The organism is Streptomyces sp. NPDC053367, assembly GCF_044545925.1.
Classification (GTDB): domain Bacteria; phylum Actinomycetota; class Actinomycetes; order Streptomycetales; family Streptomycetaceae; genus Streptomyces.
Window position 1 is genome coordinate 1 of record NZ_JBITYN010000004.1, and the last position, 54631, is coordinate 54631.

Here is a 54631-nt window from a genome sequence, read left to right on the forward strand (position 1 = left end):
AAACGCCCGGTTACATTCCGAACCCGGAAGCTAAGCCTTACAGCGCCGATGGTACTGCAGGGGGGACCCTGTGGGAGAGTAGGACGCCGCCGAACTCCTTTTATAGCTCCGGTCCTCGGGTTGATAACCCGAGGACCGGAGCTTTTTTGCGTTGAGGTAAGGTCAGGGGGCATCATCGGCACGTTTACCGCAGGAGGCCCCCGGGTGGAGGTCCAGGAGACCCGCGTCCAGACGGACAGGGTGCTCACCATCCCGAACATCCTCAGCATGGCGCGTCTGGTCGGCGTGCCCCTCTTCCTGTGGCTGATCCTCCGGCCCGAGTTCGGGGGGCCGAAGAGCGACGGATGGGCGCTCCTGGTGCTGGCCCTGAGCGGGATCAGCGACTATCTGGACGGCAAGCTGGCACGTCGGTGGAACCAGATCAGCAGCCTCGGCCGGCTCCTGGACCCCGCGGCCGACCGGCTCTACATTCTGTCGACGCTGGTCGGCCTCACCTGGCGCGAGATTCTGCCGCTCTGGCTGACTGCGGCGCTGCTGCTGCGGGAGTTGGTCCTGTTGGTGATGGTGGGAGTCCTCAGACGCCACGGGTATCCGCCGCCCCAGGTGAACTTCCTCGGGAAGGCAGCTACATTCAACTTGATGTACGCCTTCCCACTGCTCCTGCTCAGTGACGGAAGTGGTTGGATCTCGTCACTCGCTGCTGTTTTCGGATGGGCGTTCGCAGGATGGGGTACAACCCTCTACTGGTGGGCAGGAGTCCTCTACGTGGTACAGGTCCGCCGTATCGTTCGGGCGGACGCCATGGCCGACTGAAACTCGCGGATTGACGCGACCGTAACGGCGCGATGGCCCGCAGCAGAAATGTGCGGGACGATTCGGACGGGTGAAGTCGGTTAGACCGTCGTCTCTTCGAGGAGGACGCTTCCGACATGAAGGCCGTCGTGATGGCCGGAGGCGAAGGCACACGCCTGCGCCCCATGACCTCAAGCATGCCCAAGCCGCTCCTGCCAGTGGCCAACAGGCCGATCATGGAGCATGTTCTGCGGCTGCTCAAAAGGCATGGGCTCAATGAGACCGTCGTGACCGTGCAGTTCCTGGCCTCACTGGTCAAGAACTACTTCGGTGACGGTGAAGAGCTCGGGATGGAGCTCACCTATGCCAACGAGGAGAAGCCACTCGGTACCGCCGGAAGCGTCAAGAACGCCGAAGAGGCGCTGAAGGACGACGCTTTCCTGGTGATCTCCGGCGATGCGCTGACCGACTTCGACCTCACCGACCTGATCCGTTTCCACAAGGAGAAGGGCGCCCTCGTCACTGTCTGTCTGACGCGTGTGCCCAATCCGCTGGAATTCGGCATCACCATCGTCGACGAAGAGGGCAAGGTCGAGCGGTTCCTGGAGAAGCCGACCTGGGGGCAGGTCTTCTCCGACACGGTGAACACCGGCATCTATGTGATGGAGCCCGAGGTCTTCGACTACGTCGAGGCCGATGTGCCCGTCGACTGGTCCGGTGACGTCTTCCCGCAGCTGATGAAGGAAGGCAAGCCGATCTACGGCTATGTCGCCGAGGGCTACTGGGAGGACGTCGGCACGCACGAGAGCTACGTCAAGGCCCAGGCCGACGTCCTCGAGGGCAAGGTCGACGTCGAGATCGACGGATTCGAGCTCTCGCCCGGAGTGTGGGTCGCCGAGGGCGCCGAAGTGCACCCCGACGCCGTGCTGCGCGGGCCGCTCTACATCGGTGACTACGCCAAGGTCGAGGCCGGCGCCGAGATCCGCGAGCACACGGTCGTCGGGTCGAACGTGGTCGTCAAGAGCGGCGCGTTCCTGCACAGGGCCGTGGTGCACGACAACGTGTACGTGGGTCAGCACAGCAATCTGCGCGGATGCGTCGTCGGTAAGAACACCGACATCATGCGCGCGGCCAGGATCGAGGACGGCGCCGTCATCGGTGACGAATGCCTGGTCGGTGAAGAATCGATCGTGCAGGGCAATGTGCGGGTGTACCCGTTCAAGACGATCGAGGCCGGTGCCTTCGTCAACACCTCGGTGATCTGGGAGTCCAGAGGACAGGCGCATCTCTTCGGCGCCCGTGGTGTCTCCGGGATCCTGAACGTGGAGATCACGCCCGAGCTGGCCGTGCGGCTCGCCGGCGCCTACGCCACGACCCTGAAGAAGGGCTCGACCGTCACCACGGCCCGCGACCACTCCCGTGGCGCTCGCGCGCTGAAGCGGGCCGTGATCTCGGCATTGCAGGCCAGCGCCATCGACGTACGCGATCTGGAGAACGTACCGCTGCCCGTGGCGCGGCAGCAGACGGCGCGGGGGAGTGCCGGCGGGATCATGATCCGGACGACGCCCGGGGTGCCGGACTCGGTCGACATCATGTTCTTCGACGGGCAGGGTGCCGATCTGTCGCAGGCCAGCCAGCGCAAGCTGGACCGGGTGTTCGCGCGGCAGGAGTACCGGCGGGCCTTCCCCGGCGAGATCGGCGATCTGCACTTCCCGGCGAGCGTCTTCGACTCGTACACCGGGTCGCTGCTGAGGAACATCGACACGACCGGGATCGCCGAGTCGGGGCTGAAGGTCGTCGTCGACGCGTCGAACGGCAGCGCCGGCCTGGTGCTGCCGAGCCTGCTGGGCAAGCTGGGCGTCGACTCGCTGACGATCAACCCCGGTCTCGACGAGTCCCGGCCGACCGAGACGGCGGAGGCGCGGCGGTCCGGGCTGGTGCGGCTCGGTGAGATCGTGGCGTCCGCGAGGGCCGCGTTCGGCGTGCGGTTCGACCCGGTCGGTGAGCGGCTGTCGCTCGTCGACGAGAAGGGCCGCATCGTCGAGGACGACCGGGCGCTGCTGGTGATGCTCGACCTGGTGGCCGCCGAGCGGCGCAGCGGACGGGTGGCGCTGCCGGTGACGACCACGCGGATCGCCGAGCAGGTGGCGGCGTACCACGGGACGCAGGTGGAGTGGACGACGACCTCGCCGGACGACCTCACGCGGGTCGGGCGGGACGAGTCGACCATCTTCGGCGGCGACGGCAAGGGCGGCTTCATCGTCCCCGAGTTCAGCGGTGTCTTCGACGGTACGGCGGCCTTCGTACGGCTGATCGGGCTGGTCGCGCGGACGCAGCTCACGCTGAGCCAGATCGATGCGCGGATTCCGCATGCGCATGTGCTCAAGCGGGATCTGGCCACTCCGTGGGCGGTCAAGGGGCTCGTCATGCGGCGGGTCGTGGAAGCGGCCGGGGACCGCTTCGTGGACACCACGGACGGTGTGCGCGTGGTCGAGGCGGACGGGCGCTGGGTGATGGTGCTGCCCGACCCGGCCGAGGCGGTCACCCATCTGTGGGCGGAAGGCCCGGACGACGCTTCCGCGCAGGCCCTGCTCGATGAGTGGTCGGCTGTCGTGGACAGCGCCGGACGGTAGAAAAGGCGGCACACGCGCGTGCCGGACAAGTGCCCCCAAGGGTGCCTGTCCGGCACGTCGGTGGGGCCATTCGGAGGTACCGGCTGCGACGTGCGACGATGTGCGGCATGTCGCAGCAGCCCCCCGTTCGGAGCAGTACCGCGCACCCCCCGCGCCCGGACGCGTCCATGTCGCTGCTCACCAACGTCATGGACCACAGCCTCGACGACGGCTATGCCGAGGCCGCGGCCCGGAAGAAGGCCGCGGGCGAGGGCGGACTGCCCAAGACGCTCCGCGCGAAGCTCGGACTCGCCGCCGGACTGGTGCTCGCGGCGCTCGTGGTGACCGTCGGAGCGGCCCAGGCGCGGGTCGCGGCCCCGGTCGTCGCCAAGGAGCGCGAGGAGCTCATCGACCGGATCGGGCGGGAGACCGACGCCGCGGACGAGCTGGAGGAGTCCGTGGAGGCGCTGCGCGACGACGTCGGCGCGCGGCAGCGGGAGGCTCTCAGGGACAGCGGGGGCGGCGACCAGGGGGAGCTGGTCAGCCTGCTCTCGGGCGCCGTGGAGGTGCACGGGCCCGGGGTGAAGCTGGTCGTCGACGACGCCGAGGAGACAGCCAAGGGCGGCGACGGGGACCCGCGCGGGACGTCGGGGTTCTCCGACACGGGCCGGGTGCGCGACCGTGACCTGCAGCGCGTGGTGAACGGGCTGTGGGAGTCGGGTGCCGAGGCCATCTCCATCAACGGGCAGCGGCTGACGGCGCTGTCCGCGATCAGGGCCGCGGGTGACGCGATACTGGTCGACAACAGGCCGCTGGTGCCGCCGTACACGGTGCTCGCGGTGGGGGACGGGAACAAGCTGAGCACCCGGTTCCAGGACAGCGCCGACGGGCTGTATCTGCACGTGCTGCAGGAGAACTACGGGATCCGCACCGCGCTGTCCGTGGAGGACGACCTCCGGCTGCCCGCCGCGCCGAGCCTGATCGTACGTACCGCAGAGCCGAGAACCGAGACAGCACAGCCGCAAGCTGAGAAGGGCACATCGTGATCGCCGTACTGGGCCTCGTCGTGGGAGTCGTGGCCGGCCTGTTGGTCCGGCCTGAGGTTCCGGCGGTGGTCGAGCCTTATCTGCCGATCGCCGTCGTGGCGGCGCTGGACGCCGTGTTCGGCGGTCTGCGGGCCATGCTCGACGGGATCTTCGACGACAAGGTGTTCGTGGTGTCGTTCCTGTCGAACGTGGTCGTCGCCGCGCTGATCGTGTTCCTCGGCGACAAGCTGGGCGTGGGGGCGCAGCTGTCCACGGGTGTGGTGGTCGTGCTCGGCATCCGCATCTTCTCCAACGCCGCCGCGATCCGTCGGCACGTGTTCCGGGCGTGAGGCCGATGAGCAACCAGGAAGAGCCGCCCGAGAACCGGCTGGCCAGGGACGAGAGCCGGCTGGGCAGGGACGAGAGCCGGCTGCCCGAGGGCGAGAACCGGCCGCTCGGCGAGGAGAACCGGCTGCGCAAGGAGCTGCCCGAGGAGGTGCCCGCGGCGGCGCCTCCGGTCGTGCCGGCCGCGCAGGTCGCGGAGCCGGGGCTCACCGGGCGCCAGCGGCTGGTGAAGGGGCTGTGGCCGCCGAGGGTCAGCCGGGCCCAACTCATCGTCGCCCTGCTGTTGTTCGGTCTGGGCTTCGGCCTCGCGGTCCAGGTGGCGTCCAACAGCGACGGCGACACGGCCCTGCGCGGGGCACGCCAGGAAGATCTTGTGCGCATCCTCGATGAACTGGATGACCGTACTCAGCGTCTTGAGGACGAGAAGCAGGGTCTCGAACAGCAGCGGGAGGAGCTGGAGAACAGCTCCGACCAGGCGGAGGAGGCCCGCAGGCAGACGATCGAGAAGGAGAGGCAACTCGGCATCCTGGCGGGCACCGTGGCCGCTCAGGGTCCCGGGATCACCATGACCATCGACGACAGCAAGGGCACGGTCGAGGCGGACATGCTGCTCGACGCCGTCCAGGAGCTGCGCGCCGCCGGCGCCGAGGCGATCCAGGTGAACGGCGTGCGGGTGGTGGCCGGGACCTATCTGACGGATTCCGACGACAGCGTGAGCGTCGACGGGAACAAGATCAACGCGCCCTATCGTTTCAAGGTCATCGGCAAGCCGCAGGATCTCGAGCCGGCACTCAACATCCCGGGAGGCGTGGTGCAGACGCTGGAGAAGGAGCAGGCCACCGTTACCGTCGAGCGGTCGGACAAGATCGTCGTGGACGCCTTGCGACCGGCGAAGCGGCCTGACTACGCTCGGTCGTCCTCCCGGTGAACCGGGAGCGCATGGGGGCCGTCCGGCGAGGGCATGAGGTTGCGGGGGGTCGACGCACCGATTGGGTGGTGCGTGGTGGAAACTGTCTGGTGGATACGGACGTTGTGAGGATGTCCGGGTCCTCCGGAGTGTGCAGTCAGGGTTCGTCCTGCCCCACGGGCGGGTCTGTTTCGGTCAAGGGGAATCGCCCGTGAAGTTGTTTGCGAAGTTGTTCGGCAAGAGCGCGCGAGAGGGCAGCGACAGCAGCGCCACCGCCCGTCATCGCGCACAGCCCGACGCCGAGGGCCAGCGCCCGCTGTTCCGCGACCAGGTCGCAGGGCAGGGCGGTGACCTCTCCGGTGGCCAGGGCGCGCCGTCGGTTGACCCTGCCCAGGCCCCAGGCATAGGTTTCGGGCAACCGTCGACCTCGGGTGCGGGCGGAGGGTACGCCTCCGGCCCGTACGCGTCCAACGCCCCGGCGGGGCAGCCGCGGCAGGAGGATCCGTCCATGTCGGCCCTGGTGTGTACGAGGTGCGGCAACCGCAACGCGGAGAACAGCCGGTTCTGCTCCAACTGCGGCGCGCCGCTGCGGGCGGGTGCCGTCCCCGAGCGGGCTTCCGAGACGACCTCCACGATCTCCATCTCGGGTCTCGAGGCCTACGACGCCGAGGTGACGGGTCAGACCCAGCTGCCGGCGCTGTCTCCCGAGGCCCAGGCCGCGGTCGACGCGCTGCCGCTGGGCTCGGCGCTGCTGGTCGTGCGGCGCGGCCCGAACTCGGGCAGCCGCTTCCTGCTGGACGGCGAGCTGACCACGGCCGGCCGGCACCCGCAGAGCGACATCTTCCTGGACGACGTCACGGTCTCGCGCCGCCATGTGGAGTTCCGGCGCCAGCCCGACGGCTCGTTCACCGTCGCCGACGTGGGCAGCCTGAACGGCACGTACGTCAACCGCGAGCGGATCGACCAGGTCGCCCTGTCCAACGGCGACGAGGTCCAGATCGGAAAGTACCGACTCGTTTTCTACGCGAGCCGGCAGAGCATCTGACCCACCCCAGGGAAGGTCCATGCTTCATACACCGAGCGGCGGTGCCGGGAGCGGCACCGCCGCCGCGGACAGTGGACTGATGAGCATCGGCACGGTGCTGAACGTGCTGCGCGACGAGTTCCCCGAAGTGACGATCTCCAAGATCCGTTTCCTGGAGTCGGAAGGGCTCGTCGAGCCGCGGCGCACCCCTTCGGGGTACCGCAAGTTCAGCGCCGGTGATGTCGAGCGCCTCGGCCGGGTGCTGCGGATGCAGCGGGACCACTATCTGCCCCTGAAGGTGATCCGTGAGTACCTCGACGCAGTGGAGCGCGGCGAGGACGTGCGGCTTCCGTCGGTCGGCCGCCAGCGGGACGGCGAGGTGCAGCCGGAGGCGGCCGAGGCGCCCACGGCGGCCCGGATCGGGCGGGCGGAGCTGCTCGCCGCGGCCGGGATCGAGGAGGCCGAGCTGGTCGAGTGGGAGTCGTACGGCCTGGTCACGCCGCTGTCCGACGGGGTGTACGACGCCGAGGCGGTGACCGTCGCGGCGCTGGTGACCGAGCTGGGCCGGTTCGGTATCGAGCCTCGGCATCTGCGCATGGTGAAGGCCGCGGCCGAGCGGGAGGCCGGCCTGGTGGACCAGGTGGTGGCCCCGCTCAGGCGGCACCGCAATCCGCAGACCAGGGCCCATGCGGAGGCCCGTACCAAGGAGCTGGCGGGGCTCACGGCGAAGCTGCACGCGGCGCTGCTGCAGACGGCGCTCGGGGTGCGTCTGCCGTGAGCGGGCGGCGGCCCGATCGGGCCCCGCTCCCCGGCCCGACTACCCAAACATCCCGGGCACGGCCTAGGGTTGCTGTGTGAACGAGCTCGATGTCGTAGGTGTCCGGGTGGAAATGCCCTCCAACCAACCGATCGTGCTCCTGCGCGAAGTGGGAGGCGACCGCTACCTCCCCATCTGGATCGGGCCGGGGGAGGCGACCGCGATCGCCTTCGCCCAGCAGGGCATGGCCCCCGCACGGCCGCTGACCCACGACCTGTTCAAGGACGTGCTGGAGGCCGTCGGCCAGGAGCTCACCGAAGTACGCATCACGGACCTGCGTGAAGGCGTCTTCTACGCCGAGCTGGTCTTCGCCAGCGGCGTCGAGGTGAGCGCCCGCCCGTCCGATGCCATAGCGCTGGCCCTGCGCACCGGCACGCCGATCTACGGCAGTGACGGTGTGCTCGACGACGCGGGCATCGCGATTCCGGACGAGCAGGAGGACGAGGTGGAGAAGTTCCGCGAGTTCCTCGACCAGATCTCGCCCGAGGACTTCGGCACCAGCAGCCAATGAGACGCGGTACGGCCGGCTGGGCGGAGCGGAAGCGCCGAGCCGGCCGTACGGCGTGTCGTCGTCGTCAGGACGGGGCCCGGAGCGGCTTCGCGGTGCGGCGCCGGCCCGTACGACTCGGCACATGCCACCGGCGATTGAGAGCGTCCTGCGGCCTCCCGGGAGCGCATTCGGCTAGCCTTTCCCCGCGACGGGGTACGGGAAACCACTCCTAGGGTGATTATCACTCGGCGTGCCGAGTGTGGCGATCGTTGACGCACCCTTGGTGACTGCCTACCGTCGAGAGGGCAGGTCAAGGACGGAGGTCGGCGTGAGAAGCAGCGGCGACGGTACGGCTGGGGGTGCCACCGGACGCAGTCCGGGGGAGAGCGGTCCGTACCCGCTTCATGGCGGCGCGTCCGATCACGCCTCGAAGCGGCCCGCGGCCGTGCCCAGCGGCGGAGGGGCGGCGTCCATGGGGTCCGAGGAGATCGGCTACCGGGGGCCCACGGCCTGCGCGGCCGCCGGCATCACCTACCGGCAGCTCGACTACTGGGCGCGCACCGGGCTGGTGGAACCGAGTGTGCGGCCCGCGTACGGGTCCGGGACACAGCGGCTGTACAGCTTTCGGGACGTCGTCGTCCTGAAGATCGTCAAGCGGTTCCTGGACACCGGGGTGTCGCTGCAGAACATCCGCAGCGCCGTGCAGCATCTGCGTGAGCGCGGGTTTCGAGACCTGGAGCGGATGACGCTGATGAGCGACGGTGCCACCGTCTACGAGTGCACGTCCCCCGATGAGGTGCATGCCCTGCTGCAGGGCGGTCAGGGCGTCTTCGGGATCGCCGTCGGTGTCGTGTGGCGGGACGTGGAGAACGCGCTGTCGCAGCTGCACGGGGAGCGCATCGACACCGGGGAGACGCTGATGGGCCACAACCCGGCGGACGAGCTGGCCAGGCGGCGCAACAAGGCCGTGTAGCGCCGGCCGCGGGCTCCGCCCGGGGTGGGGCGGAGCCATTGTCAGTGGTGTGGTGCAGCATCGGAGATGTGAGAACCGCGCCCACGATCCTGCATCTCGACATGGATGCCTTCTTCGCCTCGGTGGAGCAGGCGTCCAAGCCGAGCCTGCGCGGGAAGGCCGTCGTGGTGGGCGGGCTCGGGCCGCGCGGGGTGGTGGCGACCTGCTCCTACGAGGCCCGGGTGTTCGGGGTGCACTCGGCGATGCCGATGGCGCAGGCGCGGCGGCTCGCGCCCAACGCCGCGTATTTGGTCCCGAGGGGTGGGCTGTACCGGGCGATCAGCGAGCAGGTGATGGGGCTGCTGCGGGCGCTGTCGCCGTTGGTGGAGCCGCTGAGCCTGGACGAGGCGTTCGTGGACCTGGAGGCCGGTGGAGCGGCCTGGGACGGGCATTCCGCGCGGCTGGCGGGGGAGAGGCTGCGGGCCGACATACGCGCCGTCACCGGACTCACCGGGTCGGTGGGGCTGGCCGCGTCCAAGATGCTGGCGAAGATCGCCTCGGAGCAGGCCAAGCCGGACGGGCTGGTCCTGATCCCGCCGGGGACCGAGCGGGCGCTGCTCGGGCCCATGTCGGTGCGGACCCTGCCGGGGGTGGGGCCGGCGACCGGGGACCACCTGAGACGGGCGGGCATCCACACAGTCGAGGAGCTCGCCGAGGCGGGCGAGGACGAACTGGTGCGGCTGCTGGGGAAGGCGCACGGGCACGCCCTCTACGCCATGGCGCTCGCGCGCGACGAGCGGCCCGTGGTGGCCGAACGGGAGGCCAAGTCGGTGTCCGTCGAGGACACCTACGACGTCGACATCCACGACCGGCTGCGCATCGGCCTGGAGGTGCAGCGGCTGGCCGACCGGTGCGTACGGCGGCTGCGGGGCGCCGGGCTGTCGGGGCGCACGATCGTGCTGAAGGTGCGGCGGTACGACTTCTCGACCCTGACGCGGTCCGAGACGTTGCGGGGGCCCACGGACGACCCGGCGGTCGTGCGGGAGGCCGCGCTGCGGCTGCTGGACGCCGTGGACACCACGGGAGGGGTGCGGCTGCTCGGGGTCGGGGTGAGCGGGCTGGCCGACTTCACACAGGAGGACCTGTTCGCGCAGGCCGCGGGGGAGGAGGTGGCGGGTGCCGAGGACGAGACCGCCGAGCAGGCGGTGCGGGAACCGGCCGGCCCGGCGGAGCGGCGCTGGTCTCCGGGGCACGACGTACGGCACGCCGAGTACGGGCACGGATGGGTGCAGGGCAGCGGGCTCGGGCGGGTGACGGTGCGGTTCGAGACGCCCTGGTCGGAGCCGGGGAGAGTGCGGACGTTCCGGACCGACGACCCGGATCTCGAGAGGGCTGAGCCGTTGCCGTTGGTCGAGGGGGCGGAGGGTGTCACGGGGGCTGCGGGTGGCTCCGAAGTGTCCGAAGTGTCCGAGGTGCGGGGGGCTTCGGCGGGGTAGGCGGGGTAGCGGAGGGTCTCGTTCGAGAGTGGCTGTGGCTGGGCCCGGGGCGGCTGTGGCTGGGCCCGGGGTGGCTGTGCCGCCTGGGGCGGTCGGGCTGGGGTGCTGCGGCCGAGCATGCCTGTACGTCCACCGTTCCGCCCTGCGGCGGCCGAGCAGGCCCGTACGTCCGACCGCGCCACCCGGCGCCCGAGGTCACGGCCCCGTCGCGCCGGGCGGTGGGCGGGACGTCACTGCGGGCGGGTGTGGGGGTCGGTGTCCTTGCCCGCCACCTTGCCGAAGTCCCGGTCGGGGAGCGGGGGCGGTGGGGCCACGTCGAGGCCGTAGTGGTGGTAGAGCTGGAGTTCCTGTTCGGGCGAGAGGTGGCGGCCCACGCCGAAGTCGGGGGCCTCCTTGATGAGGGCTCGGTCGAAGGGGACGTGGAGTGTGCCCTCGATCAGCTCGCTGGGCTCCAGGGGCACGAAGGCGTCCCTGGAGAACAGGCCGGTGCGTATGGCCGCCCACTCCGGCACGCCGGTCGCGTCGTCGAGGTACACCTCGTCGATCGTGCCGATCTTGGTGCCGTTGCGGTCGAACGCCTTGCGGCCGATCAGGTTGCGCGGATCGATGTCGGTCTGCACGAGCCCTCCACTTGGTCGCAATCATCCGTAAGCACTACAAAAGAGCACAATGGGGTGCACGGCCACTCGAAGGCTCGTGCGGTGGGCTCGCTGGTAGGCTTGCAACGGCTGCTGACCCCGTGCGGGAGAGTCCTCCGGTCGTCACCGGAGGCGCCGAAGGAGCAAATCCTCCCCGGAATCTCTCAGGCCCACGTACCGCACGGACGAGGTCACTCTGGAAAGCAGGGCGGGTGTCGACGGCGCCCGCTCTCACCGACGGTGAAAGCCGGGCGCCCGTGTGGCGGCCGGTGAAGCTCTCAGGTTGAGATGACAGAGGGGGAGGCCGTCGGGGTACCCGCGCCGTGGTGCCCCTCGAAGGTCGCGTCAGACCAGGAGGCCTCCGCAATGACCGCCCAGCGCATTCCGCTCTCCGAGCTCGAACAGGGCATCCCCTTCGAGCAGCGCCACATCGGGCCCGACCAGGAGGCGCGGGCCAAGATGCTCGCGCAGGTCGGCTACGGCTCGCTCGACGAGCTCACCGCCGCCGCGGTACCGGATGTGATCAAGAACGCCGACGCCCTCGATCTGCCGGGTGCCCGCAGCGAGGCGGAGGTGCTCGCCGAACTGCGTTCGCTCGCCGACCGGAACCAGGTCCTCGGCTCCATGATCGGGCTCGGTTACTACGGCACCTTCACCCCGCCGGTCATCCTGCGCAACGTCATGGAGAACCCCGCCTGGTACACGGCGTACACGCCCTACCAGCCGGAGATCTCCCAGGGACGTCTGGAAGCCCTGCTGAACTTCCAGACGATGGTCGCCGAGCTGACCGGTCTGCCGACCTCCGGCGCCTCGCTGCTCGACGAGGGCACCGCGGCCGCCGAGGCCATGGCGCTGTCGCGGCGTATGGGCAAGAACAAGAACGGCCTGTTCCTGGTCGACGCGGACGCGCTGCCGCAGACGATCGCGGTGATCGAGACCCGCGCCGAGCCGACCGGTGTCGAGGTCGTCGTCGCGGACCTGAGCGACGGCATCCCGGCGGAGATCGCCGCGCGTGAGATCAACGGCGTGCTGATCCAGTACCCGGGCGCCTCCGGTGCCGTGCGGGACATCAAGCCGGTCATCGACCAGGCGCACGAGCTCGGCGCGCTCGTCACCGTCGCCGCCGACCTGCTCGCGCTGACGCTGCTGAAGTCGCCGGGTGAGCTGGGCGCGGACATCGCGGTCGGTACGACGCAGCGGTTCGGCGTGCCGATGGGCTTCGGCGGGCCGCACGCCGGCTACATGGCCGTCCAGGAGAAGATGGCGCGCAGCCTGCCCGGGCGGCTCGTGGGCGTGTCCGTCGACGCGGACGGCAACAAGGCGTACCGCCTCGCCCTGCAGACCCGTGAGCAGCACATCCGCCGGGAGAAGGCCACCAGCAACATCTGTACCGCGCAGGTGCTGCTCGCGGTGATGGCCGGTATGTACGCCGTCTATCACGGGCCCGAGGGTCTGAAGGCCATCGCCCGGCGCACGCACCGGTACGCCTCGATCCTGGCCGAGGGGCTGCGCGCCGGGGGTGTCGGGCTCGTTCACGGCTCCTACTTCGACACGCTGACCGTACGCGTCGAGGGCCGCGCCGCCGAGGTCGTCGCCGCTGCGCGTGCGAACGGCGTGAACCTGCACCTCGTCGACGCCGACCAGGTGTCGATCGCCTGCGACGAGACCACCACGCGGGACCAGCTCAAGGCCGTCTGGGCCGCCTTCGGCGTCGAGGGCGACGTCGAGGCGCTGGACGCGGCCGCCGGGGAGGCGCTGCCCGAGGCGCTGCTGCGCACCGACGACTACCTCACCCACCCGGTCTTCCGGCAGCACCGCTCCGAGACCGCGATGCTGCGCTACCTGCGCAGGCTCGCCGACCGCGACTACGCGCTCGACCGCGGCATGATCCCGCTGGGCTCCTGCACCATGAAGCTCAACGCGACGACCGAGATGGAGCCGGTCACCTGGCCCGAGTTCGGCCAGCTGCACCCCTTCGCGCCGGAGGAGCAGGCCGAGGGCTACCTCACGCTCATCCGCGAGCTGGAGGACCGTCTCGCCGAGGTCACCGGCTACGACAAGGTCAGCCTGCAGCCCAACGCCGGTTCGCAGGGCGAGCTGGCCGGTCTGCTCGCCGTACGCGGGTACCACCGGGCCAACGGCGACGAGCAGCGCACGGTCTGCCTGATCCCGTCGTCCGCGCACGGCACCAACGCCGCGAGCGCCGTGATGGCGGGCATGAAGGTCGTCGTCGTCAAGACCGCCGAGGACGGCGAGATCGACGTCGAGGACCTGCGGGCGAAGATCGATAAGCACCGTGACGAGCTGGCGGTGCTGATGATCACGTACCCGTCGACGCACGGTGTGTTCGAGGAGCACGTCGCCGACATCTGCGCCCAGGTGCACGAGGCCGGCGGTCAGGTGTACGTCGACGGCGCGAACCTGAACGCGCTGGTGGGCCTGGCCAAGCCGGGGCACTTCGGCGGTGACGTCTCGCACCTGAACCTGCACAAGACCTTCTGCATCCCGCACGGCGGCGGCGGCCCCGGCGTCGGCCCGGTCGCGGTCCGCGAGCACCTCGCGCCGTACCTGCCGAACCACCCGCTGCAGCCGTCCGCCGGCCCCGAGACGGGTGTCGGCCCGATCTCGGCCGCGCCGTGGGGCTCCGCGGGCATCCTGCCGATCTCGTGGGCGTACGTCCGCCTCATGGGCGGCGAGGGGCTCAAGCGCGCCACCCAGGTGGCCGTGCTGTCCGCCAACTACATCGCCAAGCGCCTGGAGCCGCACTACCCGGTGCTCTACACCGGCCCGGGCGGGCTGGTCGCGCACGAGTGCATCATCGACCTGCGGCCGATCACCAAGGCGACCGGCGTGAGCGTGGACGACGTCGCCAAGCGGCTCATCGACTACGGCTTCCACGCGCCGACGATGTCCTTCCCGGTGGCCGGCACGCTGATGATCGAGCCGACGGAGTCCGAGGACCTCGCCGAGCTGGACCGTTTCTGCGACGCGATGATCGCCATCCGCGCCGAGATCGAGAAGGTCGGCGCGGGCGAGTGGCCGGCCGAGGACAACCCGCTGCACAACGCCCCGCACACCGCGGGTGCGCTCGGCGGGGACTGGAAGCACGCCTACTCCCGCGAGGAGGCCGTCTTCCCGGCCGGGGTGTCCGTGGCCGACAAGTACTGGCCGCCGGTGCGCCGGATCGACCAGGCGTACGGTGACCGGAACCTGGTCTGCTCCTGCCCGCCGCTGGACGCGTACGAGGACTGAGGTCCGCGTCCGGCCTGAGGCCCCGTCCCCTGTTCCCGGGGGCGGGGCCTTTCGCCGTGCCGGGCGCGGGCGTCGCGGCCGTCGCGGTGATCAGGCGCGGTCGATGTGTACGTTTGTCGACTTCACCCGGGCCGTGGCCTCCATCCCGACCTCCAGGCCGAGCTCCTCCACCGCCTCGCGGGTGAGCAGGGAGACGAGTCGGTGCGGGCCCGCCTGGATCTCCACCTGGGCGGCGACGTCGCCGAGCTTGATGGCGGTGACGATGCCGGGGAAGGCGTTGCGGACCGAGGTGTACGGGGGTTCGTCGTCGTCCCGGGACGCGGACGTCCTGGCCAGCTCCACGGAGAATGCGGCGAGGTCGCGTCCGTCGATGAGCCTGCGGCCGGCGTCGTCGCGATGGGTGGCCACGCGTCCGGCGTCGGCCCAGCGGCGAGCGGTGTCGGGGCTGACGCCGAGCAGACGGGCGGCCTGGCCGATGGTGTAGGACTGCATGACCGTCACGATATGGCGTGTCGGGGCGCCTGGTGGACGGCGGGCGGACCCGTTGGGCGGACGAGGCGCTGATCGTCCAGCGGGCCGCCTCGGGGCGGCGGGAGGGGCGCGCTGGGAGGTGCCGCGCCCCAGGGGGAACGTGCCGTCCCGGGTGCGGTCAGCTCGTCCTCCGGAGGTGGCAGAGCCCCTTCCGGCCGGTGTCGGGCCCCGCGTATACGTCGGGGCCGGTGCGCGGTGGTGTGCCGCGGCCGGCCCCTTTCGGTGCGTGAGCGCCTCCGAGGTGGCCGGCGCCCGGGTCTGCTCAGGCGGCCGTCACGACCCTGCGGGTGTCCAGCGGGCGGTGCGGGGCGATGATCTGGCCGTCCGGCAGGAGCTCACCGGTGTCCTCGAAGACGACGACGCCGTTGCACAGCAGGCTCCAGCCCTGCTCCGGGTGGGCCGCCACGAGTCGGGCGGACTCCCGGTCGGCAGAGTCGGCTGAGGGGCACGGTGGCTGGTGCTGGCACATGGGTGGGATCTTTCGCTCGGTCGTGGTGGACTCGGTCGTGGATGAGATGGCTGTGGTGTCCGTGGCGTCTGTACCGCGGCGTGAAGAGTCGTTCATGGCCGCCCCCCGTTGTGATAAGTCGGTCCGGAACCAAGTGTTGCCCCACGGGCGTCGATCCGCAGGGATTTCGCAGCACCGCTCCTCACAGGTTGAGGACGCGTCACCCGGGCGGACGGTTCACCTCAACTGCACTGCCCTTTCGGATGGTTCGCGGTGGCCGTAAAGGGCTAGTCCGCATGGGCATCAGGCCGCTGATCAGCTCGTACGAGCGGGAGGGTGCTCGGAGGAGGGGTTCCGCGGCGCGTGCGAAGAGCCCCGCCGCAGGGACGGCCGCGGCGGGGCGTGTGGGGGAGCCGGTGGTGGTTCAGGCAGGGGAGCCGAGCAGGGGCGGTGCCGCCGGTGTCACCCGATGGGTGAGCAGCGGGAGCAGTTCGGCGACCCGGTGCGGGCGGTGCGAGGCGATGCCGGGAGGCGCGGGCGCCAAGGGGACGAGCAGGTCCGTGGCCTGGAGGCCGCCGGTCGAGCCGTCCGCCGTGCGGTCGCCGTGCAGCCACAAGGTCAGCATGTAAAGGCTCGGGATGGATAGCAGGCGCGGCTGGTAGGCCTGGGGAAGCGTCTCGGCCTGCCGCAGGGCGCGCTCGGTGGAGGCGATGTAGGGGCCTTCGAAAAAGTGCGCGAACGCCCAGCCGTCCGGCGTGAGCCGGGTCTCGGCGGCGGCCAGGGCGCGATCTCCGTTGCGGATCATGAAGCGCCAGCCGGCCAGCCTGGTGGCGGGCGTGCCCCCGGCGGTGAACCGGTCCAGGACATGCACGGGCAGGGGCAGTTCGGGCGTCACGGGTCCCTGGGCGGTACGCAGGGACGGGGTCGGGGCCTCCCGGACGGCCGTGGGGGAGCCGAGGGCCGTGAGGACGGTGCGAAGGGCGGGCGCGGGAGCCGGGGGGACATGCAGCGGCATGGTGGGTCGCCTCTCATTCGACAGGCATGGGCGCGCGAGGGCGGGGGCGGACGGCGCTGTCTGCTCACGAGGTCAGAGAGGCGGAGGCCGGGGTCTGTGACGAAAGGGTGGGCGGTTTCGCCGGGTCTCGGCTCGACGGCAGTCCGTGGGACCGCGGGCGCCAACCTTCTCTGCCTTGTTCGCGGAGTTTATACGACAGGTGTTCACCCGGTGTTTCGGCTAGCCGTTACCGGGAAGTCCGGCAAGGGTAAATCCGGTCGCGGAACTGCGGAAATCATCCCGATTCCCGATCGGCCGCAAGGGTGATGACCTCGGGTTTCGCTCCTGGAGCGGTCGGCCAATTCTCGTCGGCGTTTTTCACGAGTCACCGGCCGCCGGAAACCGCCGGTTCCGGCTTGCCCGTGGAATGTGCCCCCGGTACTCCGTGCGCCGCTTTCACCAGAGTAGCGGGGCAGGAGCGGCTGCGGGGACGTTATCGATCGCTCCGGCTGGGCATCATCCAACCTGCACTTGAAGGACCCCGGCGGCCGTTCCGCGGTACGCCCATCCGAGGAGGGACGCTTCGATGGGGGAGAAGGTCGTGGCAGGCGCGTTCGACCTGTCCGATCGGCAGCACTACCGCGACAAGCTCCGGCGGTGCCTGAGGGGACTGGAGCGGCTCCTGGCGGAGAAGCGGTTCGATCGGCCCAAGAACCTGATGGGGCTGGAGATCGAATTGAATCTCGCCGGGGCCGACGGCCAGCCCCGAATGCTGAACGCCCAAGTCCTGGAACGCATCGCGAGCCGCGATTTCCAAACAGAACTCGCCACGTTCAACCTTGAAGTGAACATTGCCCCGCACCGCCTCGGCGGCCGGGTATTCGACCGGCTCGCCGAGGAACTCCGCACCAGCCTGGCATACGCGCACCGGAAAGCGGCCGAACTCGACGCCGGCATCGTGATGATCGGCATTCTGCCCACCCTCGACCGCGACGACCTGGTGTCCTCGAACCTCTCGGCCGCGGACCGCTACACGCTGCTCAACGACCAGATCGTCGCCGCCCGCGGTGAGGACTTCACCCTCGACATCGACGGGGTGGAGCGCCTGACGTGCACGGCCCGGTCCATCGTGCCCGAAGCCGCTTGTACATCCGTGCAGTTGCACCTCCAGGTCACCCCGGGCCGGTTCGCCGACGTGTGGAACGCGGCCCAGGTGGCGTGCGCGCCGCAGATAGCCGTCGGCGCCAACTCGCCCTTCCTGTTCGGCCGGGAGCTGTGGCGCGAGTCGCGCCCGCCGCTGTTCCTGCAGTCCACCGACACCCGGCCGCCCGAGCTGCAGGCCCAGGGCGTACGGCCGCGGACCTGGTTCGGCGAGCGCTGGATCGGTTCGGCGTACGAGCTGTTCGAGGAGAACCTGCGGTACTTCCCGGCGCTGCTGCCGATCTGCGACGAGGAGGACCCGCTGGAGGTGCTGGACGCGGGAGGCGTTCCGAGCCTCGCGGAGCTGGTGCTGCACAACGGCACCATCTACCGCTGGAACCGCCCGGTCTACGGCATCGCAGACGGGGTCCCGCATCTGCGGGTGGAGAACCGGGTGCTGCCCGCCGGCCCCACGGTCACGGACGTCGTCGCCAACGCCGCCTTCTACTACGGCCTGGTCCGGGCGCTGGCCGAGGAGCCGCGGCCGCCGTGGACCCGGATGCCGTTCGAGACGGCGGCCGCCAACTTCGACGCCGCGTGCCGGCTCGGCATCGACGCGCGCTTCCGCTGGCCCCGGCGGGGCCGCTACGGCGGGGTCGGCGAGATCGACGCCGTCACGCTCGTGCGCGAGGAGCTGCTGCCGCTCGCCGCGGCCGGGCTGGACGCGTGGGGCGTGGAACCCGCCGACCGCGATCTGTACCTCGGCGTGATCGACGAGCGGTGCCGGCGGCGCGTCAACGGGGCGTCCTGGCAGGTCGCGACCTTCCACAAGGCGTTGGAGGCGGGCATGAGCAGGCCCGAGGCGCTGGCCGCCACCACCCGCCGCTACAGCGAGCTGATGCACCAGGGCGAGCCGGTCCACACCTGGCCGGTGAGCCTGCCGGAGCCCGTGCCGGTGGTGTGAGCACCGCCCTGGTCTCCGCCGTACGTCCTGAGAGGTGATGATGAGGGACACCTAGGGCGTGGGCGAGCGGCTGGAGGCCGGAGTGCGGGCGGATGCGGGAGCGGTGGGCGGACCGGCGGCGGAGGAAGGGCTGTCCCGGCGGACCCTGCGGGACGAGACACTGCTCGTGCTGGCGCTGTCGCTCGGCGCCAGCGGTGTGTCCGCGCTGATCAGCTTCATCGGGTCGGTGACCCGGCCGGGCGGTCTGAAGGACCAGGCCGCCACCCTCAACGCCTCGGCCGCGCCCGGCCGTCCGTGGCTGGACCTCGCCTGGCAGCTGTTCGGGATCACCACCGCCCTCGTGCCGGTCGCGCTCGTCGCGCACTTCCTGCTGCGCGAGGGACGGAGCCTGCGCACCCTCGGCTTCGACCGCACCCGGCCCTGGCCCGACCTGGGCCGCGGTGCCGCGGTCGCCGCCGTGATCGGCAGCAGCGGCATCGCCTTCTACCTCGCCGCTCGCGGTCTGGGCTTCAACCTCACCGTGGTGCCGGAGGCCCTGCCCGAGGTGTGGTGGAAGTACCCGGTGCTGATCCTCTCGGCCGTGCAGAACGCCGTCCTCGAAGAGGTCATCGTCGTGGGGTATCTGCTGCGCAGGCTCGGCCAGTTGGGCTGGTCACCGGAGAAGGCGCTGGCCGGCAGCGCGGTGCTGCGCGGCTCGTACCACCTGTACCAGGGCATCGGCGGATTCGTCGGCAACATGGTGATGGGCGTGGTGTTCGTGTACCTGTACCGGCGCTGGGGCCGGGTGGGGCCGCTCGTCGTGGCGCACTCGCTGCTCGACATCGGCGCCTTCGTGGGCTACGGGCTGCTGGCGGGCAAGGTGGGCTGGCTGCCGACCGCGTGAAGCGGCGGGAAGGGGCCGTACGGCGATGTCGTACGGCCCCTTCCGCATGGGTCAGGCGAGCAGCTCGCCGTCGATCGTCGTGACGGCGCGGCCGGTCAGCAGGGTGCGGTCGCCGTTCAGGCGGGTGCGCACCAGGCCGGAGCGGGGCGAGGCCTGCAGACCGGTCAGCTCGGTGCGGCCGAGGCGCTCGGACCAGAACGGGGCGAGAGCGGTGTGGGCGCTGCCGGTGACCGGGTCCTCGTCGATGCCGACGTTGGGGAAGAAGCAGCGGGAGACGAAGTCGTGGGCGCTGGTGGCTTCCTGGGCGCGGGCGGTGGCGATGATGCCGCGCGAGGAGTGGCGGCCGAGGGCACGGTGGTCGGGGGCGAGGGAGAGGACGGTCTTCTCGTCGGCCAGTTCGACGAGCAGGTCGCCGACGTTGGGGCCGGTGTCGAAGGCGTTGAGCGGCTCGGCGCCCAGGGCCTCGGCGATGCCGTCGGGGACCTCGACCGGGAGGAGCGGGGCGGTCGGGAAGTCCAGGGTGATCCAGCCGTCCTCGCCGGGTGTCGCGACGAGGACGCCGCTGAGCGTGTCGAATCGCACCGGGCCCTCGTGCGCGCCCGTGCTGTGCAGCACATGGGCCGTGGCCAGGGTGGCGTGGCCGCACATGGTGACCTCGGTGACAGGGGTGAACCAGCGCAGCGCCCAGTCTGCCGCGCCGCCCGCGGGCAGGCGGTGGGCGAAGGCCGTCTCCGCGTGGTTCACCTCCATGGCGATCTTCTGAAGCCGGTCGTCGTCCGGGAAGGCGTCCAGGAGCAGGACTCCGGCGGGGTTGCCCGCGAAGGGGCGGTCGGTGAAGGCGTCGACGATTCGAATCCGCATGGACACGAACGGTAGAGGGCACGCGAAGCCGCTCGCCAATGCCAATCCGCGAGGACTGGACTCCGCGAGGACTGGACTCCGCGAGGACTGGACTCCGAAGGGGCTGGACTCCGAAGGGGCTGGACCCCGGGGGACCGGCTTCCCGAACGGCCGGGGGCGGTAGCCCTGCGCCGCAGCCGTCGGGCTCTTCCGGAGGGTTGTCGTAAGCGTGTTTCCGATATATCGTTGAAGCATCGCGACAGATCAACGATGGATGGAGTGAGTGCGATGCGTCAGCGCGGATTCGAGCGAGGACATGGCTTCGAGGGACGCCGGGCTGCCTTCGGTCCGTTCGGGCCGGGTGGTCCGGGGTTCGGGCACGGGGGTCACGGCTTCGGGCCCGGACCCTGGGGCGGCGGCCGTGGGCGCGGGGGGCCACGAGGAAGGGCGCGGCGCGGTGATGTGCGGGCGTCGATCCTGGCCCTGCTCAGGGACCGGCCGATGCACGGCTACGAGATGATCCAGGAGATCGCCGAGCGCAGTGGCGGCGCGTGGCGGCCCAGTCCCGGGTCGGTGTACCCGACCCTCCAGCTGCTGGAGGACGAGGGGCTGATCGCCAGCGAGAGCGAGGGCGGCAAGAAGCTGTTCTCCCTCACCGACGCCGGACGCGCGGCGGCCGAGGAGGGTTCCGAGGCCCCCTGGGAGGACGCCGGGCGCGGCGTCGACTGGGAGGCGCTCGGGGAGATCCGGCAGGCCGGGTTCGGTCTGCTGGAGGCCTTCGGGCAGGTCTGGAAGACCGGCAGCAAGGAGCAGCGCGACAAGGCGCTGGCGGTCGTCAACGAAGCCCGCAAGAAGCTGTACCTCATCCTCGCCGACGAGGACTGAGTCCTTTCGTGACGGCGGTCGGGGCGCCTCGCGGTCATGCCGTGGGGCGCCTTCGCCGCGTCTCAGTCCACCTTGCGTATCACCGCCGCGTCGAAGAGGTCCCACGCGCGTGGGTGGGGTCCCTCGTCGTGGCAGTGCCACGCCTCCCAGAACAGGTCGGCGAGCAGCGCGTCCTCCGGGGCGTACACCCGGTACACGTACTGTCTGCCGTCCACGGCCGGCAGCTCCACCAGCCAGCAGCCGCTCTCCATGCCTTGCGGGACGAGTGACGGGCACCGATGGTTGCCTGCCGGGCGCGAGGCAAACCGGCGCGCGCCCCTTTCCGACGTCGGCCGAAATCTCCTCCCCAAGGAGGAGATTCCAGGGGCTCGTGTCCCCTTCCCGCGGGACACGAGAATGCTCCCGGACGGGGATGCCCCCGGTGGTCACGGCTGATGGGGTGGAGGCTGTGCGACCCCGTATCCCCCGGCAACCGACCGGTGACCTTACCCGGCAGCCGACCGGTGACGGCCCCCGGCCGTCGATCGACGACCAGGCCGACGCCCGCGCCGACGCCACCGCCGGGCTCGGTGCCGAGCTCTCCGCGGTGCTGGCCGGTGCCCGCAGACGGGCGCTGCGGGACGGGGACCGGCAGATCGACACCGCGCATGTGCTGCACTCGCTGCTGGAGCACGATCCGGAGGTGCGTGACGTCTTCGAGGACGGGACGCAGGTCGCCCGGCTGCTGGGATACCTCGTGCAGCGCAGCATCGGATACGGGCTGCGCTGGCAGAGCACCGTCGAGGACTCGGGGACCGTGCCCGTGGTGAGCGTGGCCGAGGGGCTCTCGCCGCTCGCCTCCGCCGCGCTGGAGCAGGCGCGCCTGCGTGCCGCGCGGTTCGGGGAGGAGCGGGCCTGCTGTGTCGATCTGCTCGCCGCCGTCGTCGCCGACCCGCAGGCCCGTGCCGTCGAGGTGCTCACCCGCGCCGGGGTGGACGCCCGGGAGCTGTTCCTGCGCATCGAGAGCCGGCCGCGCAGGCCCGAGGAGTACGCCGACAGCGGTGAGCCTGCGCCCTGACTCCCACGGGGTGGGTTCAGCTGCCGCGTCCGCACGATGAGACAGGTGTCATCAGGGATGACGCTCATGTCATCGCCTGTCATCATGTGCCGGTGTCTACGACGAACAGCAGCGCGGGCGGCCGCGGGAAGGGCGTGGGCCTCGGGCTCGCCCTCGGGTCGGCGCTCGCCTTCGGCGGGTCGGGCGTCGCGGCCAAGCCGTTGATCGAGGCGGGCCTGGACCCGCTGCACGTGGTGTGGCTGAGGGTGGCCGGCGCGGCCCTGGTCATGCTGCCGCTCGCGGTGCGCCATCGCGCGCTGCCGCGCAGCCGGCCCGCGCTGCTCGCCGGGTTCGGGCTGCTGGCGGTGGCCGGTGTGCAGGCCTGCTACTTCGCGGCGATCTCCCGCATCCCGGTCGGTGTCGCACTGCTCGTGGAGTACCTCGCGCCCGCGCTCGTGCTCGGCTGGGTGCGGTTCGTGCAACGGCGTCCGGTGACGCGGGCCGCCGCGCTCGGAGTGGTGCTCGCGGTGGGCGGCCTGGCCTGTGTGGTCGAGGTGTGGGCCGGTCTCGGCTTCGACGCGCTCGGCCTGGTGCTCGCGCTGGGCGCGGCCTGCTGCCAGGTCGGCTACTTCGTGCTGTCCGACCAGGGCAGCGACTCCGGCGAGGACGCGCCCGACCCGCTCGGGGTCATCGCCTACGGGCTGCTGATCGGCGCGGCCGTGCTGACCGTGGTGGCCCGGCCGTGGGGGATGGAGTGGTCGGTGCTGGGCGGCACCGCCGACATGGACGGCACGGCTGTCCCGGCCGTGCTGCTGCTCGCCTGGATCGTGCTGATCGCGACCGTCGTCGCCTACGTCACCGGCGTGCTGTCGGTGCGCCGCCTCTCGCCGCAGGTTGCGGGGGTCGTGGCCTGTCTGGAGGCGGTCATCGCGACCGTGCTGGCCTGGGTGCTGCTGGGCGAGCACCTGTCTGCGCCGCAGATCCTCGGCGGCGTGGTCGTCCTCGTGGGCGCCTTCATTGCCCAGTCCTCGGCACCGGCGAAGGGCTCCGCCGAGGCGGTGGCCGCCGGTGCGCCGGAGCGTGAGGCGGCCGTGCAGCGGACCTCCTAGCCGGCTACGGGGGCGGACGTCCTGGCCGGCCTGTGGGGCCGACGTACCAGCCGACCATGAGGCCGACGTACCGGCCGGTCAGGAGGGTGGACGTACCGGCCGGTCAGGAGGGTGGACGTCCTGGCCGGCCCGGTGAGTCGGTGCGCCGGGGCGGGCCCCACCCCCGTGCGGGCCCGCCCCGGCGCAGGTCATGCCGGACGCCTGCGCAGCAGATGCTCGCGCGCGGCGGCGTCCCGGGGCCCGGCGCGTTCGCCGAGCCGGTCCGCGATACGGTCCCGCACCTCCGGCTTCTTGCTCCCGGCGTACTTGAACTTCGCCCGGACGCCGGTCACCTCCAGCCGCAGCCCCCGGATGCCGGACAGCATCCGGCCGTACGGCGCCTCGCCCACCGCCGCGCGGGCCGAGCCTCCCTCCGGCTGGAAGTGGCCGACCTGCCGGTTCAGCAGCTCGGCCTTCTCGGCGGGGTCGTCCACGATCGACGCCCGGCAGCGCAGCTGGACGGCCGCGTAGAGGCTGGTCGGCGTGCCGTGCTCGGGAGGGTCGCCCGGGGCCGCCTGCCAGGGTCCCGGGATGTAGACGTAGTCGTCGACCACGCTGAGGACGACGTCCGGGTTCGCCTCCAGCGCGGGCCAGAGCGGATTGGGGCGGGCCAGGTGGGTCACGACGTCGCCGCGCCGCGCGTCGTAGGCGAAGTGCAGCGGCTGGGCGCAGGGCGGTTCGCCGGGCAGGCTGTTGACGACGAGCTGGCCGAAGTCGTGACCGGCGAGCCAGCGCTGCCACTCGGTGTCGTCGTGGGGCGCGTCCCAAGGGTGGATCAGCATCACAGCACCGCGGAGAGGTAGCCCGGGAGGGCCGTGCCGTCGGCCAGCTTCTCGTCCGGGAGGGGGGCGTCGTAGCCCTTGCGCAGCGGGAGGAGACCGGCCCAGTGGGGGAGGGCGTAGTCCTCGGGCTCGTCGTTCACGCCGCCGGTGCGCAGCTTGGCGGAGACCTCGTTCAGGTCCAGGCGGATGACCGCGGTGGCAGCCAGCTCCTTCTTGTTCGCGGGGCGGGAGTCGGCGGACCGGCCCGGCAGGACGTGGTCGACGAGGGCGTCGAGCGCCGTGCGCTTCTCCTCGGGGTCGGTGACGTCATGGGCGATGCCGTGCACCACCACCGAGCGGTAGTTGATCGAGTGGTGGAAGGCCGAGCGGGCCAGCACCAGGGCGTCGACATGGGTCACGGTCAGGCACACCGGCAGGCCCGGGTCGGCCTTCCCGGTCATCCGCAGCGGGCGCGAGCCGGTCGAGCCGTGGACGTAGAGCCGCTCGCCGACCCGGCCGTACAGGGTCGGCAGCACCACCGGGGCGCCGTCGCGGACGAAGCCGAGGTGGCAGACGTAGGCCTCGTCGAGTATCGCGTGCACGAGTTCCTTGTCGTAGGCGGCCCGGTCGGCGGAGCGGGTGGGGACCGTGCGGTCGGTCGGCGTGTAGGCGGCGGGTGCCGTCGGCTGCGGGGTCCCCTGCATGGCGTTCTCCATTGTACTAGTGCATAATCGGCTTTGTGCTAGGAGAATATCGGATCAAGGGTCGTGGTGCAGCAGAGATTTCCGCCGGCGTCGAGCGGGCGGTGACCGCCGGTGACCTGGAGCCGGGCCAACTGCTGCCCTCCATGCGCGAGTTGGCCGAGCAGCTCGGGGTGAATCCCAACACGGTCGCCGCCGCCTACCGCATCCTGCGCGAGCGCGGGGTCATCGAGACGCACGGCCGCCGCGGCAGCAGGGTGCGGCCCAGGCCCGCCACCAGCGGGCGCGACCACATCCGCGTCGAGGTGCCGGACGGCGTGCGCGACGTGTCGAACGGCAACCCGGACCCGGCGCTGCTGCCCCCGCTGGCTCCGGCCTTCGCCGAGGCGGCCGCCCAGGGTGACCGCGAGCCGGTTCTGTACGGCGACGCCGAGGTCGAGCCGGAACTGGTCCGCATCGCGCGGGCCGACCTGGACGCCGACGGGGTGCCCGACGGGCCGGTGGCCGTCACCTCCGGGGCGCTGGACGGCATCGAGCGGGTGCTGGCCGCCCACCTCAAGCCCGGGGACACCGTGGCCGTGGAGGACCCCGGCTGGGGCAGCGTCCTGGACCTCGTCCCGGCGCTCGGACTGCGCGTCCGGCCGGTGGGCGTCGACGACGACGGCCCGCTCGTCGACGACGTCCGCGCCGCCCTGGAGAGCGGGGCGCGCGCCCTGATCGTCACCTGCCGGGCGCAGAACCCCACCGGCGCGGCCGTCGGCGCCACACGCGCGCGTGCCCTGCGCGCCGTGCTGCGCGAGCACCCGGAGACGCTGCTGATCGAGGACGACCACGGCCACCGGATCGTCGACCTGCCCCCGCATCCACTGGCCGGTGCCACCCGGCACTGGGCCTTCGTGCGCTCCGCCGCCAAGGCATACGGCCCGGACCTGCGGCTCGCCGTGCTCACCGGCGACGAGGTCACCCTCGGCCGGGTCCGCGGGCGCCAGCGGCTCGGGCCCGGCTGGATCAGCCGTATCGCCCAGCGCGCGGTCGTACGGCTGTGGGCCGGCGGCGCGGTCGACGCGGGCGCGGTCGCGGCGGCGTACGGGCGGCGCAGGGACGCCCTGATCGGCGCGCTCGCCGACCGGGGGATCACGGGACACGGGCGCAGCGGCATGAACGTGTGGATCCCGGTGCCCGACGAGACCGGCGCGGTCGCCCGGCTGCTGCACGCCGGCTGGGCCGTGGCCCCCGGCGCCCGCTTCCGGATGAAGTCGCCGCCGGGGATCCGCGTCACCGTGTCGTCCCTGACCGAGGCGGACACGGTGCCGCTGGCGGACGCGATCGCCGCCGCGGTGGGGGAAGCGCCGGGGCGGCGGTACGTCTAGGAGGGGCGCAGAAGAGCCGTGAGGGCCAGGAGGGCCGCAGAAGAGTCTTAAGGGCTAGGAGGGCACGCGTTCGCGGGCCGCGGGGGCCTTCGCCGGCACCTGCTCCCGTGGCTTCGGGCGGGCCTGGGTGAGGGCGGCGCCCGCCAGGACGACCAGCGCGCCGACCGGCGTCGACCAGGTCAGCGGCTCGTCGAGCAGGGCCACGCCGGCGGCCGTGGCGATCACGGGGATGAAGTACGTGACCATCTGGGCCGTCGTCGGGCCGACTTCGGCGACCAGGCCGTACTGGACGAGGACCGCGAGGCCGGTGCCGAGCGCGCCCAGCGCGGCGATCGCCAGCAGCGGTCCGGCCGCGAGACGCGTCGGCAGGGAGGTGAACAGCGGCGTGACGACCGCCAGTTGCAGAGTCGCCAGCAGCAACTGCGCGCCCGTGAGGGAGAGGTGGGAGTGCCCGGACCCGGCCAGGGTGCGGCGGACGTAGATCCAGCCGACGGGATAGCTGAGGGAGGCCAGCAGCGCCATCGTCGTGCCCCTGGCGTCCAGGCCCGCGAAGCCCTGCCAGGCCCCGAGCACCGTCAGCACCCCGAGGAAGCCGATGCCCAGCCCCGCGACCCGCAGCCGGGTCGGCCGGTCCTCGGAGAGGGCGACCAGCGACAGGGCCATGCCCCACAGCGGCGAGGTCGCGTTGCAGATGCCGGCCAGGGTGGAGGGGATCGTCAGCTCGGAGTAGGCGAACAGCGAGAACGGCAGCGCGTTCAGCAGGAACGCCGCGACCGCCAGATGACCCCAGGTGCGGGCGCCGCGCGGGAGGCGCTCCCGCCTGACCGCCATCGCCGCCGCCAGGACCGCCGTACCGAAGACCAGGCGGCCCAGCGTGACCTGGAAGGGCGCGTAGCCGTCGGTGCCCACCTTGATGAGCAGGAAGCTGAAGCCCCAGATCAGCGACAGCGCGGCGAAGCGCAGCCGCCAGTCGAGGCGGGGCCGGGGGAGCGGGGTCGCGGTGGCGGCGGGTGTCATGCGACCAGGGTGCCCTGCCATGATCTCGTAGCACAATCGAGATTTCGCGCGCACTATCTCGTAGCATCACTTAGATGTTGAACCTGGAGCGCCTGCGCACCCTCGACGCCCTCGCCCGGCACGGCTCGGTGAGCGGCGCCGCCGAGGGGCTGCACATCACCACGTCGGCCGTCTCGCAGCAGATGGCCAAGCTGGAGCGGGAGGTCGGGCAGCAGCTGCTCGCCAGGCACGGGCGGGGGGTGCGGCTCACCGACGCCGGCCGGCTGCTCGCCGAGCACGCCGCCCGCATCCTGTCTCAGGTGCAGCTCGCCCAGTCCGACCTGGAGGCGCAGCGCGGACAGGTCGTCGGCGAGCTGCGGCTGTCGGCGTTCCCGACGGCCGCGCGCGGGCTGTTCCCCGCCGCGCTGTCCGCGCTGCGCGCCGAGCATCCGAACCTGCGCGTCCGCTCCTGCGAGCTGGAGCCGGAGGACGGCATCCGGGCCGTCGTACGCGGTGACCTCGACCTCGCCGTCGTCCTCGACTGGTACAACAAGCCGATGCCGCTGCCCGACGGCCTGGTCAAGGCGCCCATCCTGGACGACCCGGCCGATGTGGCGATGCCCGCCGGGCACCGGCTCGCGGACCGGGACGAGGTGGACCTCGGGGAGTTCGCGGAGGACGAGTGGATCACCTGGGGCGAGGGCGAGTTCTGCCACGAGTGGCTGCTGTTCACACTGCGCTCGCGGGGCGTCGAGCCGATCGTCGGCCACCGCGCGGGCGAGACCCACACCCAGCTCGGGCTGGTCGCCGCGGGGCTCGGGGTGTGCATCGCGCCGCTGCTCGGCCGCCATCCGATGCCCGCGGGCGTCGTGACGGTGCCGCTGCGGCAGCGCGTGCGGCGGCATGTGTACGTCGTGTGGCGCGCGGACGCCGACCGGCGGCCGTCGATCCGGGCGGCGGTAGGGGCGCTGCGGGCTGCGGGAGAGGGAGTGGGCTCGGCTAGCAGGACGCCAGCTTCCGGAAGTCCCACGACCTGACGGCGTCCGGCACCAGCCGCAGCCAGGCGTGCCGGCCGTCGTGCGGCAGCTCGTCGATGCCGAAGTACTTGCGGGCGAACGCGCTCTCCACCGCCGCGAGTTCGGGATACGGCTCACCCGTGCGCGGCACCTCGCCCACCACCTCGACGCGGCCGGACAGCTCCACGCCGCGCAGCTCGTCGTAGGCGTGCCCGGCGTCGACCGTGATCGCCACGCGTCCGTCGCGGCGCAGGTCGGCCCACCGCTTGCTGCGGGTGATCGAGTACAGCCACAGCGCGCCGCCGTCCCAGGCGAACCACAGCGGGCTGACGTGCGGGGCGCCGTCGGCGGAGACGGTCGCCACCCGGCAGATGCGCTCGGCGGCGAGGAAGGCGTCCAGCTCGTCGGGCGTCATCATGATCTTCCGGCCCCGGCGTTGGGTGGTGGCGGTCATGCGATCCCCTCTACGGCTGACGGCCTGCCAGGAAGCAAGCGTGCTGCGCCCTCACCGGGAACGCAACGGTCGCCACCCTCGCCCGGCGGGCCGCCGCTGACAAGGGGTCGGCGAGGGGGAGCGCCATGCCGCGCGGGAATCGGGCCTCCGGCCCGAGCCTCCCGGCCGGTGGCGGTGGCCCGGCAGAGAGGTGTGCAGGTGATCCCCACCGTCACCGCCGGTGGACCTCGGATGCACCGCCGTGGCGCCCACCGAAGCGATCGCCGACGCGTTTGCCGGGGTGCCCCGAGTACACCGCCGCAACCGCCGTGGCGCCCATCGAAGCGATCGCCGACGCGTTTGCCGGGGTGCCCCGAGTACACCGCCGCGATGATCCGGCGCGCCTCGCCACCGTCGCCCCACTCATCACCACCGACGGGTCTGTCGTGATCACGGGGCCGGCGGCCGGGTGCGGCGTGGTACCCGCCCAGCCGCGGGCCGCCTGACGTTCACGTCAGGGTGATGGTGTCGCCCTCCACGGTGATCTTCTCGGCCGGCAGCGGCTGGGTCGCCGGGCCCTTCTTCACACTGCCGTCCGTCGCCGAGAACTCACTGCCGTGACAGGGACAGGAGATGACGTCGTTCGCGATGTCCTTGACGGCGCAGCCCTGATGCGTGCACTTGGCGGAGAACGCCTTGAACTCTCCCGCTGTCGGCTGAGTGACGACCACACCCGCGTCGCCGAACACCTTGCCGCCGCCCTCGGGGACCTCCGAGGTCCTGCCGAGCACGGTGCCGGCGCTGCCCACCGGCTTCGCCTTGTCGTCGTCGTCCCCGCACGCGGTCAGTGCGACGGCGAGGCCCGCCGCGCCGGCCGCCGCGATCACCGTACGCCGCGCCGGACCCGTCGTGGGCCGAACCGATTCGCTGGTCATGCTGCCGTTCCCTTCGCCTGACGTCACTGGCTCGTCAAGGGTTACGGCCCGCGCGGCGCCGTCGTTCAGCCGCCGCGCGTGTCGTCACCCGAACGTACCGCCCAGGGCTCCGGGCCGCGTCCCGGCGGGCCTGAACGCCCCAGTAACCTGGGGCGATGCTGAAGGAAGTCAACGCGACCCGGTTCATCACGCCGCTGCGTGAGGGCGGCTCGCTGCCGGGGCTGGTCGAGGCGGACGACCGGGGGACGTACGTCCTGAAGTTCACCGGCGCCGGCCAGGGCCGCAAGACGCTCGTCGCCGAGGTCGTCGTCGGTGAGCTGGCCCGCCGGCTGGGCTTCCGGATGCCCCGGCTGGTGACCGTCGAGCTGGACCCCGTCCTCGGACTCGGCGAGCCCGAGCAGCAGGTCCAGGACCTGCTGAAGTCGAGCGGCGGCACCAACCTCGGCATGGAGTTCCTGTCCGGTGCCCTCGGCTTCGATCCGCTGGCCTTCTCGGTGGAGCCCGAGGAGGCCGGGCGGATCGTGTGGTTCGACGCGCTGGTCAACAACGTCGACCGGTCCTGGCGCAATCCCAACATGCTCATGTGGCGGGGCGAGCTGTGGCTCATCGACCACGGCGCCACGATGATCTGGCACCACAACTGGCCCGGCGCGCAGAAGTCCGCCGAGCGCTCCTACGACGCCTGCGACCATGCCCTCGCCGGGTTCGCGCCCGATGTGGCCGCGGCCGCGGCCGAGCTGGCGCCGCGGGTCACCGAGGAGCTGCTCGCCGAGGTCACCGCGCAGATCCCCGAGGTCTGGCTGGCGGACGAGCCCGGGTTCGACTCCGTCGACGCGCTGCGGCGGGCCTACGCCGAGCCGCTCGTGGCCCGGGCCGCGGTCATCCATGAACGGATCGAGGGGATCAAGTGAGCAGCGGGCGTATCAACGTGGCCGGTCATATGACCGAGCGTCACATCACCCGGGCCGGGCAGGGCGGCGGCCAGGACGTCTTCGAGTACGCCGTGCTGCGGGTCGTGCCGCGCGTCGAGCGGGGCGAGTGCATCAACGCCGGCGTGCTGGTGTACTGCCGCGCCCAGGCGTACGTCGGTGCCCGCACGCATCTCGACGAGGCGCGGCTCCTCGCCCTCGACCCGGCGGCGGACGTGGCGGGGGTCCGGGCCGCACTGCGTGCCGTGGAGGCGGTGTGCGGGGGCGGGGCCCTCGCGGGGCAGGCCGCGGGGGACGATGCCGGGCGGCGGTTCCGGTGGCTGGTGGCTCCGCGCTCGACGGTCGTCCAGCCCGGGCCGGTCCACACGGGACTCACCGTGGATCCGGTGGCGGAGACGGAGCGGTTGCTGTCGCTGCTGGTGCGGTGACCCGCGGGTCCCGTTCGGCTGTCCTGCCGCCTCGCCGCCTCGCCGCCTCGCCGCCTCGCCGCCTCGCCGCCTCGCCGCCTTCGCCGTCGGCGGCCGTGTGTCGTGGGTGGTGCCGCGTCCGGCTTTCCCGCCGCCTCGCCGACTCGCCGCCTCGCGGCCTTTGCCCACCCGCGTGCCGCCGTCGAAGTCGGCCGGGAGGCCGGGCTGTCCTGCTGTGGTCGATCGGCCGTCGGTGACTGACCGTCGTCCCGTTCCGGCTCGGAGCAGCCCGCGGAGGTGGGGCAGGACTGCGGGCCGGGCGGCCGGTCGGCGGGTAATGGATCACACGGGGCCGTGGGGCGTTGACACGGGGTGTCATCGCTTCTAGCGTCTCGTCTGCTGAAGGTACTAAGCGGTCGCTCACCGCAAGCCACGTACTCTCAAGGGCGAGGAGATCCAGCAATGTCCACCACTGAACAGCGGGTCGCAGTAGTAACCGGCGCCGCGCGCGGTATCGGCGCCGCCACGGCCGTGCGGCTCGCGGCCGAGGGCCGTGCGGTCGCCGTGATCGACCTCGACGAGGCCGCCTGCAAGGACACCGTCGAGAAGATCACCGCGGCCGGTGGCAGGGCCATCGCCGTCGGGGCCGACGTGTCCGACGAGGCGCAGGTCGAGGCTGCCATCGCGCGGGTCGCCGAGGAGCTCGGGGCGCCGACCATCCTGGTCAACAACGCCGGTGTGCTGCGCGACAACCTGCTGTTCAAGATGAGCGTCTCCGACTGGGACACCGTCATGAACGTGCACCTCAAGGGCTCGTTCCTGATGACCCGAGCCGTGCAGAAGCACATGGTCGACGCCGGCTTCGGCCGGGTCGTCAACCTCTCCTCGTCCTCCGCGCTCGGCAACCGCGGGCAGGCCAACTACTCGGCGGCCAAGGCCGGTCTGCAGGGCTTCACCAAGACCCTCGCCAAGGAGCTCGGCAAGTTCGGCATCACGGCCAACGCCGTCGCCCCCGGCTTCATCGCCACCGACATGACCGCCGCCACCGCCGAGCGGGTCGGCATGGGCTTCGAGGACTTCAAGAACGCCGCCGCCTCGATGATCCCGGTGCAGCGCGTCGGGGAGCCCGAGGACATCGCCAACGCCGTCGCCTTCTTCACCGGCGAGGCCGCCGGCTTCGTCTCCGGCCAGGTGCTGTACGTCGCCGGCGGACCGCTCGACTAGCGATCAGGGACACTGACATGACTGAACTGCCCGCACTCTCCGGCAAGGTCGCCCTCGTCACGGGCGCCAGCCGCGGCATCGGCTACGGCGTGGCCGAGGCCCTGATCGCCCGTGGCGACCGCGTCTGCATCACCGGACGCAACGAGGACGCGCTGAAGGAGGCCGTCGAGGCGCTCGGCGCCGACCGCGTCATCGGCGTCGCCGGCAAGGCCCACGACGAGGCCCACCAGGCCGCCGCCGTCGAGCGCACGATGGAGGCCTTCGGCCGGGTCGACTACCTGGTCAACAACGCCGGCACGAACCCGGTGTACAGCCCGATCGCCGACCTCGACCTGAACGTCGCGCGCAAGGTGTTCGAGACCAACGTCATCTCCGCGCTCGGCTTCGCCCAGCGCACCTGGCACGCCTGGCAGAAGGACAACGGCGGCGCGATCGTCAACATCGCCTCCGTCGCGGGCCTCGCGCCCTCGCCCTTCATCGGCGCCTACGGCGTCAGCAAGGCCGCGATGATCAACCTGACGGTCCAGCTCGCCCACGAGTTCGCCCCGAAGGTACGGGTCAACGCCATCGCCCCGGCCGTGGTCAAGACCAAGTTCGCCCAGGCCCTGTACGAGGGCCGCGAGGAGGAGGCCGCCGCGGCGTACCCGCTCAAGCGGCTCGGCGTGCCCTCGGACATCGGCGGCGCGGCCGCGTTCCTCACCTCCGACCAGTCCGACTGGGTCACCGGCCAGACGCTCGTGGTGGACGGCGGAATCTTCCTCAACGCCGGTGTCGCGTGAGCCGCTGACCGCCCCCGCGGTGTGAGCGACCCGGGCGCCGTTTCCCTCCGGCCCGTCTCCTGTGACGGATTCCGGTTTACGGAAACGGCGCCCTTGTCGTCGAAGAGGCAGCTCAGAGGCCCATGACAACGTAGTCACAGCGGAAGTGATCAAGTTGCCGCCGAACGAGCCCTCCAACCGGTACGGACGCTGCGATAGGGTCTGCCGACCCTTGGTATGGCAGATCGAGGAGCGTGCGCGTGTTCAACCGGAACCGATGCCTGCGGGGAATCGCGGCAATCGCGTCCATATCCCTGGCAACCGGCTGCAGTCTGTTCTCCGACGGTGGTGACGAGGACCAGGGACCGATCGTGGTGGGGACGACCAGCGCCCCCAGTACGTTGGATCCGGCCGCTTCCTGGGACGGCTCCTGGGAGCTGTTCCGCAACGTCTACCAGACCCTGCTGAGCTACCCCGACGGGGCCACCACGCCCCAGCCCGACGCGGCCGAGGAGTGCGCCTTCACGGACACCACCAACCGCACCTACCGCTGCGAACTGCGCGGCGGACTGAAGTTCTCCGACGGCGGCAAGCTGGACGCCGAGGCCGTCAAGCACTCCGTCGACCGCATCCTGAAGATCAAGGCCGGACCGCACGGACTGCTCGGCAGCCTGGACCGGGTCGAGACCAAGGGCGATCAGGAGGTGGTCTTCCACCTGAAGACGGCCGACGCGACCTTCCCGTTCGTACTGGCCACCCCGGCCCTGTCCATCGTCGACCCGGACACCTACCCGGCCGACGAACTCCACGAGGACAACGGACGCATCGAGGGCTCCGGCCCCTACACGCTCGAGTCGTACTCCGAGAACGACAAGGCCGAACTCGTCCGCAACGAGAACTACAAGGGTCCCGCCGAGCGGCACAACGACGCCGTGACGATCCGCTATTTCCAGGACTCGTCCGCCATGGTCAAGGCCCTGCGCGACAAGACCATCGACGTCACCTACCGAGGCCTCGCCGCCGACGACATCGTCGACCTGCAGAGCAAGGACGCCGACGAGGACCTCCAGCTCGTCGAGGGCACCGGCACCGACATCAGCTATCTGGTGTTCAACCCGGAGGACCCGTGGGCGGGCAAGCCTGCCGTGCGCAAGGCGGTCGCCCAGATCGTCGACCGGGCGGCCATCGCGCACAAGATCTACAAGGACACCGTGGACCCGCTGTACTCCATGGTCCCCACCGGCCTCACCGGCCACACCACCGGCTTCTTCGACAGCTTCGGCGACCCCGACCCCGACAAGGCCCGCAAGATCCTCACCGACGCGGGCATCGACGAGCCGGTCCCGCTGGAGCTCTGGTACACCACCGACCGCTACGGCTCCGAGACCGCCGTGATGTTCAAGGAGCTCAAGCGCGAGCTGGACGCCTCCGGGCTGTTCGAGGTCACGCTGAAGAGCCGGCCCTGGAAGACGTACGTCGAGGGCTACCAGAACGGCGAGTACCCGGTGTTCGGCCGTGGCTGGTTCCCCGACTTCCCGGACCCGGACAACTTCGTCGCGCCGTTCGTCGGCGAGGAGAACGCGCTCGGCACGCCGTACCCGGCGCCCGAGATCACCGGTGTCCTGCTGCCGCGCTCGCGCCGCGAGAGCGACCGCGGACGGGTCGTGCGGGACTTCGAGGAGGCCCAGGAGATCCTCGTCAAGGACGCCCGGCTGCTGCCGCTGTGGCAGGGCAGGCAGTACATCGCCGCGAGCGAGGAGATCTCCGGCGGGGCGCAGGCGCTCGACCCGTCGACGATCATGATGATGTGGGAGCTCCAGCGGAAGACCAGCTGGTAGCAGGCCGGCCGGCGGGCCCCGGGGCTCCGCGACGGATGCTCCCCGGGGCGTTGTCAGTGGGCGGCGGTAGGTTCTGAGTGCTGGAAGTCTTGGAACCGACCGCACACCGTAAGGAAGTTGACGTGACCGACATCGCCATGCTGCCCGAGTCCTGGCGCGGGGTTCTGGGCGACGAACTGCAGCAGCCCTACTTCAAGGAGCTGACGGAGTTCGTCGAGGAGGAGCGGGCGAAGGGTCCCGTCTACCCGCCGCGCGAGGAGGTCTTCGCCGCGCTGGACGCGACGCCGTTCGACCAGGTGAAGGTCCTGGTCCTGGGCCAGGACCCGTACCACGGCGAGGGCCAGGGGCACGGCCTGTGCTTCTCGGTGCGGCCGGGCGTCAAGACCCCGCCCTCCCTGCGGAACATCTACAAGGAGATGCAGGAGGAGCTCGGCCTGCCGATCCCGGACAACGGCTATCTGATGCCGTGGGCCCGCCAGGGCGTCCTGCTGCTCAACGCGGTGCTCACCGTCCGCGCCGGTGAGGCCAACTCGCACAAGGGCAAGGGCTGGGAGAAGTTCACCGACGCGGTGATCCGCGCGGTGGCCGGGCGTCCCGACCCCGCGGTCTTCGTGCTGTGGGGCAACTACGCCCAGAAGAAGCTGCCGCTCATCGACGAGAGCCGGCATGTGGTGGTGAAGGGCGCCCACCCCTCGCCGCTGTCGGCCAAGAAGTTCTTCGGCTCCCGCCCGTTCACGCAGATCAACGAGGCCGTCGCCGCGCAGGGGCACACGCCGATCGACTGGCGCATCCCGAACCTCGGGGCCTGACCGGCGCCCCGTCGTCGGGCCGGTTCCCCGCGGGGCCGGCCCGGCGCGGGTCAGCTTCCCTGCCGCGTGTGCGCCGTGCCGTACGGGCCCGCCTGGCCGGGATCGCAGTGCCCTGCGGTTAGCGTTCGGAGGGTCCGGGGTGTCCGGGGTGTCCGGCGCCTACGACGTGTCCGGGGAGCCGGGCAGCGGGGGCGCCCCGCGGCGGGTCGGCGCCGGGAAGATGCGGAGGGCCTGATGGTGGAGCGACAGGAGCAGGCGGCACCGGATGCCGTGATGACACGCATCGGGCAGGTCGTCATGCTGCATCACGCGGGCGACCGCGAGGAGGCCCGCGACCGGTTCCTCGCCCTGTGGGCCGAGATCGGCGAGGACGGCGACCCGCTGCACCGGTGCACGCTGGCCCACTACATGGCCGACACCCAGGACGACGCCGACGCCGAACTGGCCTGGGACCTCAGAGCCCTCACGGCCGCGGAGGAGCTCACCGACGACCGCCTCGCCGCGCACGAGGGCGCCCCCGCCGTGCGCGCCCTCTACCCCTCACTGCACCTCAACCTCGCCGCGGACTACGTCAAACTCGCCCGCCCCGACGCCGCCCGCATCCACCTCGACCGCGCCCGCGTCGCCGCTGAGTCCCTGGCCGACGACGGCTACGGGGACGGGGTCCGGGCCGCCATCGGGCGCCTGGAGCTGAGGCTGCGGGAGGAGGGCGGCGGACCCGGGCGCGACGGGGAGGGCTGGGGGCCGCCACGGCAGCGGCCCTAGCACGCCCTTCACGGCCGTCGCGGTCCACGGGCTGGGAGCCGCCACGGCAGCGCCGTAGCAGGACAGCGGCCGTGGCGGACTCCTCACCGCCGCACTGCTCCGAGCCTCCTCACCGCCGTCACGCCGCGCGACCCACCGCCTCCGCGCCCCCGCCTGGACGCCTGCTCGCGCCCCTCATCGCCCGTACACCTGCTCGCACGCCCTCGCCTCCGGGCTGTCCGCGCGCCAGCCGCCGAACTGCCTGCCGAGCGCGCATACGCCGGCGTTCCCGCGGACCGCCTCCGCGACGTCCGGGATCTCCACCGGGGGCGGGTGCGGGCGGAAGTGCCGGGGCTTGTCAGGGCGGGGGTGCGGGCGGGGGCGGTCCGGGTGCGGGACGCGAGGCGCGGGTGGGCGTGCGACGGGGGCCTGCCGTGGGGCCGGGACCTGCGGTGCGTGGGTGGCCGGCGTGGACGGCCGGGGTGGTGTCGGGGGACGGCGGCGGCCGGCCAGCTCCAGGGCCTCGCGGGCGGGCGCCTGCACGACCTGCGGCTCGGCGTGCCCGTCCGGGCGTGGCACCGACGGCTGGGTCGGTGCCGCCGGAGGGCCGGAGACCGGCGGGCGCTGGACCGTCACACAGCCCGTGAGGGCCGAGACGGCCACGGTGACCAGGAGCGTTGCGGTGGTCGTCGTTCGATGCACCCGCGCAACTCTGCTGGGTCCGCCCGCGCAGGGGGCAGCGGACAGGCGCAGGATGCCCCGCACGGGTGATCTCCGGCCCCGTAGGGAGGGCGCGGGCGCCCGAGGGGTGACGTGCCGTCAGTATCCGGTGACGCCGTCGAGGCGTTCGCGGATGAGGTCGGCGTGGCCGTTGTGCCGGGCGTACTCCTCGATCATGTGGGTGTAGATCCAGCGCAGGCTGGGCGAGCCGCCGTGCCGGGTGCGTCCCTCGGAGAGGTCGTCCAGGCCGACGCCCGCGGCGTTGTCGCGGGCGACGGCGATCTCGGACTGCCAGGTGGCGTGGGCTTCTTCCCAGGTGTCGGTGTCGGCCAGGTGGAACTCGCCGTCCGGGTCCTCGTCGCTGAACCAGATGGGCGTCGCGGGTTCGTCCGCCAGGACCTTGCGGAACCAGATGCGCTCCACCTCCGCCATGTGCCGCACGAGCCCCAGCAGGGTCAGCTCGGACGGCTCGACGGCCGCTGTGCGCAACTGCTCGTCGCTCAGGCCCTCGCACTTGCGGGCCAGGGTCTGCCGGTGGAACTCCAGCCAGCCTTCGAGCATGTCCCGCTCACCGGCGTTCGAGGCGGGCATCGTGCGGTCGTCGGTCATGCCTCATGGTCTCCCACCGGCCCGCGCAGCTCCAGGCCATTTCGGCCCAGGATGCCGTCGAGCAGTTCGCGCAGCCCGGCCCGTACCTCGTCCGGGCCGGGCACCTCCGCGTTGAACGACCCGGCCACGCAGGAGAACATCAGGCCGTCGGCCCAGGCGGCCAGTGACAGCACATGCCGCTCCGGGGAGGCCGAGCCCAGGGCGACGACCAAGGCCCTGAGCTGGTCCCGGAAGACGGCGCCCGTGGCGTCGAAGTAGGCGCGCAGCTCCGGGCGTCGGGTGGCCTCCAGGGCGAGTTCGTAGCGGGCGAGGGTGAGTTCGCGGTTGCGGGTCAGGGCGCGGTGGGTGGCGAGGGCGAGCCCGCCCACCAGCGCGTCGAGGCCGCCGCGGGGGTCGGGCAGCTCGTCCAGGGCGAGGACCTCGGCCTCACGTTGGGCGAGCCGGCGCACGGCCAGTTCGAGCAGGGCCTGCCGGGTGCGGGCCACGTTGGAGGTCGAGCCCTGGGGGAGCCCGGCGGTCTCGTCGACCGCCCGGTGGGTGAGCCCGCGCATCCCGCGCTCGGCGAGGAGGGCGAGAGCGGCGTCGGCGACGAGGTCGGCGCGGGCTGGACCGGTGGTGCGTGCGGACATGGACATCAACCTACCCGGGATCGCACCCTCAACTACATCCGTAGTACAGTCGGTCGTGGGCTTCACTACGGGTGTAGTCGCGGGAGTGTGGCGAGGAGGAGTCATGGCAGGCGTACGACGGGTCGTGGTCATCGGCGGGGGCATCGGCGGGCTGACCGCGGCGGCGGCCCTGCACCGCGCCGGACGGGAGGTCACCGTCCTGGAGCGGGCACCCTCGCTGGAACCGGTCGGGGCGGCCATCTCGCTCGCCCCCAACTCCCTGCGCGCGCTGGACGTGATCGGCCTCGGCGACGAGATCCGCGACCTCGCCGCCTGGCAGGGCGACGGCGGGCTGCGCACACCCGGCGGGCGCTGGCTGTCCAGGGCCGACGCCACGGCGGCGGCCGCGCGGTTCGGCGGGCCGCTCGTGCTGCTGCCGCGCGCCACGCTCGTCGAGCGCCTCGCCGCACAACTGCCGCCCGGCGCGATCCGCACGGCCACCGCCGCGACCCTCACCGACCCCGGCGACGCGGGCCGCCCCGCGCGCGTGGCCACGCCCGACGGAGAGCTGGAGGCCGACCTGGTGGTGGGCGCCGACGGCATCCGCTCCGCCGTCCGCGGCACGCTGTTCCCCGAGCACCCGGGCACCGTGTACTCGGGCTTCACGACCTGGCGGGTCATGATCCCCTTGCCGGGCACCGAGTTCGCCTCGCACGAGAGCTGGGGACGCGGCCGCATCTGGGGCAGCCATCCGCTGAAGGACGGCCGGGTCTACGCCTACGGCGCCGCACTCGCCCGGGCCGGTGAGCGCGCCCCCGACGAGCGGGCCGAACTGCTGCGCCGCTTCGGCGACTGGCACCACCCGATCCCCGCGATCCTCGCCGCGGCCCGGCCCGAGGACGTCCAGCGGCACGACGTCCACCACATCGCGCGGCCCCTTCCCGCCTACCACCGCGGCCGCGTGGCGCTGCTCGGCGACGCCGCGCACGCCATGCCGCCGACCCTCGGCCAGGGCGGCAACCAGGCCGTCGAGGACGCGGTCGTGCTCGCCCACCACTGCGCCGACCTGCCCGCCTACACGGCCGCGCGCCTGCCCCGTACGACGGCCGTGGCGCGGCAGGCCGTCAGGGTGGCCCGGCTCAACATGACGCCCAACCGCGCCCTGATGGCCGTACGCAACGCGCTGATGGCGGGGTTGTCGGCGGTCGGGCCGGCGCTGTTCCTGCGGTCCTTCGACGGGATCGCCGACTGGCGTCCGCCGCAGGCGCCGTATGCTGCCGGGCAGACCCCGGCACAGAGGAGAACCCCGTGAAGGTCGGCTGCATCGGACTCGGCGACATCGCGCAGAAGGCGTATCTGCCGGTGCTGGGAGTGCAGCCGGGGATCGAGCTGCATCTCCAGACGCGTACGCCGGCCACCCTCGACCGGGTCGGCGACAGCCTGCACCTGCCCGCGGGGCAGCGGCACCGGGACCTGGACGCGCTGCTCGCGCAGGGACTGGACGCGGCGTTCGTGCACGCGCCGACCGCGGCGCACCCCGAGATCGTCACGCGGCTGCTCCAGGCGGGCGTACCGACGTACGTCGACAAGCCGATGGCGTACGAACTCGCGGACTCCGAGCGGCTGGTGCGGCTCGCCGAGGAGCGCGGGGTGTCGCTGGCGGTCGGCTTCAACCGGCGGCACGCGCCCGCGTACGCGCAGTGCGCCGACCATCCGCGCGAGCTGATCGTGATGCAGAAGAACCGCGTCGGGCTGCCCGAGGAACCGCGGTCGATGATCCTCGACGACTTCATCCACGTCGTGGACACGCTGCGCTTCCTGGTGCCGGGCCCGATCGACGACGTGACGGTACGCGCGCGTGTGGAGGGCGGGTTGATGCACCACGTCGTGCTGCAGCTCGCCGGGGACGGCTTCACCGCGCTCGGCGTGATGAACCGGCTCAGCGGCTCGACCGAGGAGATCCTGGAGGTCTCCGGGCAGGACTCCAAGCGGCAGGTGCTCAACATCGCCGAGGTGATCGACCACAAGGGCCAGCCGACCGTGCGGCGGCGCGGCGACTGGGTGCCGGTCGCCCGCCAGCGCGGCATCGAGCAGGTGGCGCTGCGCTTCCTGGAAGCCGTGCGCGCGGGCAAGGTGCTCAGCGCGCGGGACGCGCTGGCGACTCACGAACTGTGCGAGCGGGTGGTCCGTGCGGTTCAGGAGCGTTCCGGCGCAGCCTGAGCCGCCGGGCGGCCTCCGTGGCGCCGAGCGCCGCGAGCACCAGCAGGGCGGCCTGCACCGGCCAGTCGCCGAAGCGGACGTAGGGCGTGGTGCCGTACGCCAGCGGCACCTCGTACACCCGGGTCGCGCTCGCCTCGGTGCCCAGCCAGGAGCCGGCGCGGGCACCGTCGGGGCCGTACACCGCCGACGCCCCGGTGAGGGTGGCGTGCACCATCGGGCGGCCGGTCTCGGCGGCGCGCAGCGCGGCCAGTGAGGCGTGCTGTCCGGGCGCCCAGCTCTGCTGGAAGGTGGAGGTGGCCGACTGGGCGACGAGGACCTCGGCGCCGTCCTTCGCGAGCCTGCGGCTCATGTCCGGGAACGCCGACTCGAAGCAGACCATCGGGCCCACCTGCAGTCCCCGTACGTCCATCACCACCTGCTCGGTGCCGCGCATGCGGTCCTCGCCGGCCGCCTTGCCGACGGAGGTGGCCCAGCCGAGCAGGGAGCGGGCGGGCACGTACTCGCCGAAGGGGACCAGGCGCATCTTGTCGTAGCGGTCGCCGGTGAGGCCGTCGGGCCCGAGCAGGACCGAGCTCTTGTAGATGCCGGGCCGGTCCGAGCGCCGGGCGTCGACGTTGACCAGGATCTCCGCGCCGGTGACCCGGGACAGCGCGGCGATACGACGGGCCAGGTCGGGGCGCGCGCCCAGGTCGAAGCCGACACTGCTCTCGCCCCACACGATCAGGTCGAGGTCCTGTCCGGCGAGCGCGCGGGTGAGCCGCTCCTCACGGTCGAAGCGGCGGTCCCCGCTGCGGTCGCCCTCGATCACACCGGGCTGGACGACGGCGACACGGACCTGCTTCGCCACGTGCGGCCGGGGCGCCCACAGCCACGCGGCCGAGGTCGCGGCGGCCGTGGCGAGCAGCGCGGCGAGGGCGGGCAGCCGGGCGGCGCGCACCACGATCAGCACCGCCAGCGCGGTGTTCACCGCCACCAGCAGCAGGCTCAGCAGCCAGACGCCGCCCACCGACGCCAGCCGCAACGCGGGCGCCACCTGCCACTGACTGGCGCCGAGCATGCCCCACGGCCCGCCCAGCCCCTGCCAGGAGCGCACCAGCTCCACCGCCAGCCAGGCCGACGGCAGGGCGAGCAGCGCGGCACCGACCCGGCGCGCTCCCGGCTCACCCGAGAGGCAGCGCCGCACCAGCCAGCCCCAGGGCGCCCACAGCGCGCCGAGCAGGGCGGCGATGACGAACGTGAACACGTGCAGGCTCGGCAGCAGCCAGTGGTGCACGGCCAGCATGAACCCGAACCCGCCCCACCAGCCGTCGTACGCCGCTCTGCGCCCGGTCGGCGCGGTGCGCGCCAGCAGGATCCAGGGCACGAGCGCGACCGGCGCGACCCACCACAGGGCGGGGGCCGGGAAGGCGAGCATGGGCAGGGCACCCGCGAGCGCGGCGAGCACCGAGCGCCGCCACGGGGAGGCGAGCCACTGGCCGAAGTTCCTCATACGGCGCCTCCCTACCCCGGTGGGCCTCCAGTGTCACCCCGTGGACGATCTCGGTACAGGGGACGATCTCGGGTGGACCGGGGTACCGGGGGCGGTCCGGGGTCGGGGAATCGGCTCAGTTGATCACAGGTGCGGCGACGCGGTCCGGCAGGCGCCGCCACTTCTCGCGCACGATCACCTCGCGCAGCCGCCAGCCGTCGTCCGTCCGGACCAGCGTGAACACGCATCGCCCGCCGCACACCAGCTCCGGTGCGGCGCAGCCGTCGGTGAGCCGGCCCATCGGGCTGATGTAGTCGGCCTGCACGCGCGCGGTGTCCCCGACGTCCCGCTCCAGCACCTCGAACCGCACCCGCCGGTTGACGATCAGATGCTGCCGCATCGGGAACGGGCCGAGTTGCTCCGCCAGCCACACGGCGACGTCCCGCACATGCCCCTCGATCCCGCCCGCGGAACGGTAGTCCGCCCGTCCGTCCTGCGTGAAGAGCTTCCGGTACGCCTCCCAGTCGCCGTCGTCCAACGCCACGGCGTAGTCGGTGACCAGCCCGTCCACGGCCAGTCGGTCCATCACGGTCGCGAGCTCCACGCGCTGCGTCATCGGGTCAGTGTCGGGCCGGCGCGGCGAGCAGCCAAGGGGCGTGACAGAGTCGGCCGTCGACGGAGGGGAAGGGGGACTGCCGTGGAACCGGCCTTCGCGGGCCCTGTGATCGAGTGGCGCGGTCCGTCGCCGTACCACTTCGTCGCCGTACCACTTCGTCGCCGTGCCGGACCCGGAGTCCGCCGACATACGTGAGGTCGCGGCCCTCGCCACCTATGGCCGGGGAGTGATCCCGGTCGAGGCCCGCATCGGCGGACTCGCCTTCGGCACCTCGCTGTTCCCCGAGGACGGCGGCCACCTGCTGCCGCTCAAGGCTGCCGTACGGCGCCCCCACGGGGTGTCGCCGGGTGACGAGGTCACGGTGGGCCTGAAGGTCCGCCTCGGCGCCTGAGGCCGCCGCGGCACGCCCCGCGAGGTCCCGCCCTCCTCAGGCCGCCTCCAGCACCTCCTCGCGCATCGCCTTGGCCCACTCGACGACCAACAGCTCGTACTCCGCCCGCTGTTGAGCGCTCAGCGAGCCTCCCGCGCGGCGCCACAACGCGCGGATCCGCTCGTTGACCTCCGCGGCAGAGCGCACGGAACCAGGGGCCTCGGAATCGGGGGACATGCGAGCAAGCCTAGGGGCAAGAACTGACAGAGCGCTACCGGCTGACTACACGAACGGTAGGGGATCGGCCACGTCCGCGCCCCGCCGCCGACCCCGCGCTCAGTGCGTCCGCACCGCGGCACCCGGCCCTCGCCGGGCTGCCGCCGCGTGGAACTCCCGCATCACCCCGATGTGTTCGCCCAGGTGACCGAGTGGATCGCCGTCGTACCCCTGGCCGAATCCGCACAGCGCGGCCGCCTCGGTGGGGCCGGTGGGCCACGAGTCGAGCAGTGTGTTCAGGTCGACTTCGCGAAGTCGGGGGCGGAGCCGCGTGAGGGGCCTGCGTCCTGCGTCCGCTCCCCGCGAACCGGAGCGGGCGGGCGACGGGCGGGCTCGCCGTGCGACAGCGGGGAAACGGCGGCCCTTCCCCGGTGTCAGCCGGCGGACTCGGCCGCGTGCGGGCTCAGCGCACCCGCCATGACCAGCGCGATCAGCACCACGCCGAGGATGACCCGGTACCAGACGAAGGGCATGAAGCTCTTGGTCGAGATGAACTTCATGAACCACGCGATCACCGCGTACCCGGTCGCGAAGGCGATGATCGTGGCGAAGACCGTCGGACCCCAGGAGACGTGCCCGCCCTCGAGGGCGTCCTTCAGCTCGAAGGTGCCCGAGGCGAGGACGGCGGGGATGGCGAGGAGGAAGGAGTAGCGGGCCGCGGCCTCGCGCTGGTAGCCCATGAAGAGGCCGCCGCTGATGGTGGCGCCGGAACGGGAGACGCCCGGGATGAGCGCGCACGCCTGGCACAGGCCGAAGATGAGGCCGTCGCGGACGCCGAGGTCCTGCAGACCCTTGCGGGGGCGTGCGGCGCGGTGCTTGCCGCCCGTCTCGTCGCGGGCCGCTCGCCGGTCGGCGATGCCGATGATCACGCCGACCACGATCAGCATGGTCGCGGTGATGCGGAGGTCACGGAACGGGCCCTCGATCTGGTCCTTCAGCGTCACGCCGAGCACACCGATCGGGATCGAGCCGACGATCACCAGCCAGCCCATCTGGGCGTCGTGGTCCTTGCGCGCCGCCTTGTCGAACAGCGAGCGCGACCACGCCGACAGGATGCGGCCGATGTCCTTGCGGAAGTAGATCAGCACCGCCGCCTCCGTGCCGATCTGCGTGATCGCCGTGAAGGCCGCGCCCGGGTCCTCCCAGCCCGAGAAGGCCGCGGTCAGCCGCAGGTGCGCGCTGGAGGACACGGGGAGGAACTCGGTCAGCCCCTGGACGAGTCCGAGGATGAGTGATTCGAACCAAGACATGAAGTTACGGAGTCCAAGAGTGCCGATCGTGCAACGGGCGACGGACACACCGGACCCCCGTGCGCGAAGGTCGGTGTGTTGAGGGGCAGCGTAGCGTCCTCGGGTGACGGCCCATGACCCAGGGGCGTCGACGAAGATCGTCCCGCTGGGTCCGGGCTGGGCGGGGGCGGGTGCCGTTGCTCGCCGGGAGGCACTTGCGCGGCCGGGGAGAAAGCGCTTACTGTCCGCTCGTCGTCCCTCGTCGTCCCTCGTCGTCCCTCGTCGTCCCTCGTCGTCCCTCGTCGTCCCCGCACCGCCCCCTCGCCGTCCTGCCTACTGCCGCGCCTCTCCTCGTGGAGCCCCGACATGGACCAGCCCCTTCCCCCGCTCGCCGGGCGCCCCGTCAGGGCCGCCGTCGTCGGCACCGGTGCCATCGCCCGCGTCTCGCATCTGCCCGCGCTCGCCCGGCTCGCCGAGGAAGGGGAGGCCGAGGTCGTCGCGGCCGTCGACATCGACGCGGACGCGGCCCGCGCCTTCTGCGCCGCGGGTGGGATCCCGCACGCCTACGACGACCTGGAGCGGATGCTGCGCGAGCAGCGGCCCGACCTCGTCATCATCTGCACCCCGCCGACCCTGCACCGTGAGCAGACCGTCGCCGCGCTGCGCGCCGGGGCGTGGGTGTGGTGCGAGAAGCCGCCGGTGCCGTCGCTGTCGGACTTCGACGCCGTGGAGGCCGAGGAGGGTGGGGACGGGGGGCCCTATGCCGCCATCGTCTTCCAGCACCGCTTCGGTTCCGGCGCCACGCATGTACGGCGGCTGCTCGCCGAGGGGGCCCTCGGGCGGCCGCTGGTCGCGCACTGCCAGACCACCTGGTACCGCGACACCGCCTACTACGCCGTCCCCTGGCGCGGCCGCTGGCACACCGAGGGCGGCGGCCCCGCCATGGGCCACGGCATCCACCAGATGGACCTCCTGCTGGACCTGCTCGGCCCGTGGAGCGAGGTGCGGGCGATGGCCGGCCGGCTGGTGCACGACGTGGAGACCGAGGACGTCTCCACGGCCCTGGTCCGCTTCGAGGGCGGCGCGCTGGCCACGGTCGTCAACAGCGTCCTCAGCCCCGACGAGGTCAGCCGTGTCCGCCTCGACTGCGAGCGCGCCACCGTCGAGCTGACCCACCTCTACGGCCACGCCAACGCCGACTGGCGCATCACGCCGGCCCCCGGTGTGCCCGAGGAGGAGGCCACGGCCTGGCGCGACTTCGGCGCCGACGTGCCCAGTTCGCACCTGGCGCAGCTGCGGGAGCTGGTGGCGAGCATGCGCGCGGGGCGACGGCCGCGCAGCAGCGGGGAGGACGGGCGCAAGAGCCTGGAGCTGGTCACGGCGCTGTACAAGTCGGCCTTCACGGACACCACGGTGCGCCGCGGCGGCATCGGCCCCGGCGACCCCTACTACACCGCCCTGCACGGCGGCGCCCCCGGCTGGGCGCCCGCCGTGGCCGCCGAGGTGGGCGGATGACCGCCAGCCCGCGGCTCGTCCACACGCACGGCGACCGCATCACCGTGACCGACCCCGGCAGCGGCGTCGAACTCCTCGCCTACGTCTACGGCCCCGAGAGACGCCCGACGGCCGCCTGGGAGGCCCCCAAGCCGTACGTCCATCCGCTGCGCACCCTGTCCGGATCCGTGGTCACCGGCTACCGGCCCCACGACCACCGCTGGCACAAAGGGCTGGCCCTGACCGCCTCGCATCTGTCCGGCGCGAACCTGTGGGGCGGCAACACATACGTCCACGGAAAGGGATATCTCGAACTACCAGAGCGCGTCGGCTCCATGCGTCACCTCGCCTTCGACGAGGTCGCCGCGTCCGACGGCCGCGCCGTCATCGCCGAACGGCTGACCTGGCATCCGTACGACGGGGCGCTGTGGGCCGAGGAACTGCGCCGGATCGAGGTCCATGACGTCGAACCTGCCGCCGGCGCCTGGGCGTTGACCTGGACGAGCGCTGTCACCAACCGGCGCGCGGAGCCGCTGCGGTTCGGCAGCCCCACCACGGCCGGGCGCGAGACGGCCGGCTACACCGGGCTGTTCTGGCGCGGCCCGCGCGCCTTCCGCGACGGCCGCGTCCTCACGCCCGAGGGGGAGGGGCCCGGCCTGATGGGCGGTCAGGCGCCCTGGCTGGCGTACACGGGCGAGCACGACGGCGTCGACGGCCACGCCACCCTCGTCTTCGCGCACGCCCCCGAGAACGATCACGCGGGCTCGGCGGGAGGTCACCCCGCCCACTGGTTCGTGCGCAACGATCCCTTCGCCGCGGTCGCCCCCTCCTGGGCCTTCTTCGACGAACTGGAACTCGCCCCCGGAGCCACGCTCACCCGCCGGTACCGGGTCGTGGTGGCCGACGGAGCGTGGGAGCGGGAGGAGATCGCCGAGTACCTGGCGGCGCACGCGTGGTGAGGCCGCCGCACGTGTGACGAGGCCGCCGGGGCCGGGGTGCTCGATGCCGGGGCGGCGACCGTCGCCCGTCGCCCGCCGCCTGTCGCCTGTCGCTTGTCGCCCGTCGCCCGTCACCGCGACGGTGTCCCCGCCCGCGGCTAGCCTGGTGGCATGGCCGCGACCGTGCGCGCGTGGGGGGTGGATGTCGCCTACGCGCGCGTGGGGGAGGGGCCGCCGCTCGTGCTGGTGCACGGGGCGGGGCTGGACGGGCGCATGTGGGGGCCGCAGCTGGAGGGGCTGGCCGGGGAGTTCACCGTGGTCGCGTGGGACGAGCCCGGTGCCGGGCGGTCGTCCGACCTGCCGCATGGTTTCGCGCTCGCGGACTTCGCCCACTGTCTCGCCGCGGTCGTCGAGGACCTCGCGCTGGGCCCGGCCCATGTCGCCGGGCTGTCCTGGGGTGGGACCGTCGTACTGGAGCTGTACCGGCATCACCCCGAGCTGGTGCGGTCGCTGATCCTCGTCGACACGTACGCCGGCTGGAAGGGATCGTTGCCGCCCGAGGAGGTCGCGGCGCGGGTCGAGGGCGCGCGGCGGATGCTTGCGGTGCCGCGCGAGGAGTTCGACCCGACGCTGCCGGGGCTGTTCGCGGGGGAGCCGCCCGCCCGGTTCGTGCCGTTGCTGGACGCCATGGCCCGGCAGGTGCGGCCCGAGACCATGGGGGCGCAGTTGTTCATGATGGCCGAGGCCGACGAGAGGGACGTGCTGCCCGGGATCGCCGTGCCGACGCTGCTGGTCTGGGGCGAGCTGGACGTGCGGTCACCGCCGAGTGTCGCGCGCGCCTTCCTGGAGGCGATCCCGGATGCTCGGCTCGTGGTGCTGCCGGGGGTGGGGCACATGAGCAATCTCGAGGCGCCCGAGGACTTCGATCGGGCGGTGCGCGCCTTCCTGCGCGGGCTCAGGCGGCTGTAGGGCCCGAGACGCTCCAGCCGGGGCGCTGCGGGTGGGCCGTCAGGTCCTCGTGGCGGACCTCCTCGCCGCAGGCCCGGCAGGTGACGACCGGGACCAGCTCGTGGCCGCAGCGGTGCTCGACGACCATCGGGCGGTCGTCCTCGTTGAGGTGCCGGTCGCCCCACTCCTTGAGGATCATCAGCAGGGGCTCCAGCTCCAGGCCCGCCGGGGTCGGGCGGTACTCGAAGCGCTGCGGGCGCTCGCTGTAGACGCGCTTGGTGAGGATGCCCGCGTCCACCAGCCTGCGCAGTCGGGTGGTCAGCACGTCGCGCGGGGCGCCGATGTTGCGGACGAGCTGGTCGAAGCGCCCGTTGCCCAGGCAGACCTCGCGGAGCACGAGCAGGGAGTACTTCTCGCCGACCAGCGCCAGGGTGTCGGCGATCGAGCAGGGGCGGGGGTTCTTGGGGGCGGCCATGGGCCAAGTCTAGGGGAGGGTTTGATTAGCAAACCCACATGGTTTGATTTCCGGACTCTCGACCCCCCTGGAGGGTTTGATTTTCCAACCCACCCCGCTATGGTGAGTTTGGATTTCCTACTCACTGGTAGCGCGCCGGAGGCCCGCACATGCGTGACGCAGTCATCGTCGAAGCCGTACGCACCCCCATCGGCAAGGGCAAGCCGGGCGGCGCCCTCGCCCATGTCCACCCCGTCGAACTCCTCGCGCATACCCTGCGCGCCCTCGTCGAGCGCTCCGGCGTCGACCCCGCACTGATCGACGACGTGATCGGCGGCACCGTCGACCAGGTCGGCGAGCAGGCCATGAACACCACCCGCTACGCCGTCCTGTCGGCCGGTTTCCCCGAGACCGTCCCCGCGACCACGGTGGACCGCCAGTGCGGCTCCTCCCAGCAGGCCGTGCACTTCGCCGCCCAGGGCGTCATCTCGGGCGCCTACGACCTGGCCGTCGCCTGCGGCGTGGAGTCGATGAGCCGGGTGCCGATGTGGTCCAACGTGCCGCCCGGCGCCGACCCGTTCGGGCCCGGCGTCGCCGAGCGCTACCCCGAGGGCCTTGTCCCGCAGGGCATCAGCGCCGAGCTGATCGCCGCGAAGTGGTCGCTCACCCGGGAGCGTATGGACGCCTTCGCGGTCTCCTCGCACCACAAGGCGGCCGCCGCCTGGGAGAAGGGCCTCTTCGACACCGAGGTCGCGCCGCTGGACGGTGTCTCGCGCGACGAGTCCGTCCGCCCCGGCAGCACCCCCGAGGTCCTCGCCGGGCTCAGGCCCGCCTACCACGACCCCTCCTTCGCCGAGCGCTTCCCGCAGATCGAGTGGAACGTCACCGCCGGCAACGCCAGCCCCGTCAACGACGGCGCCTCCGCCGTGCTGATCACTTCGAGCGAGACCGCGGCCCGCCTCGGTCTGCGCCCCCTCGCCCGGCTGCACAGCTTCGCCGTCACCGGCTCCGACCCGCTGCTGATGCTCACCGGTGTCGTCCCCGCCACCGAGAAGGTGCTGCGCCGGGCCGGGCTGTCCCTCGACGACATCGACCTGTTCGAGGTCAACGAGGCATTCTCCAGCGTCGTCCTGGCCTGGCAGCAGGAGACCGGCGCCGACCTGGCCAAGGTCAACGTGCACGGCGGCGCGATCGCCCTCGGCCACCCCCTCGGCGCCAGCGGCACCCGCCTGACCACCACCCTCGTGCACGCCCTGCGCGAGCGCGGAGCCCGCTACGGGCTCCAGACCATGTGTGAGGCCGGCGGGCTCGCCAACGCGATGATCCTGGAAGCAGTCTGAGCAGTCTGAGCAGTCTGAGCAGTCTGAGCAGTCTGAGCAGTCTGAGCACTCTGAGCAGTCTGAGCACTCTGAGCAGTCTGAGCAGTCTGAGCCGTCTGAGCCGTCTGAGCCCTCCGAGCTCTCTGAGGCGTCAGGCGCCGGCTCCGCCGCTCCCGCGCAGCTGGTGCCGCTTGCGCCAGGCCACCACCGCGCCGGCCAGCGCCGGTACGGCGATACAGGCCATCGCGATCAGGAAGGCGGGCGAGGTCGGCGTGGACGCGCGGGCGCCCGCGACGACGTAGGCGGCGGTGTTCGGGACACACCCGAGCGCCGTCGCCAGCAGGAACGGCAGCCAGCCCATCCGGGAGATCGCGGCGCAGTAGTTCGCCGCCGCGAACGGCACACCCGGGAACAGCCGCACCGCCAGCATCGAGCGGAACCCGTGCCGGCTGAGCTGCCCGTCCGCGGCCGTCAGCAGCCGGCCCCGCAGCAGCGGACGCAGCGCGTCCTGCCCGAGCACCCGCCCCAGACCGAAGGAGATCCCGGCCCCCAGCACCGTGCCCGCGACGGCCGCGCCCAGCCCCAGCTGGGTGCCGAACAAGGCGCCCGCGGCCAGGTTCAGCAGCGGGCGCGGCACGAACGCCACCGTGCACAGCCCGTACGCGAGCGCGAACACCAGCGCCGCGGCCGCACCCCCCAGCTGCGGGGGCCAGCCGTCCGCCAGCAGCCGCTGCGGCTCGAACAGCAGCACGGCGGCCGCCGCTCCGGCGAGCAGCGCCAGGAGCAGCGCGAAACGGGCCCAGGGCGACAGCAGGGCTCTGCTGCAGCGCCCCGCGAGACCGAGGCGGACGGGGACGGTGACGACGGCGAGCTCAGCGGCCCCGTGCGAGACCGTGGCGGTGCCCCCGGAGCGGGTGGCGGCATCGAGCGGCATCCGGTGACATTAACCGACAGGTGTGTGTGATCGCCGTATGGTTCGTCTCATGAGCGCCCCAGGTACCGGTCCGACCGCGGTGCCGCGCACGCCCCTCGCCGACACCCTGCTGGAGCGCCTGACCGACGTCTACGCCGCCGCGGCCGACCCCGAACGGGCCGTGGGCATGCGCGCCTACATGAAGGACGTGGCCCCCTTCCTGGGCCTGACCACCCCCGAGCGTCGCGCCCTGTCCCGTACCGTCGTCGCGGGCACGTCCCGCCCCGACGAGGCCGACCTGACCGCGCTCGCGCTGGGCTGCTGGCGGCTGCCGGAGCGGGAGTACCGCTACTTCGCCGTCGACTACCTGCGCCGCCACGTCGGCAGCTGCTCCTCCCGCTTCCTCCCGGTGGTCCGGCATCTCGTCGCCACCGACTCCTGGTGGGACACCGTCGACCTGCTCGCCGCCCACGTCGTCGGACCGCTCGTCGCGGCCGACCGCGCGCTCACCGCCGACATGGACGCCTGGATCGCCGACGACGACCTGTGGATCGCCCGCGCTGCCCTGCTGCACCAGCTCCGCTACAAGGAACGCACCGACGTCCGGCGGCTGTTCGCCTACTGTCTGCGCCAGTCCGGCCACTGCGACTTCTTCATCCGCAAGGCGATCGGCTGGGCCCTGCGCGAGTACGCCAAAACCGACCCCGACGCCGTACGGGACTTCCTCACGCGGGAGCGCGGCCGGTTCGCGCCGCTGACCGTGCGCGAGGCGCTGAAGAACATCGGCGGCTGAACGGCCGTACGGCGAAAACCGTTCGACGCGCGGCCCTGCCCCGGCGATGATCTACGGCATGTTCCGGCACGCCTTCCTTCTCGCAGCATCCGCGACCGCGGATGCCCCGAAGGCTGCCGTCCTGATCCTCCTGGCCGCTGTCGACGGCGCCCGAAGCTGACCCTCCCCGGACTGTCCGGCGGACCCCCGAGGGGGAGGGTCGGCCGGTTCCCGGGGTCCGACCTTCCTTCGCACAGCTTCGAGGTACAGCCATGCCCAAGACGGCGTACGTCCGTACGAAACCGCATCTGAACATCGGCACGATGGGTCACGTCGACCACGGCAAGACCACCCTGACCGCCGCCATCACCAAGGTCCTCGCCGACCGCGGCGCCGGCACGTTCGTGCCGTTCGACCGCATCGACCGCGCCCCGGAGGAGGCGGCGCGCGGCATCACCATCAACATCGCGCACGTCGAGTACGAGACCGACACCCGCCACTACGCGCACGTCGACATGCCCGGTCACGCCGACTACGTCAAGAACATGGTCACCGGCGCCGCGCAGCTCGACGGGGCGATCCTCGTCGTCTCCGCGCTCGACGGGATCATGCCGCAGACGGCCGAACACGTGCTGCTCGCCCGGCAGGTGGGCGTGGACCACATCGTGGTCGCGCTCAACAAGGCCGACGCCGGGGACGAGGAGCTCACCGACCTGGTCGAGCTGGAGGTCCGCGACCTGCTCACCGCGCACGGCTACGGCGGTGACTCCGTGCCCGTCGTCCGGGTCTCCGGCCTGAGGGCGCTGGAGGGGGACCCGCGCTGGACGGCGTCGATCGAGGCGCTGCTCGACGCGGTGGACACCTATGTGCCGATGCCCGAGCGGTACCTCGACGCGCCGTTCCTGCTGCCCGTCGAGAACGTCCTCACCATCACCGGGCGCGGGACGGTCGTCACGGGTGCGGTAGAGCGGGGTGTCGTACGGGTCGGTGACCGTGTCGAGGTGCTCGGGGCGGACGTCGAGACCGTCGTCACCGGGCTGGAGACCTTCGGCAAGCCCATGGAGGAGGCGCAGGCCGGGGACAACGTGGCGCTGCTGCTTCGGGGGGTTCCCCGGGGCGCGGTCCGGCGGGGGCATGTCGTGGCCGCGCCGGGGAGCGTGGTGCCGAGCCGTCGGTTCCGGGCTCAGGTGTACGTGCTGTCCGCGCGTGAGGGCGGCCGTACGACTGCTGTCTCCAGCGGTTACCGGCCTCAGTTCTACGTCCGTACGGCGGATGTCGTCGGCGAGGTCGACCTGGGGGAGGCCGGTGTCGCCCGGCCGGGGGAGACCGTCGAGATGGTCGTCTCGCTGGGGCGGGACGTGCCGTTGGAGGCCGGGCTCGGGTTCGCCGTGCGTGAGGGCGGGCGGACCGTGGGGGCCGGGACGGTGACCGCCGTTCTCTGAGGGGGACCGCGGTCGTGGGGCGGCGGGGCCGTCGTGGCTGGTCGCGGTGGTGGGGCCGCGGGGCCGTCGTGGCTGGTCGGGGTCGTGGGGCGGCGGGGCCGTCGTGGCGGGTCGCGCTCACGCGGCCGAGCCGCCTGCCGGCACGGCCCCGCGCCCTGGGCGCGTCCAGCCCCGGGCACAATGGGGCAGTGGACGAACCCATCCCCGTCAGCCGCGTCACCTCGTTCGGTGTCGTCAAGCTCATGCCCGACGTCGACCGGCCGCGGGCCTGGCTGCTGACCGTGGACGGGGCTCCGCAGTCGTACGTCGACCTGGACGAGCCCGCTTACCTGGAGTTCGAGTACGCGCGGCGGCTGGGGCATGTGCTGGACACCGTCGCCGAGCCGGGGCGGGCGTTGGACGTGCTGCACCTCGGCGGGGGCGCGTTCACGCTGCCCCGGTACGTCGCCGTCACCCGGCCCGGGTCGCGGCAGGACGTGGTGGAGGCCGACCAGGGGCTGCTGGACCTGGTGCGGGAGCACCTGCCGGTGCCCGAGGGGATCCGCGCGCGGGTGGCGGACGCGCGGGCCTGGCTGGAGGGCGCGCCGGACGACTCGGCGGATGTGATCGTCGGGGACGTCTTCGGGGGCTCCCGGACACCGGCGCACCTCACCTCGCTCGGATACGCGCGGGAGGTGGAGCGGGTCCTGCGGGGCGACGGCGTCTATCTCGCCAATCTGGCCGACTCGGCGCCGTTCGACTTCCTGCGCTCCCAACTGGCCACGTTGCGGGCACTGTTCGAGGAGCTGGTGCTGATCGCCGAGCCGGGGGTGCTGCGGGGGCGGCGGTTCGGCAACGCCGTGCTCGTGGCCGCGCACCGGCCGGTCGACACCGCGGGGCTGGCCCGGCGCACCGCGGCCGACGCCTTCCCCGCGCGGGTCGAACACGGCGAGGCGCTCAGGGAGTTCGTCGGCGGCGCCCGCCCGGTGCGGGACGCGGACGCGGTGCCCTCACCCCTGCCCCCCGACGGGGCGTTCGGCATCGGGTGAGCCGTTCGGCACGGCCGGCCGTGCCGTGACCTCACGGGTACGGCGGCGCAGCCCGCGCACATCGGGCACCAGCAGGACGAGCGCGGTGACCAGCACGATCGACACGGCGCAGCCCCACAGCGCCGTGGTGCGGCCGAAGGCGGACTCCGCCGGTCCGGCCAGCGCGGTCGCCAGCGGCATCAGGGCGACCGAGCCGAACCAGTCGTAGGCCGAGACGCGGGAGAGCTTGTCCTCGGGTATCTCCTGGTGCAGCGCGGTCATCCAGGAGACGCCGAACACCTCCAGCGTCACGCCGGTCAGGAACATCACCGCGCACAGCACCCCGACCGGCGTGGGGATGGCGAGCGCAGCGGAGGGCAGGGCCAGCGGGAAGACGCACAGGGTGCCCACGAACAGCAGCCGGCGCGGCTTCCAGCGGGTCATCAGCAGGGCCCCGGCGACCGTGCCCGCGCCGAAGAAGCCCAGCGCCAGGCCCCAGGGGCCCGCCCCGCCCAGGTGGTCCCGGGCGACGAGGGGGCCGTAGACGGCGTCGGCGGCGCCGACGACCGCGTTGGCGATGGAGAACTGCACGACGATGCCCCACAGCCAGGGCCGCCCGATGAACTCCTGCCAGCCCTCGCGCAGGTCGGCCAGCAGGCCGCCGCCCGCCTCGCGCGGCGGGATGTGGCTGACGTCGAGGAAGGCGCGCATCGCCCCGGCGAGGGCGAACGCGGCGGCGTCGGCCGCCAGCACCCAGCCGGGCCCGATCGCGGCGACCATGGCGCCGCCCAGCGCCGCGCCGCCGACGGCCGCGCCCTGCATCGCCATCCGGAACACCGCGAAGGCGCGGCTCGCCTGCTCGCCCGAGACCGACGACAGGAGCATGCCCTCGGCCGCCGGGCTGAAGAACGCGTGACCGGTGCCGCCGAGGGCGGTCAGCAGCATCATCTGCCACAGCCGCGGCTCCCCGGTCAGCACCAGGACGGCGAACAGGCCCTGGGAGACGAAGTTCAGGGCGTTGGCCGCGACCATCACCCGGTGGCGCGGCAGCCGGTCCGCGACCGCGCCGCCGATCAGCAGGAACAGCA

At 72.2% G+C, this 54631-nt stretch carries 56 protein-coding genes, 1 rRNA gene and 1 riboswitch (1 of these 58 cut by a window edge); of the genes, 36 read left to right on the forward strand and 21 right to left on the reverse strand.

The window, feature by feature from the left end:
- The 11 genes from rrf to ACIGXJ_RS12705 all read left to right on the forward strand — a co-directional run.
- Positions 1-95 (forward strand): 5S ribosomal RNA (gene rrf, locus ACIGXJ_RS12655); the annotation flags it as partial.
- A gap of 109 nt (positions 96-204) precedes the next feature.
- A complete protein-coding gene (locus ACIGXJ_RS12660) occupies positions 205-813 on the forward strand; it encodes a CDP-alcohol phosphatidyltransferase family protein (protein ID WP_399643732.1) in 609 nt (202 codons plus the stop codon).
- Positions 814-929: 116 nt separating this feature from the next.
- The gene (locus tag ACIGXJ_RS12665; RefSeq protein WP_399643734.1) at positions 930-3425 is read left to right on the forward strand and encodes a sugar phosphate nucleotidyltransferase; all 2496 of its coding nucleotides are present in this window, start codon (positions 930-932) and stop codon (positions 3423-3425) included.
- Positions 3426-3532: 107 nt separating this feature from the next.
- The gene (locus ACIGXJ_RS12670; RefSeq protein WP_399643737.1) at positions 3533-4450 is read left to right on the forward strand and encodes a DUF881 domain-containing protein; all 918 of its coding nucleotides are present in this window, start codon (positions 3533-3535) and stop codon (positions 4448-4450) included.
- Positions 4447-4779 (forward strand): small basic family protein, encoded by a 333-nt coding sequence (locus tag ACIGXJ_RS12675; RefSeq protein ID WP_003988855.1) that lies wholly within the window; start codon positions 4447-4449, stop codon positions 4777-4779. The genes ACIGXJ_RS12670 and ACIGXJ_RS12675 overlap by 4 nt, the downstream gene beginning before the upstream one ends.
- A gap of 5 nt (positions 4780-4784) precedes the next feature.
- On the forward strand, positions 4785-5702 hold the full coding sequence (locus tag ACIGXJ_RS12680) for a DUF881 domain-containing protein (RefSeq protein ID WP_399643738.1): 918 nt from the start codon (positions 4785-4787) through the stop codon (positions 5700-5702).
- A gap of 61 nt (positions 5703-5763) precedes the next feature.
- Positions 5764-6726 (forward strand): FHA domain-containing protein, encoded by a 963-nt coding sequence (locus tag ACIGXJ_RS12685; RefSeq protein ID WP_399643740.1) that lies wholly within the window; start codon positions 5764-5766, stop codon positions 6724-6726.
- Positions 6727-6745: 19 nt separating this feature from the next.
- Positions 6746-7483 (forward strand): MerR family transcriptional regulator, encoded by a 738-nt coding sequence (locus ACIGXJ_RS12690; protein WP_399643742.1) that lies wholly within the window; start codon positions 6746-6748, stop codon positions 7481-7483.
- Between the two features lie 76 nt (positions 7484-7559).
- Positions 7560-8033, forward strand: a complete 474-nt coding sequence (locus tag ACIGXJ_RS12695) for a bifunctional nuclease family protein (protein ID WP_004002801.1) — start codon at positions 7560-7562, stop codon at positions 8031-8033.
- A gap of 307 nt (positions 8034-8340) precedes the next feature.
- A complete protein-coding gene (locus tag ACIGXJ_RS12700; protein ID WP_399643744.1) occupies positions 8341-8985 on the forward strand; it encodes a MerR family transcriptional regulator in 645 nt (214 codons plus the stop codon).
- Positions 8986-9053: 68 nt separating this feature from the next.
- A complete protein-coding gene (locus ACIGXJ_RS12705; protein ID WP_399643746.1) occupies positions 9054-10460 on the forward strand; it encodes a DNA polymerase IV in 1407 nt (468 codons plus the stop codon).
- 230 nt (positions 10461-10690) lie between these two features.
- On the opposite strand, the gene ACIGXJ_RS12710 is transcribed toward ACIGXJ_RS12705, so the two are convergent.
- Positions 10691-11080 carry a PRC-barrel domain-containing protein gene (locus tag ACIGXJ_RS12710; RefSeq protein WP_399643748.1) on the reverse strand — a complete coding sequence of 130 codons (390 nt, stop codon included), beginning with the start codon at positions 11078-11080 and terminating at the stop codon, positions 10691-10693.
- A gap of 112 nt (positions 11081-11192) precedes the next feature.
- A riboswitch (glycine riboswitch) is annotated at positions 11193-11288 on the forward strand.
- Between the two features lie 176 nt (positions 11289-11464).
- Between ACIGXJ_RS12710 and gcvP the strand changes: the two genes are divergently transcribed.
- Positions 11465-14350 (forward strand): aminomethyl-transferring glycine dehydrogenase, encoded by a 2886-nt coding sequence (gcvP, locus tag ACIGXJ_RS12715; protein WP_399643750.1) that lies wholly within the window; start codon positions 11465-11467, stop codon positions 14348-14350.
- 90 nt (positions 14351-14440) lie between these two features.
- Here gcvP and ACIGXJ_RS12720 read toward each other — a convergent pair whose 3' ends face one another.
- The 3 genes from ACIGXJ_RS12720 to ACIGXJ_RS12730 all read right to left on the reverse strand — a co-directional run bounded on the left by ACIGXJ_RS12720 (position 14441) and on the right by ACIGXJ_RS12730 (position 16344).
- The gene (locus tag ACIGXJ_RS12720) at positions 14441-14842 is read right to left on the reverse strand and encodes a molybdopterin-binding protein (protein WP_399643752.1); all 402 of its coding nucleotides are present in this window, start codon (positions 14840-14842) and stop codon (positions 14441-14443) included.
- A 301-nt stretch (positions 14843-15143) separates the two neighbouring features.
- The gene (locus tag ACIGXJ_RS12725) at positions 15144-15350 is read right to left on the reverse strand and encodes a DUF5999 family protein (protein ID WP_399643754.1); all 207 of its coding nucleotides are present in this window, start codon (positions 15348-15350) and stop codon (positions 15144-15146) included.
- A gap of 403 nt (positions 15351-15753) precedes the next feature.
- Positions 15754-16344 (reverse strand): hypothetical protein, encoded by a 591-nt coding sequence (locus tag ACIGXJ_RS12730; protein ID WP_399643757.1) that lies wholly within the window; start codon positions 16342-16344, stop codon positions 15754-15756.
- 565 nt (positions 16345-16909) lie between these two features.
- Here ACIGXJ_RS12730 and ACIGXJ_RS12735 point away from each other — a divergent pair.
- Together ACIGXJ_RS12735 and ACIGXJ_RS12740 are read left to right on the forward strand one after the other, a co-directional pair.
- Positions 16910-18427: a glutamate--cysteine ligase gene (locus tag ACIGXJ_RS12735; protein ID WP_399643759.1), complete on the forward strand. Its 1518-nt coding sequence runs from the start codon at positions 16910-16912 to the stop codon at positions 18425-18427.
- Between the two features lie 82 nt (positions 18428-18509).
- The gene (locus ACIGXJ_RS12740) at positions 18510-19310 is read left to right on the forward strand and encodes a CPBP family intramembrane glutamic endopeptidase (protein ID WP_399644829.1); all 801 of its coding nucleotides are present in this window, start codon (positions 18510-18512) and stop codon (positions 19308-19310) included.
- A gap of 51 nt (positions 19311-19361) precedes the next feature.
- On the opposite strand, the gene ACIGXJ_RS12745 is transcribed toward ACIGXJ_RS12740, so the two are convergent.
- Positions 19362-20171, reverse strand: a complete 810-nt coding sequence (locus ACIGXJ_RS12745; RefSeq protein WP_399643761.1) for a PhzF family phenazine biosynthesis protein — start codon at positions 20169-20171, stop codon at positions 19362-19364.
- A gap of 267 nt (positions 20172-20438) precedes the next feature.
- On the opposite strand from ACIGXJ_RS12745, the gene ACIGXJ_RS12750 reads away from it, so the two are divergent.
- Complete coding sequence (locus tag ACIGXJ_RS12750) at positions 20439-21035, forward strand: PadR family transcriptional regulator (protein ID WP_399643763.1); 597 nt, start codon at positions 20439-20441, stop codon at positions 21033-21035.
- 62 nt (positions 21036-21097) lie between these two features.
- Here the strand turns inward: ACIGXJ_RS12750 and ACIGXJ_RS12755 are convergent, their stop codons facing one another.
- The gene (locus ACIGXJ_RS12755; protein ID WP_399643765.1) at positions 21098-21286 is read right to left on the reverse strand and encodes a hypothetical protein; all 189 of its coding nucleotides are present in this window, start codon (positions 21284-21286) and stop codon (positions 21098-21100) included.
- A 197-nt stretch (positions 21287-21483) separates the two neighbouring features.
- On the opposite strand from ACIGXJ_RS12755, the gene ACIGXJ_RS12760 reads away from it, so the two are divergent.
- Together ACIGXJ_RS12760 and ACIGXJ_RS12765 are read left to right on the forward strand one after the other, a co-directional pair.
- Positions 21484-22092: a Clp protease N-terminal domain-containing protein gene (locus tag ACIGXJ_RS12760; RefSeq protein WP_399643767.1), complete on the forward strand. Its 609-nt coding sequence runs from the start codon at positions 21484-21486 to the stop codon at positions 22090-22092.
- A gap of 86 nt (positions 22093-22178) precedes the next feature.
- The gene (locus tag ACIGXJ_RS12765) at positions 22179-23180 is read left to right on the forward strand and encodes an EamA family transporter (RefSeq protein WP_399643770.1); all 1002 of its coding nucleotides are present in this window, start codon (positions 22179-22181) and stop codon (positions 23178-23180) included.
- Between the two features lie 188 nt (positions 23181-23368).
- Here the strand turns inward: ACIGXJ_RS12765 and ACIGXJ_RS12770 are convergent, their stop codons facing one another.
- Together ACIGXJ_RS12770 and ACIGXJ_RS12775 are read right to left on the reverse strand one after the other, a co-directional pair.
- Positions 23369-24001, reverse strand: a complete 633-nt coding sequence (locus ACIGXJ_RS12770; RefSeq protein WP_399643772.1) for an FMN-binding negative transcriptional regulator — start codon at positions 23999-24001, stop codon at positions 23369-23371.
- Positions 24001-24684 carry a pyridoxamine 5'-phosphate oxidase family protein gene (locus tag ACIGXJ_RS12775; RefSeq protein ID WP_399643775.1) on the reverse strand — a complete coding sequence of 228 codons (684 nt, stop codon included), beginning with the start codon at positions 24682-24684 and terminating at the stop codon, positions 24001-24003. The genes ACIGXJ_RS12770 and ACIGXJ_RS12775 overlap by 1 nt, the downstream gene beginning before the upstream one ends.
- 35 nt (positions 24685-24719) lie before the next feature.
- Between ACIGXJ_RS12775 and ACIGXJ_RS12780 the strand changes: the two genes are divergently transcribed.
- The gene (locus ACIGXJ_RS12780; protein ID WP_399643777.1) at positions 24720-26051 is read left to right on the forward strand and encodes an aminotransferase class I/II-fold pyridoxal phosphate-dependent enzyme; all 1332 of its coding nucleotides are present in this window, start codon (positions 24720-24722) and stop codon (positions 26049-26051) included.
- Between the two features lie 54 nt (positions 26052-26105).
- Here ACIGXJ_RS12780 and ACIGXJ_RS12785 read toward each other — a convergent pair whose 3' ends face one another.
- Positions 26106-27068 (reverse strand): DMT family transporter, encoded by a 963-nt coding sequence (locus tag ACIGXJ_RS12785; protein WP_399643779.1) that lies wholly within the window; start codon positions 27066-27068, stop codon positions 26106-26108.
- A gap of 74 nt (positions 27069-27142) precedes the next feature.
- Between ACIGXJ_RS12785 and ACIGXJ_RS12790 the strand changes: the two genes are divergently transcribed.
- Positions 27143-28084, forward strand: coding sequence for a LysR family transcriptional regulator (locus ACIGXJ_RS12790; RefSeq protein WP_399643781.1), 942 nt, complete (start codon positions 27143-27145; stop codon positions 28082-28084).
- Here the strand turns inward: ACIGXJ_RS12790 and ACIGXJ_RS12795 are convergent.
- Positions 28047-28517 (reverse strand): pyridoxamine 5'-phosphate oxidase family protein, encoded by a 471-nt coding sequence (locus tag ACIGXJ_RS12795; RefSeq protein WP_399643783.1) that lies wholly within the window; start codon positions 28515-28517, stop codon positions 28047-28049. The genes ACIGXJ_RS12790 and ACIGXJ_RS12795 overlap by 38 nt on opposite strands.
- A 488-nt stretch (positions 28518-29005) precedes the next feature.
- Complete coding sequence (locus ACIGXJ_RS12800) at positions 29006-29431, reverse strand: Rieske (2Fe-2S) protein (protein WP_399643785.1); 426 nt, start codon at positions 29429-29431, stop codon at positions 29006-29008.
- A 155-nt stretch (positions 29432-29586) separates the two neighbouring features.
- Here ACIGXJ_RS12800 and ACIGXJ_RS12805 point away from each other — a divergent pair, with 155 nt between their 5' ends.
- From ACIGXJ_RS12805 to ACIGXJ_RS12835, 7 genes are all read left to right on the forward strand, one after another.
- On the forward strand, positions 29587-30342 hold the full coding sequence (locus tag ACIGXJ_RS12805) for a HipA family kinase (protein ID WP_399643787.1): 756 nt from the start codon (positions 29587-29589) through the stop codon (positions 30340-30342).
- Between the two features lie 29 nt (positions 30343-30371).
- A complete protein-coding gene (locus tag ACIGXJ_RS12810) occupies positions 30372-30788 on the forward strand; it encodes a DUF3037 domain-containing protein (protein ID WP_399644831.1) in 417 nt (138 codons plus the stop codon).
- 441 nt (positions 30789-31229) lie between these two features.
- Complete coding sequence (fabG, locus tag ACIGXJ_RS12815) at positions 31230-31991, forward strand: 3-oxoacyl-ACP reductase FabG (protein WP_399643789.1); 762 nt, start codon at positions 31230-31232, stop codon at positions 31989-31991.
- Between the two features lie 17 nt (positions 31992-32008).
- Positions 32009-32770: an SDR family oxidoreductase gene (locus tag ACIGXJ_RS12820; protein WP_399643791.1), complete on the forward strand. Its 762-nt coding sequence runs from the start codon at positions 32009-32011 to the stop codon at positions 32768-32770.
- A gap of 233 nt (positions 32771-33003) precedes the next feature.
- Positions 33004-34587, forward strand: coding sequence for an ABC transporter substrate-binding protein (locus tag ACIGXJ_RS12825; protein WP_399643793.1), 1584 nt, complete (start codon positions 33004-33006; stop codon positions 34585-34587).
- 122 nt (positions 34588-34709) lie between these two features.
- The gene (gene ung, locus ACIGXJ_RS12830) at positions 34710-35396 is read left to right on the forward strand and encodes a uracil-DNA glycosylase (RefSeq protein ID WP_399643795.1); all 687 of its coding nucleotides are present in this window, start codon (positions 34710-34712) and stop codon (positions 35394-35396) included.
- Between the two features lie 234 nt (positions 35397-35630).
- Positions 35631-36161 carry a hypothetical protein gene (locus ACIGXJ_RS12835; RefSeq protein ID WP_399643798.1) on the forward strand — a complete coding sequence of 177 codons (531 nt, stop codon included), beginning with the start codon at positions 35631-35633 and terminating at the stop codon, positions 36159-36161.
- A gap of 174 nt (positions 36162-36335) precedes the next feature.
- Here ACIGXJ_RS12835 and ACIGXJ_RS12840 read toward each other — a convergent pair whose 3' ends face one another.
- The 3 genes from ACIGXJ_RS12840 to ACIGXJ_RS12850 form a co-directional block, all read right to left on the reverse strand.
- Entirely contained in the window at positions 36336-36842 is a 507-nt protein-coding gene (locus ACIGXJ_RS12840) for a hypothetical protein (protein WP_399643800.1), read from the reverse strand.
- A 117-nt stretch (positions 36843-36959) separates the two neighbouring features.
- The gene (locus ACIGXJ_RS12845; RefSeq protein ID WP_399643802.1) at positions 36960-37469 is read right to left on the reverse strand and encodes a DinB family protein; all 510 of its coding nucleotides are present in this window, start codon (positions 37467-37469) and stop codon (positions 36960-36962) included.
- Positions 37466-38098, reverse strand: coding sequence for a TetR/AcrR family transcriptional regulator (locus tag ACIGXJ_RS12850; RefSeq protein ID WP_399643804.1), 633 nt, complete (start codon positions 38096-38098; stop codon positions 37466-37468). The genes ACIGXJ_RS12845 and ACIGXJ_RS12850 overlap by 4 nt, the downstream gene beginning before the upstream one ends.
- On the opposite strand from ACIGXJ_RS12850, the gene ACIGXJ_RS12855 reads away from it, so the two are divergent.
- Both ACIGXJ_RS12855 and ACIGXJ_RS12860 read left to right on the forward strand, forming a co-directional pair.
- On the forward strand, positions 38097-39389 hold the full coding sequence (locus ACIGXJ_RS12855; RefSeq protein ID WP_399643806.1) for an FAD-dependent monooxygenase: 1293 nt from the start codon (positions 38097-38099) through the stop codon (positions 39387-39389). The genes ACIGXJ_RS12850 and ACIGXJ_RS12855 overlap by 2 nt on opposite strands.
- Entirely contained in the window at positions 39386-40297 is a 912-nt protein-coding gene (locus ACIGXJ_RS12860) for a Gfo/Idh/MocA family protein (protein ID WP_399643808.1), read from the forward strand. The genes ACIGXJ_RS12855 and ACIGXJ_RS12860 overlap by 4 nt, the downstream gene beginning before the upstream one ends.
- Here the strand turns inward: ACIGXJ_RS12860 and lnt are convergent.
- Both lnt and ACIGXJ_RS12870 read right to left on the reverse strand, forming a co-directional pair.
- On the reverse strand, positions 40215-41786 hold the full coding sequence (gene lnt / locus ACIGXJ_RS12865) for an apolipoprotein N-acyltransferase (RefSeq protein ID WP_399643811.1): 1572 nt from the start codon (positions 41784-41786) through the stop codon (positions 40215-40217). The two genes, ACIGXJ_RS12860 and lnt, sit on opposite strands and share 83 nt — an antisense overlap.
- A 115-nt stretch (positions 41787-41901) precedes the next feature.
- Positions 41902-42381: a nuclear transport factor 2 family protein gene (locus ACIGXJ_RS12870; RefSeq protein WP_399643813.1), complete on the reverse strand. Its 480-nt coding sequence runs from the start codon at positions 42379-42381 to the stop codon at positions 41902-41904.
- A gap of 163 nt (positions 42382-42544) precedes the next feature.
- Here ACIGXJ_RS12870 and ACIGXJ_RS12875 point away from each other — a divergent pair, with 163 nt between their 5' ends.
- Positions 42545-42772, forward strand: coding sequence for a DUF1905 domain-containing protein (locus tag ACIGXJ_RS12875; RefSeq protein ID WP_399643815.1), 228 nt, complete (start codon positions 42545-42547; stop codon positions 42770-42772).
- Between the two features lie 36 nt (positions 42773-42808).
- On the opposite strand, the gene ACIGXJ_RS12880 is transcribed toward ACIGXJ_RS12875, so the two are convergent.
- A complete protein-coding gene (locus tag ACIGXJ_RS12880; protein ID WP_399643817.1) occupies positions 42809-42988 on the reverse strand; it encodes a hypothetical protein in 180 nt (59 codons plus the stop codon).
- Between the two features lie 413 nt (positions 42989-43401).
- Positions 43402-44277, reverse strand: coding sequence for an undecaprenyl-diphosphate phosphatase (locus tag ACIGXJ_RS12885; protein ID WP_399643819.1), 876 nt, complete (start codon positions 44275-44277; stop codon positions 43402-43404).
- A 345-nt stretch (positions 44278-44622) separates the two neighbouring features.
- Between ACIGXJ_RS12885 and ACIGXJ_RS12890 the strand changes: the two genes are divergently transcribed.
- The 3 genes from ACIGXJ_RS12890 (at position 44623) to ACIGXJ_RS12900 (ending at position 47657) form a co-directional block, all read left to right on the forward strand.
- Positions 44623-45771: a Gfo/Idh/MocA family protein gene (locus ACIGXJ_RS12890; protein WP_399643821.1), complete on the forward strand. Its 1149-nt coding sequence runs from the start codon at positions 44623-44625 to the stop codon at positions 45769-45771.
- A complete protein-coding gene (locus ACIGXJ_RS12895) occupies positions 45768-46709 on the forward strand; it encodes a PmoA family protein (protein WP_399643824.1) in 942 nt (313 codons plus the stop codon). Before ACIGXJ_RS12890 ends, ACIGXJ_RS12895 begins: the two co-directional genes overlap by 4 nt.
- Before the next feature lie 150 nt (positions 46710-46859).
- Positions 46860-47657 (forward strand): alpha/beta fold hydrolase, encoded by a 798-nt coding sequence (locus ACIGXJ_RS12900; protein ID WP_399643826.1) that lies wholly within the window; start codon positions 46860-46862, stop codon positions 47655-47657.
- Here ACIGXJ_RS12900 and ACIGXJ_RS12905 read toward each other — a convergent pair.
- Complete coding sequence (locus tag ACIGXJ_RS12905) at positions 47644-48111, reverse strand: winged helix-turn-helix transcriptional regulator (protein WP_399643827.1); 468 nt, start codon at positions 48109-48111, stop codon at positions 47644-47646. The two genes, ACIGXJ_RS12900 and ACIGXJ_RS12905, sit on opposite strands and share 14 nt — an antisense overlap.
- 149 nt (positions 48112-48260) lie before the next feature.
- On the opposite strand from ACIGXJ_RS12905, the gene ACIGXJ_RS12910 reads away from it, so the two are divergent.
- Positions 48261-49430 carry a thiolase family protein gene (locus tag ACIGXJ_RS12910; RefSeq protein WP_399643829.1) on the forward strand — a complete coding sequence of 390 codons (1170 nt, stop codon included), beginning with the start codon at positions 48261-48263 and terminating at the stop codon, positions 49428-49430.
- A 130-nt stretch (positions 49431-49560) separates the two neighbouring features.
- On the opposite strand, the gene ACIGXJ_RS12915 is transcribed toward ACIGXJ_RS12910, so the two are convergent.
- Entirely contained in the window at positions 49561-50343 is a 783-nt protein-coding gene (locus ACIGXJ_RS12915; protein ID WP_399643832.1) for a TVP38/TMEM64 family protein, read from the reverse strand.
- Between the two features lie 49 nt (positions 50344-50392).
- Between ACIGXJ_RS12915 and ACIGXJ_RS12920 the strand changes: the two genes are divergently transcribed.
- From ACIGXJ_RS12920 to ACIGXJ_RS12930, 3 genes are all read left to right on the forward strand, one after another.
- Positions 50393-51115 (forward strand): DNA alkylation repair protein, encoded by a 723-nt coding sequence (locus ACIGXJ_RS12920; protein ID WP_399643834.1) that lies wholly within the window; start codon positions 50393-50395, stop codon positions 51113-51115.
- A 251-nt stretch (positions 51116-51366) separates the two neighbouring features.
- On the forward strand, positions 51367-52536 hold the full coding sequence (gene tuf, locus ACIGXJ_RS12925; protein ID WP_399643836.1) for an elongation factor Tu: 1170 nt from the start codon (positions 51367-51369) through the stop codon (positions 52534-52536).
- A 188-nt stretch (positions 52537-52724) separates the two neighbouring features.
- Positions 52725-53564 carry a spermidine synthase gene (locus ACIGXJ_RS12930; RefSeq protein WP_399643839.1) on the forward strand — a complete coding sequence of 280 codons (840 nt, stop codon included), beginning with the start codon at positions 52725-52727 and terminating at the stop codon, positions 53562-53564.
- Here the strand turns inward: ACIGXJ_RS12930 and ACIGXJ_RS12935 are convergent.
- On the reverse strand, positions 53526-54631 hold the 3' portion of the coding sequence (locus ACIGXJ_RS12935; RefSeq protein WP_399643841.1) for an MFS transporter. 211 nt of this gene lie beyond the right edge of the window; only the last 1106 of its 1317 coding nucleotides appear in the window; its start codon lies beyond the right edge, outside the window; its stop codon occupies positions 53526-53528. The genes ACIGXJ_RS12930 and ACIGXJ_RS12935 overlap by 39 nt on opposite strands.

Excerpts from the sequence above, each read along its gene's own strand:
- ACIGXJ_RS12665 (WP_399643734.1), top strand. The coding sequence starts at position 930 with ATGAAGGCCGTCGTGATGGCCGGAGGCGAAGGCACACGCCTGCGCCCC.
- ACIGXJ_RS12880 (WP_399643817.1), bottom strand. The coding sequence starts at position 42,988 with ATGTCCCCCGATTCCGAGGCCCCTGGTTCCGTGCGCTCTGCCGCGGAG.
- ACIGXJ_RS12775 (WP_399643775.1), bottom strand. The coding sequence starts at position 24,684 with ATGCAGGGGACCCCGCAGCCGACGGCACCCGCCGCCTACACGCCGACC.
- ACIGXJ_RS12920 (WP_399643834.1), top strand. The coding sequence starts at position 50,393 with ATGAGCGCCCCAGGTACCGGTCCGACCGCGGTGCCGCGCACGCCCCTC.
- ACIGXJ_RS12915 (WP_399643832.1), bottom strand. The coding sequence starts at position 50,343 with ATGCCGCTCGATGCCGCCACCCGCTCCGGGGGCACCGCCACGGTCTCG.
- ACIGXJ_RS12790 (WP_399643781.1), top strand. The coding sequence starts at position 27,143 with ATGTTGAACCTGGAGCGCCTGCGCACCCTCGACGCCCTCGCCCGGCAC.
- ACIGXJ_RS12820 (WP_399643791.1), top strand. The coding sequence starts at position 32,009 with ATGACTGAACTGCCCGCACTCTCCGGCAAGGTCGCCCTCGTCACGGGC.
- ACIGXJ_RS12670 (WP_399643737.1), top strand. The coding sequence starts at position 3,533 with ATGTCGCAGCAGCCCCCCGTTCGGAGCAGTACCGCGCACCCCCCGCGC.
- ACIGXJ_RS12890 (WP_399643821.1), top strand. The coding sequence starts at position 44,623 with ATGGACCAGCCCCTTCCCCCGCTCGCCGGGCGCCCCGTCAGGGCCGCC.
- ACIGXJ_RS12805 (WP_399643787.1), top strand. The coding sequence starts at position 29,587 with ATGCTGAAGGAAGTCAACGCGACCCGGTTCATCACGCCGCTGCGTGAG.
- ACIGXJ_RS12850 (WP_399643804.1), bottom strand. The coding sequence starts at position 38,098 with ATGTCCGCACGCACCACCGGTCCAGCCCGCGCCGACCTCGTCGCCGAC.
- ACIGXJ_RS12845 (WP_399643802.1), bottom strand. The coding sequence starts at position 37,469 with ATGACCGACGACCGCACGATGCCCGCCTCGAACGCCGGTGAGCGGGAC.
- lnt (WP_399643811.1), bottom strand. The coding sequence starts at position 41,786 with ATGAGGAACTTCGGCCAGTGGCTCGCCTCCCCGTGGCGGCGCTCGGTG.
- ACIGXJ_RS12770 (WP_399643772.1), bottom strand. The coding sequence starts at position 24,001 with ATGCTGATCCACCCTTGGGACGCGCCCCACGACGACACCGAGTGGCAG.
- ACIGXJ_RS12910 (WP_399643829.1), top strand. The coding sequence starts at position 48,261 with ATGCGTGACGCAGTCATCGTCGAAGCCGTACGCACCCCCATCGGCAAG.
- fabG (WP_399643789.1), top strand. The coding sequence starts at position 31,230 with ATGTCCACCACTGAACAGCGGGTCGCAGTAGTAACCGGCGCCGCGCGC.
- ACIGXJ_RS12900 (WP_399643826.1), top strand. The coding sequence starts at position 46,860 with ATGGCCGCGACCGTGCGCGCGTGGGGGGTGGATGTCGCCTACGCGCGC.
- tuf (WP_399643836.1), top strand. The coding sequence starts at position 51,367 with ATGCCCAAGACGGCGTACGTCCGTACGAAACCGCATCTGAACATCGGC.
- ACIGXJ_RS12680 (WP_399643738.1), top strand. The coding sequence starts at position 4,785 with ATGAGCAACCAGGAAGAGCCGCCCGAGAACCGGCTGGCCAGGGACGAG.
- ACIGXJ_RS12725 (WP_399643754.1), bottom strand. The coding sequence starts at position 15,350 with ATGTGCCAGCACCAGCCACCGTGCCCCTCAGCCGACTCTGCCGACCGG.
- gcvP (WP_399643750.1), top strand. The coding sequence starts at position 11,465 with ATGACCGCCCAGCGCATTCCGCTCTCCGAGCTCGAACAGGGCATCCCC.
- ACIGXJ_RS12800 (WP_399643785.1), bottom strand. The coding sequence starts at position 29,431 with ATGACCAGCGAATCGGTTCGGCCCACGACGGGTCCGGCGCGGCGTACG.
- ACIGXJ_RS12855 (WP_399643806.1), top strand. The coding sequence starts at position 38,097 with ATGGACATCAACCTACCCGGGATCGCACCCTCAACTACATCCGTAGTA.
- ACIGXJ_RS12730 (WP_399643757.1), bottom strand. The coding sequence starts at position 16,344 with ATGCCGCTGCATGTCCCCCCGGCTCCCGCGCCCGCCCTTCGCACCGTC.
- ACIGXJ_RS12885 (WP_399643819.1), bottom strand. The coding sequence starts at position 44,277 with ATGTCTTGGTTCGAATCACTCATCCTCGGACTCGTCCAGGGGCTGACC.
- ACIGXJ_RS12795 (WP_399643783.1), bottom strand. The coding sequence starts at position 28,517 with ATGACCGCCACCACCCAACGCCGGGGCCGGAAGATCATGATGACGCCC.
- ACIGXJ_RS12905 (WP_399643827.1), bottom strand. The coding sequence starts at position 48,111 with ATGGCCGCCCCCAAGAACCCCCGCCCCTGCTCGATCGCCGACACCCTG.
- ACIGXJ_RS12785 (WP_399643779.1), bottom strand. The coding sequence starts at position 27,068 with ATGACACCCGCCGCCACCGCGACCCCGCTCCCCCGGCCCCGCCTCGAC.
- ACIGXJ_RS12755 (WP_399643765.1), bottom strand. The coding sequence starts at position 21,286 with ATGGAGAGCGGCTGCTGGCTGGTGGAGCTGCCGGCCGTGGACGGCAGA.
- ACIGXJ_RS12895 (WP_399643824.1), top strand. The coding sequence starts at position 45,768 with ATGACCGCCAGCCCGCGGCTCGTCCACACGCACGGCGACCGCATCACC.
- ACIGXJ_RS12750 (WP_399643763.1), top strand. The coding sequence starts at position 20,439 with ATGCGTCAGCGCGGATTCGAGCGAGGACATGGCTTCGAGGGACGCCGG.
- ACIGXJ_RS12835 (WP_399643798.1), top strand. The coding sequence starts at position 35,631 with ATGGTGGAGCGACAGGAGCAGGCGGCACCGGATGCCGTGATGACACGC.
- ACIGXJ_RS12735 (WP_399643759.1), top strand. The coding sequence starts at position 16,910 with ATGGGGGAGAAGGTCGTGGCAGGCGCGTTCGACCTGTCCGATCGGCAG.
- ACIGXJ_RS12690 (WP_399643742.1), top strand. The coding sequence starts at position 6,746 with ATGCTTCATACACCGAGCGGCGGTGCCGGGAGCGGCACCGCCGCCGCG.
- ACIGXJ_RS12720 (WP_399643752.1), bottom strand. The coding sequence starts at position 14,842 with ATGCAGTCCTACACCATCGGCCAGGCCGCCCGTCTGCTCGGCGTCAGC.
- ACIGXJ_RS12745 (WP_399643761.1), bottom strand. The coding sequence starts at position 20,171 with ATGCGGATTCGAATCGTCGACGCCTTCACCGACCGCCCCTTCGCGGGC.
- ACIGXJ_RS12870 (WP_399643813.1), bottom strand. The coding sequence starts at position 42,381 with ATGACGCAGCGCGTGGAGCTCGCGACCGTGATGGACCGACTGGCCGTG.
- ACIGXJ_RS12810 (WP_399644831.1), top strand. The coding sequence starts at position 30,372 with ATGACCGAGCGTCACATCACCCGGGCCGGGCAGGGCGGCGGCCAGGAC.